Origin of the sequence: Amycolatopsis sp. NPDC051061, assembly GCF_040682935.1 — a bacterium.
Lineage (GTDB): Bacteria > Actinomycetota > Actinomycetes > Mycobacteriales > Pseudonocardiaceae > Amycolatopsis.
Genome location: NZ_JBFBBZ010000048.1, coordinates 12199 through 69869, shown reverse-complemented (window position 1 = coordinate 69869; position 57671 = coordinate 12199). Strand labels below are relative to the sequence as shown.

Sequence of the window (57671 nt, the reverse complement as noted above, 5' to 3'; positions counted from 1 at the left end):
TTCCGGCGCCTGGTCGGCGAAGGGCTGGACGACGGCCACTCGGCGCCCGGCCCCGTTCCCGAGGTGAAGGTCCGCTACCAGGGCGCGGCCCGGCACGGGGAGATCCCGGTTCGCCTCTCCCTCGGTGACCCCGCGGGAGCGGACACCGGCGAGGTGTGGTCGACCAGCCTGCAGAGTGCGCAGGAGGGGATCTACGCGCACGAGCAGGCCCCGCTCGACGCCTGGCTGGACCGGGCGGCGCAGGAGTCCCTCGAACGCCGCGACGCCGACCGGCCGCCGGTCGACTTCCGGATCACCGCGCACCACCACCCGGTGAAGACGGCGGCCGAAAAGGCCACTCTCGACGCCGCCTCGAACCACGTCGTCCAGCACGTCAGCCGCGGCTTCGCCGCGGCGCTGGCCCCGTGGCCGGGCTCGCCGCACGCCGGGCCGGCCGTGTTGGAGCTGACCTTCCCGGTGGGCGACCGGCCGCTGACCAAGGCCGAAACGGAGGCGGGGAACTACCGCACCGGGATCCTGCTGACGGTCCACCCCGACGCGCACCCCGGCTGGACGGCGGCCGACTACCGGAACGCGCGTGAGCTGACCGGGCTGGCCTTCGTCGAGGGCTCCACCAAGCTGACCGACGCCAGCGCGTGGCAGGTGGAGCAGGTGGTGTCCGGAGCGGTTGCACGCGCGACCGCGAACGCCCTCGCGGCCGGTGACCGGACCGCTGCGGTGGAGCCGATCACGCTGGTACCCGTGCGGATCGCGCGCGATCCCGCCGCCCTGGGCGAGGCCCGGCGGGAGCACCTGGCCGCCTGGGTACGGGAACTCGTGCGGGAGGCCGCGGCCGAGGCGGCGAAGACCGTGGCCGGGCAGGGTGGCATCACCCTCCGGCCGCCCGCGGTGACCGTCACGGCGAGTGAGGTCCAGCCGAAGGGGCATCCGGTGGCCCGCATCGTCATCGGCATGTCGGGGCCCGCGGTCGAGCCCGCCCGGCAGGAGGGAAACGCCCTGCAGAGGCGCAGGCAGGCGGAGTACCGAGCCCGCCGGAGGCGGCTGGCCGCGGGCAAGGCGCTGGAGAACTGGTGGCAGGAGCCCGGGCAGATCGGGCTGCAGTGGCGGGGCGCGCTGACCCTGCCCGAGGCGGACCTGCGCGCTCTGATTCACTGGGTGGACGCCGTCTTCCCGCTGCTGCGCACCCGCGAGACCGCCGGTATCGAACCGCTTCACATCGAGGTCGTCCACTACCGGCAGCGCTCCGAGACACCCACGGACCGGCGCCGGATAGCGGACGACGACCGGCAGCGCGTCGGGAACCTGCTGGCCGAGGCCGCGCAGCGGGCCGGGCACCCCGGCCTGTCCGGCGGCCACCCGGCCCGGTTCGTCTCCGCCGTGGTGCGCGCGCACCACGGCCACTCCTCCGGCCTGGAGGTGTGGCTGCGGCGCGATCCCGGCGGATCGATCGCGGGCTACCGGGCGGCCCGGGTGCTGGACCTGGTGTTCGAACCGGACGAAGTGGCGCTGGCGCCGGTGGTGGAGTGGCGGCTGCGGTGGATGCTCGGGGACGTCGCCCAGCGAGTCCGGGCCGGCGGCGAGCGGCCGGAGCCGGTGACCGTGTCGATCCGGCTGGTGTCGGGGCCCGGCGCGAAAGCGGACCGGGGTTCGCACACGGCGGAGCTGAACCGGTTGCTGGTCGACGTCTTCGGCGACGCGCTGGGCGACCGCGTGGTCGTGGACTTGCAGGTGCACGTAGTTCCGGAGTGGCCGCGGAAGCTGACGGCCGGCTCGGTGGTGGTGGGCGACGGGCGCGCGTCCGCGGTGTCGCGCGGCGTGGCGGTGCCCGGGCCCTCGCGCCTGGTCGTGCCGCCCTGGCACGGTGAGCTGACCGTCGTCCCGCGGCGGAAGCGGCCGCGGGAACAGCTGAGGACGGCCCGTCGGCTCGAAGAGCGTTCGCCGGCGGAGGTTTCGCTGGCCCGGCAAGAACTGACGGAGCTGAAGGCGTTCACGCAGGCGATCGCGACGCAGTGGAAAGCCGTGCGCGGAAAGGTGGGGATGCCGGACGTCCGGATCCGGTTGAGCCAGCCGCGCTCCCTGGTCAGGTACGAAGACGACACGCTGGACTTCGTGGTCGGGCAGCTGCGCGAATGGCTGGGCGAGTACGGCGTGGACGCCTCCGGGTGGAGGTTCCACGAGTTCATCTACCTGTCGCCGTCGATCATCATCCCCCGCGCGTCGGTGACGGTGCAGCCCACCCCGCTGCTGACCGGGGAGCAGATCGCGGCCGTGCCCCGGTGGGAAGGGAATTTCCTCGGCAAGTCCGCCGCGAACGAAACCAATTCGGTGATGCGGCCGGAGATGAACGAGCTGTCGCCGGCGATGGAGTGGCAACTGAGCACGTGGCTGAAGGCCGCTGTCGGCACCGTGGTGGGCGCAACGGACAAGCCCCTGCTGCTGGTCGAACTGGTCGCCAGGACAACGAAGCAGTTCCAGCAGCGGGTGGGCTCGGTGCGGTCCGCGGCCGCGGCGGTCCTGCGGTCTATGCCCCGCGGGCCCCAGGACGCGGATGCGTTCATCGACGCCCACTTCCGGTTCTACGTAGATACCGACTGGGATGCCCCGGGCGTGGACTTGCGGCTGTCGGTGATTCCGGCCCACCACGTCCCGGCGGTGGAGGCGATGGTCGCCGGCAATCCGCTGTGGGTCGTTGAGGAGCCGGCCGACGCACCGGCGTTGGTGCTGGACGACGTCCCCGGCGAGCCGGCCGCGCCGGACACGCGACCGGACAGCCCCGCCGTCCCCGCTGCCGAAGACGCTGGTCCGGCGCGACCGGAGGAAACCGGGCCGGAACAGCCGGTGGCCGAGGGCAGCTTCGACGTCGACGAGTTCATGGCGGACTTCGACCCCTCGTGGGCGTCCGGCGGTTTCGACCCCTCCTTCGGCGACGCGCCGGCGTTCGAGCCGGACCCGGGCGCGTTCGACGCCCTGAACGCGTTCTTCGGCGACCAGGGGGTGTTCGAGTTCGAGCCGGGGGCCGGCCTCGCCGGCTTCGAGTTCGACCTCCCGGTGTGGACCGGCCCGGCGGACGCGGGCTTCGCGGAGCCGGCCGCCGGCGGGAGCGGGGTGTCGCCGAGGCGGCGGGGCACGGCACAGGACGTGATGCGGCGCCACCGCGGGCTGTCGCGGCCCGGTTACGACCCGGACGGGGTGCGGTTCGAGCCGTTGGGCTCGGCCGGTGGGTTCGAGGTCACCGGAGTGCGCTCGGGTGTGGTCGTCGGTGACCGGGCTTCGGCCGTGGCCGGGGCGGCGCAGTGGTTCCCGCGCCGGGACGGGGAGTTCGACCTGGTTTTGATCGAGCACGGCGTGCGTGACGTCCAGGCGGTGATGGAGACGTTGCGCACGGCGGGCTGGGACCGGGTGGATGCGTTGCGGGTGTGGGCGTCCAACGTGGACTTCTTGGCGGAGTTCGTCCGGGACTTGCGGGCGGCGGCGGGTGTGCCGGTGTTCCGGCCGGTGGGGTTGCTGTACGTCGGGTTCGAGGAGCCGCAAGGGTGGAGCAGCCGGGTGGGCCGGGTCGGCTCGGTGCGGTACCACGTCGATGGGACGCCGTTCTTCGCCGAAGCCGAAGCCGGCGGGTGGGTCGAGGTGCTGCCCGGCGGCGAGGAGCATCCCGCGGCGTTCGACGAGCCGTTCCCCGCCGACGCGCCGGCCCGCTACGACCTCGACGAGGTCGTGCAGCTGGCACCCGCGAACGGGCGGAGCCAGCAGGCCGAAAGCGCCCGCGCCCGCGGGCGGCGCCACTCGCGGGCGGACCGGACCGTCTCCCCGGACGAGGACTTCGTGCCGATGCCGCCGCCCGACCCGGCACCGGCCTCCGCCGCCGGAAGCGCTGTGGAAGCGCCGCGGGACGGGGATCCGCTGGCGGACGAGACTTGGCGGCACAGCCTGGCCGCGTCGGCCGGCTGGTTCGCTCCGCTCGCCGACCCGCTGCGGCCGGCCGGGTGGGAGCACCTGCGCGCCGGCGCGGACGTGCGCACGGTGGACACGGAACTGGCCGATCCGAAGGTGCGGGCGGAGCTGGGGCCGGACGGGCGCCGGCTGCGGCTGGACCGCTACGTGCACCTGGTGCGCTACGACGTGCGCCGGATAGAGGTGCGCCCGAGCCGGTTCGTGCAGGAGTACACCGTGCGGCTGCGGCTGGACGCGTCCGCGGTGACCGGCGACGAGCAGCGCACCATCGAGGCGCAGGTGCGGGCCGGGCTGGACGCTCTGGGCGTCACCAGCGGGCTCCGGGTGCCCGGCGGGGACCAGCTGCACGTGCGCGTCGAGTTCGTCGGCGCGGACGAACCCGCGCACGCCGGCGTCGTCCTGCTGGGGGCTGCCGACCCGCGCCAGAGCCACCAGACCCGGTGGAACGCCCGCGACGGACAGGCCCTGGCGCACGAGGTGCTGCACTTCCTGGGACTGGTGGACGAGGTGCTGGACGAGAACCGCGTCTTCCTGCGGTGGACCGGGCTCAGCCGGGTAACCACCGACGACGGGCCGATGGGGTCGGCCGTCCACAAGGGCGCGGTGGTCAAGCCGCGGCACGCGTGGCTGCTGGAGCGAACGATGGTGGGCCAGCTGGGCCCGGTCGCCGGGTGGAACCCGCTGCCCGCGACACCAGCGCTGCGGGACCTCACCGGGGCGGACGGGCCGTGGCTCGGCGGGGAAGACCTGGTTCCGGTGGCGGACGGGCCGTACGCGCAGCGGCTGCGCGACCAGCTCGCCGGCCCGGGTCCGGTGGACTTCCGGGAAGTGCTGAACATCTTGCGCCAAGCCAACGTGCGCCGCGACGGCGCGGTGTTCGCGGCGGCGTTCGCCCAGGTCGCCGGAACGGGTTTGGCGACCGCGCTCGAACACGCGCAGGAGACGGGCCGGCTCACCGAGGAGCAGGCCCACCGGGTGCTGGACCGGTTCCGTCCCACCGCGGGCGCCCACCTCGACCCCGCCGAAGCGCCACCGGTGCCGCGGATCTGGACCGACACCGGCGAAGACCTGCCGGACCTGCCCGGCGTGCAGCGCTTCGCCGCGGTCGTCGCCGACTGGATCGCTACGGAAGCCGCAGGCGACGCGCTGGCGTTGCTGGACCGGCTGGACCGCAACCAGCGGGCGCTGTGGGCGGTGGCCGGCGCCTACCGGCAGGTCACCGTCCGCGACGGCGGCGAGCCGCGCGACCTGGAAGCGGACCTGCGCGCCGCACTGCCGGAGGAATCCGACTACCTCGACCACGTGTTCGCGCACCCGGCGCCGGACGTGGCGGCGTGGCGGAACTGGGCGGCTCCGACCGCCGTGGAGTGGGACGCCGCGCTGGAGTGGATGCGGGAACTGCGCGCCCTGACGCTGGACCTGCGCGACCGGTCCCTGCCGGTGCCCCACGAGTACACCGACGGGGGCTGCTACCTCCGCGCGCACCTCGGCACGCTGAAGCTGAAGCAGCTCGGTGCCGACACCCGCGCCATCTTCGTGGCCGACGAGAACGGGATCGCGCCCCCGAGCACCGAGTTCGGCGATTTCGACGGCGAAATCGACTGGCTCTACCACATCGCTCCCCTGGTCTACGTCCGCAGGTCGGGCGCCCCGGAGTGGATGGTCTTTGACCCGTCGGTGGCGGAGCTCCCGCTGACGCAGGCGGAGTGGTTCTCCCGCCTCGGCGTGCCGCTTTCGCAGCCCTTGTTCGAAGGCTCGCTCGAGACGGTCTCCGCCCTCATGACGGTCCTGCGCGCGCAAGCCGACCTCTGGGGCCCAGACGGGTACGTGAAGGAGCCCTACGCCGTCGTCACCGACTCGCACGCGCCGCCGGACTTGGTGAGCATCGACGAGATCCCGGCGTACCGGTCGCTGCGCGATTGGGACTCATCCCTCCGCGCCGAGGAAAGCCAGCTGGTCCGGCACACGGAAATCGCCGCCCGGCGCAAGCTGGCCGGGCGGGTCCGGGACCACGTCACCGGGCTGTACGTGCACGCGGACGCGAGCGGCACCGTCGTGACCGAGGACCAGCTGTTCGCCGCGGTGCGGTCGATCCTCGCCGGCAGCCCGGACCGGGCCGGGCTGCTGGACGACGTGCCGCGGTTCGGCGAGTACCTGCGGCAGATCCTGCCGAACCGCCACGCCGAGCTAGACGCGCTCCTCGCCGCACCGGACGACGGCGGCTTCGTGCCGATGCCCCCGCGTCCCGGTGCCCCCGGCGAAGCGTTCGACGGAGCCGGGGACGCGGCGGGTGCGCTGGCCTTCGCGGCCGGACCCGGGGAACTGGCGCACTGGAAAGAGGCCACGCACGAGTGGACCGGCCGGTTCGACCGGAACCGGCAGCTGCGCGGCGCCGACGACGCCGCACTGGCGGACCTGGCCCGCGCGTTCGCCGGCCGGCTGCTCGAGCTCGCCCGCGACGGCCGCGAGGGGCTCGACATCCGGCTGACCGGGTACGGCGGCGCCGCGTGGGAGCGGGCGGCCGTGCAGGAGCTGGCGGACCGCTTCCGCCTGCTGATCGACGCGGAGCTGCGGGCACTCCAGGACGGCGAGCCGCGGTACACCGCCGACAGCACAGCGTTGGCCGTCACCGTGGCGGTCTTCGCCGCGGGTACCGATCGCCGGGTCGAGCTGTGGACCCACCCCGGCCCCGGGCGGCGGATCGCCGACCACCGGACCGCGGAGACCTTGGACGTCGACTACGCCCACCGCTCGGCCCTGCTGCCCGTCGCGCACGCGAACCGGGTGCGCTGGGCCGTGCAGGGCGCGGCCGTCCGGGCGATCCGGGCCGGGCTCCGGCCGCTGCCGCCGGTGCTGGTCGCCGTCCGGGGCCAGATCAACGAGGTGGCGGCCGCGCACGCCGAGCGCGCAGCCGGGTTCACCGCGCTGGTGCGGCAGGCGCTCACCGAAACCGTGGCCGAAGGCGCGGCCCGGGGGGTGGCGGACCTGCCGTCGGTCGAAGAGCTGATGCCGCAGCTGCACCTCACTTCGGACGGGGACTACTCGTTCCGGGCGGGCCAGGCCTCGGCGACGGTGACCCTGCCGTCGATCCCCGAGCCCGAGCCCGGCCCCGGCCCGCGGGCGGGTTCCGCCGACGCCGAGATGGCGGACGCCCGTTCCACGCCCGAAGCGGAGCTCGTCCCGCTGCCCGCGGCCACCGGGGCACCCCGGCACGGGTCCGGGGGCACCGCGGCGCGGACGGACCCGGTCGTGCGCCGCTGGGCGGTCGAGCTCCCGGGAGACGGTCCGCTGCGGCTGGCGCCGGAGGACCAGGCGTCGCTCGGCGCGCTGGTCGACCTGGTCGGCCGCAACACCGCCCTCCTGCTGGAGCACGACGGGGACCTGCCGGACGTCCGGTTCGCCCTCCACGACACCGCGGCGCGGCGGCAGGCACACGGGCCCACGCTATTCGCGCTGCTGGAGGACGAATTCCGGTCCGGCCTCGAAGACCGGGACGTGACCGCCCCGGAGCTCGCGTTCGACCACGTCGAAGACGGCAGGCAGCGCGGCCGGGCAGCCGGCCTCGAGGTGACCGTCCACCGGGCGCCGCACTCGTCGCGGCACGCCTACCGGGCCGCCCGTACCTTCAACGCGGCCTACAGCCCCCGCGCGGCCGCCCTGCCGCACGCCGCGCGCCGCCGCCTCGACCTGCTGCTGGCGGGCCTGGTCGAGCGGATCCGCGACACCGACGACACCGACGGCGCCGGCGACCCGCCGCGGCTGCTGCTCGACCTGCGGTCCTCGGCCGGCCTGATCGCGGCGCGGACCGACGAGCTCACCGCCTGGGTGAACGCGGCCCTGCGGGCGCTGCTCGGCCAGGACACCGCGCTGACGGCGGAGCGGGTGATCCGTGACCACATCGCGTTCCGCCACGAGACGTCGGTCAAGCACGCCGAGCTGTTCGCCGACATCACCGGGCCCGAACACGAGCTGGACCGCACCTCGCCGGAACCGGGCGTGCGCGTGGACTGGACCGACGGCGCGGATCCGCCCGCCCCGGCTCCCGCCCGCCGCGTCCCCGAGGCCGGCCCGGCGCCCGAGCTCCCGCCGGTCGGCACGCTGACGCGGACGGACGCCGGCCGGGTCATGCGGCGCAACGACCCCGTGCTCGGCCAGTGGACGAGCACGCTGGAACCCGGCGGGGGCCTGCCCGGTGCCGCCCGGGCGGAGCTGGACCGCTTCGCGGACGGCTTCGCCCGCGAGGTCGCCGAGCGCGCGAAGCGCGGGGAGCAGCTGCCCGACGTCCGGCTGTCCGTGCGCGCGGGCCACCGGTCCGGGCACGGGCACCTGACCGACGAGCACCGCCGGCTGCGCGACGTGCTGCTGGCCGCGGTCGCGGCGCGGGGTGCCGTGCCGCCGGGCCTGGAGTTCACCCTGCTCACCGAGCAGGTCCCGGCCACTGGCGCCCCGGTGACCCTCCGGGTGACCGTGCACGAGACGCCCCGGCTCACTGCGGCCGAGCACCGCGCGGCGCAGCAGTCGACGGCGTTCTTCCTGCCGCAGCTGCCGGTCCTGCCGCAGGCGGCCCGCCGCCGGGCCGCCTGGATCGTGCAGGGTTTCGTCGAACGGCTGCTGGCCGAGCCGGACAGCGGGCAGCAGCTGCGGATCGCCGTGGTCCACCCGTCGCCGGTCAACCACGAGACCCGCACGCGGGAGGTCCGGGAGCTTGTCGAAGCGGCCTCCACCGAGGTGCTCGCCGGGCACCCGGACGTGGAGACCGCGCGGCGCGTCGCGGCACTGCTGCCCGACGCCGTGCGGTTCGAGCGGTACGTCCACCGGGGCACTCCCGCCGCCGTCCTGCTGGACGTGTCCGACCCGGAGACCTCGGGGCGGGTGGTGGGCCACTTCCGCACGGCAGGCCGGCGCGGCCTGCTGGTGTTCGAACCGGACCGGGTGGCCTTCACGGAGTTCGGGCGGCAGCAGGGCCGGGAGGTCGTCGCGCGGCCGGAGCTGGAGCTGCCGGACCTGCGGATCGCGGTGCGCTCGCGGATCACCGCCCACGACGCCGGAGCGCGGGCGGCGCTGACTGCGGACCTCCTCGGCTTCCTGCACGACGGGATGCGGGCGGCCGGCGTCGACGACGCCACCCTCGACCGCCTGCCGGTTACCTGGAGCTGGTACGAGGGCAGCGGCGGCGGTTATGACGGCGAAGTCGTGTTCGCGGCGATCGCCGCTCTTCGGCGGGCTCCCGGCTGGTACGGCGACGCGCGGCGGCTGACGGCCGGGTTCCTCACCCACAGCGTCCGGCTGCCGGTGGTGGCCGAGCGGCGGCTGGGCTGGGCCTTGGCGGGCTTCTTCGCCCGCCTGGCCGACAGCGAGCTCGCGCCCACGCTCGCCATCACCGTCGAGGGCCCCGCAGGTGTGCTCCCCGGCCGCCTCGCCCGGGTCGAGGCTCTGGTCCGCGCGGCTTTGACCGGCCACCCCGGCCTGCCCCCGGTGGCAACGATCCTGCGCGACCACGTCCGGATTTCCCCGGCGCCGCAAGGGAAAAACGGCCCCGGGTTGCGGCTCGTGGAGAGCGGTCCCGAAGCGCCGTCACCGGTTGCCCTTGGTCACCAGGAACAGGGACAGCGTGCCGGCGAGAAAGCCGGTCACGAGGCGTCCGACACGGTGATGCCGGACGCGTTTCCCGAGCCGGCGCGCCCGCGCGGAGCGTCGGTGTTCGACGATCTGGAGCGGCTGCTGGAGGAGGACTTCGATCCACAGTGGACGGCCCCGGTGCCGTTCGCTGACCTGGAGCCCGACGGCTTCCTCCCGGCGGACGACCCGGCCCTCGACGCGCTGATGGACGACCTGATCGACTTCGACGCCGGTCAAGGACCCGACTTCCCGGCCCAGGTGCCGGACCCGGTGGTCCGCGGCCGGTTCACCGAGCAGGGCGGCCCGGTGCTGTCCACGGCCGAGGCGGCGGCCGTGGCCGCCCGGTTCGCCGGCTTGGTGACCGAGGGGCACCGGACGTTCGAGGTACAGCTGGACCTCAACGCCCCGGAGGCGCGGCACGACCAGATGGCGGCGGTGGTCGAAGGAGCCTTCCGCCGGTCGGTGGATAACGTCCTGGCCGGTGGCGGGTTCCCGGTGGGTTCGACGGCCGAGGTGGAGATCAGCTGGAACGGCGACCGGGAGTCCGACCCGGAGCGCACCGACTTCGGCGGCTGGGAGCTGCGCTTCCGAGCGGTACCGCAGCAAGCGGCACCGGAGGAGGGCCCTGCCGACTGGAACACCCTTCATGACTTGACGCCGGAGCCGGGGGACCGGGCGACCCCACGGCGGGCCGAGCCGGATCCGGCCGCGTCGAGCAGCGGGCAGATCGGTCCGGTCGCGCAGCCGCCGACGGCGGTTCCGGCGACCGGTGTCGAGCCCGGTTCGGTCGGGCAGCCGGTGGCGGTTCCGGCGGCCGAGTCCGACCTGGCGCGCTATCTGCGGCTGTCGGGCAGCCCGGTGCGGCTGGCCGGGCAGCTGACGGGCCCGCCCGCCCTCACCCCGCAGGAGACCGCGCGGCTGGCCGGGCTCGGCCGGGAGGTGACCGAGCTGGTGGGCAACGGGCACCGCGCGTTCGACGTGCTGTTCACCCTGCACGGTCCCGCCCGCCTGCGCGCGCACCAGGAGCAGCTGTCCACTTTGGTCGGAACGGCTCTCCGCGGGGAGGTCGACCGCCTCTTGCGCGGCGGCGGCTTCCCCGTGGATTCTGTCGAGAGCCTGACCTTCACGGTGCGCCTCCAGTTCATCGCCAGGGCCCCGCGCGGGGACCACGGCAAGTGGGAACTGCGGATGCAGCCCACCGACCCGCGCCCGGAAGCGGCGGGGGAGCGGGTGCGCCGCATCGAGGAGCAGGCCGCGGTGCTGGCCCGCGCCGAGGCGGAGCGCCACAACCGCCGTATGGCCGAGCGCGATGCGGAACGCTGGCGCGCGGAACAGGATCGGCGGGAGACGGACTGGTGGGACCGCGAAACCGAGCGCCACCAGAACCAGCAGAACGACCAAACCCGCCGCGATGCCGAGCGGGCCAGGATCGAGCAGGAGGCTCGCCGGCAAGCCGGGCAAACCGCCGAGCGGGAGGCCCGCGCTGCCCAGGCGCGGACCCACGGGGAGCGGCAGGCAACCGGCCGGGCCGAGCAGCAAACCCGGCCGACCCCCACCGAGGCTCCCGGGATCCCCGCCCGCCCCCCGTCCGTCGTGTTGGCTCACGGCCCGGCCGACACCTCCCGCGGGCCGAACCCCGACCTCCTCCTCCCGCCCCGGGCGTCCGGGATCTCGGCCGACGACGTCCTCGACCGTGTCGACGCCGGCGTGGACCAGGCCACCGGAATGCAGCACGGCATCGAGGTGCACATCGGCGGGTCACAACCCGCCGACACCGTGCCGCTGGAGGACCTGCTCGGGCCGGAGCAGGCGGCGAGGCCGTCGAGGCGGGGCATCCGGACGTCGAGGACCGCGACGTCCGGGCGCAGGCGTGCGGTCTCGGCGACGGCTTCGCGGCCGTCGGACGCCTCGCCGACGCAGGTCGAGCCGGGCGATGTCGAGCACGTGGTGCTGCGCGATCGAGGCGGCGCCGTAGTGGGTGTCGGGTTCACGCTCTCGGACCGCGAGCGCGGTGTGCTGCGGGACGCGTTCGGGAACGGCGCCGGCGCGGCGGGGGAGTTCGGTGTCGCCCTGCACCACGACGAGCACGGCTTCCTGGTGCGCACGCGCGGCGGGCGGGTCGTGCGGCTCGACGAACGCGGTGTGGTGCGGCTGCTGACCGGGCTGCGGCTGCCCGGCGCCCTGACCTGGCCAGCACTCGTCTTCCTGAGCTGCCGGGTGGGCGACCGGCTGGGGACGCTTCGGGAACTCCTGCGGCACTCCCGGTTCCGGGGTAAGGTCCGCGGCCACCGCACCCGGGTCGAGGTGCGCCGGGACGGCACCGTGCGACCCGCGCCGGACGACGCCGCGCCGGACGACGACTCCGTCATCCTCGGCCCGCCGCCCGCGATGAGCGGACCGTGGCGCGACATGACGAGCGCCGCTCTTGGCTCGCGGCGGCACTACGTCGTCGACGCTGCCCGGCCGCGCCTCGCCGACCCGGCCGCGGCGGTGGACCTGCGGACGCTGGCGGCCGCGCTGTCGTCGGCGGTGCGCTCACAGCAGGCCGCCGGGCTGCCGGTGCCGCGCGTCCGCGTCGTCGGCGACCGGCGCGACGCCCGGATCGTCGCCGACCTGCTACGCGCCGCGCTGGACCCGGGCCGGCCGACGCCGGAGATCGGGATCGCCCCGGGCGCTCCGGGGCCGGTCACTGTCGACGTGACGGTGCCGGTCGTGCCGCGGAGGGCGGAGCACGCTCCCACCGCGAATGCGGCCGGCGGGATCAGCTTCTACGCCGGCGCCACGTCGGAGCGGGCCGCTTGGGGGCGCCTGCACCACGCGTTGCCGTCGAAGACCGGCAAAGCCGAGCCTTTCTTCGTCTACGTCACCGGCCGCGGCGGCAAGTTCCTGGTCGGCGGCGCGCTGATCGACGGCGCCACCCTGGCCCGGCACGTGCGGAACTCCCCGGTGTTCCGGCGTCACGCCGCCGACCCGTCGGTGCCGGTCCACCTGGCCGGCGCCGACCCCGCCGACCCGGACGGGACGATCGCGGCGGCGCAGGAGTTCGCGGAGGCGCTGCGGGGCGACGGGCCGTACCGCACGGTGACCGCCCTGACCGAGCGGCTCACGCTGGACGCCGCTGGCCGCGCGGTCCCGGAGCACGACGGCGTCGTCGAGCCGGTGGCATCGATCCGGCCGGACGACGTGCGGTGGCTGCCGCTGGCGGACACGCACGGACGGCGCTTCGGCATGGGCTTCGCCTCGCCCGCGCGCCGGGACGACGGCCTGGCTGGCAAGCTGAGCCACACCACCGAGCACAGCCTGCGTGCGGTGCTGGAGGCCGACGCCGACGCCGAGGAGCACCCGGAACCGGCCACGCAGGCGTGGGCCGCGGCGACCGAGGGCACCCGGACCCGCCCGGTCGAGCTCTTCCTCGACGTCCACGGCGACGACTTCCTCGTCCCGCTGTCCGACGGCAGCACCTGGCGGCTCGACGCCGAGCGCAGCGCACAGCTGCTGGCGCAGTCCTCGGCGTTCCGGCGGCTGACCGCGGGCCCGGCCCGCCCGCCGCTGATCGTCTTCGGCACGCTCCCGCCGGAAGCGGCGGCCACCGCGGGCGAAGCCGTCCAGCGGCTGCTGGCCGAGCTGCGCGCGCTGACCGGGCACTGGGAGACCTACCACCACACCGGTCCGTACTCGGTCGGCGACACCGCCATGGTGACCGTCCCGCGGGGCACCCGGTTCACCGAGGGCCCGCCGCCGTCGACGGCGGACGTGGTGCACGTCGCCGGCGGCGGGGTGTTCGGGTTCCCCGTGCCGGGCGGGACGCGCGAACCGGCGGCGGAAACCGCGGTGCTGACCGCGTTCCTCGACGCGGTCGCGGACGGCACCGCCGACCTGGACGGGCTCTGGGCACCGAAGAAGCCGATCGTCGTCGCGGTCGACTCCCCGGACGGCCGGTTCGCCCGCCTCGCCACCCGCTCCGGCGCCGTGCTCGAAGTGGACGGTCGCCGGCTCGGGGAGATGTTGCTGGCAGACCCGCGGTTCCGGCGGCGCCTGGCGGCCGACCCGCTGCGTCCGGTGGTGCTGGTGGCCCGCGACGACAGCACCCTGGCCGGTTTCGGCGGCCTGGGCTTCGACTTCGCCGGCGCGCTGCGGTCGGCGGGATTCTTCCCCGACGTCCATGCCCCGGACGGGCCGGCGGTGCTCGAACCGGATCGGATCGGCACCGGCGGGACCACCGGGTTCCTGCTTGTGTCCGACCTGCGGGCCGGCGACGTGCGGACCGAGGTCCTGCCGGGCGCGGACGGTGCGCCGGTCGCGCTGTTCGTGCGCTACCCCGGTGACCGCCGGGCCGTCCGGCTGGCCCGGCACTGGGCGCGCCACGCCACAGCTGAGCGCCTGCGCACCCACGCGACCGGCACCGGATCGGCGGACTCGCCGTGGCCGGCAGGCTCGGTGCCGCTGTTCCTGTTCGGCGGCGCGGGTCCGCGGGGGTACACCGCCATCCGGAAGGACGGCGTGCACCTGCAGCTCACCCCGGCGACGCTGGCCCGGATCGTGCGGACCGACGTCCGCGTGCGCCGGGCGCTCGGCCGCGGCTCCGGTGAGCGCGACGACCGCTCGCTCGTGCTCGCCGCGCTGACCGGGGCCACCACGGGGGTCCCCGAATTCACGCAGTCGTTGCTGCCCGGCGGTTTTTCGCGCGCCGTGCACCACGTGCCGGACGGCTTCTCGCTGTTCGAGAACGGAACCTTCGCCACCAACGGGACGGAGTTCGCCACCGAACCGGCTCCGCTCCCAGGGCCGGACGACGCCGTCACCTACGCGATGGCCAACGAAACCCTCGGCACCCACGGCCAGTTCTTTCCGCTGAACGAGATCGACGCCCAGGACATGTACCTGCCTGCGCGGTACGACTCCGCCGTGCGGCAGCAGTACTACCTGCGGCGGTTCGCGAACCGCGAGAACGGCGGTTCGCGCTTCGAGCCGCTCGTCGCGCCGTGGGCCGGCAGCACCGTCCCCGCGTGGTTCCTCGACGGCCACGTCAGCCCCCGTGGGTGGATGCCGTTCGCGCTGAAGACCGACCGGTCGCTGCACATCGGCGACACCGTCCTGCTGACCGCGGAGGCCGGCGCGCGGCTCGTCGCGGGCACCGAGCTGTTCCGGCGGGCCGGGCTCGACCCGTGGGCGTCGATCCAGCTGGGACAGTGCTGGACGATGGCGCCCCAGAGCGGCACCGGCCGGACCCACGCGGAGCGGTTCAAGCTCGAGTGGCGGCGCATCGTGGGGCCGGGCGCGGTGTTCGGCGCGACCCGGGGGGTCATCGTCGACACCTCGACCGCTGTCCGGGTCGTCGAGGACGGCGGGACGATCGTCGAGGCGCTGCCGGAGCACGAGCGCACCCCCGAAGTCCCGCTGGCCGACCTCGCGGCCAGTCGGATCCGGCCGGAGGTGCTCACGTTCGCGTCGAAGAGCAAGACCCTGCCGGGGCCGGCGGTCGCCGTCGTCCGCCGGGTCGCGCAGCAGGTCGTGCGCGCCGCGGCCTGGCGGCGCCGCAACCACGCCGGCCTGCCGGAAGTGACGATCCGCGGGTTCGGCCAGGTCGGTCTGCTCAGCGGCGGGAAACAGGCGAAGGAAACCGGCCGGGCGCGGGCCGACGCGGTGGCCGCGGTGTTCCGCCACGAGCTGGAGGAAGAAGCGCTGCGGCTGGCCCGGCTCGGCCTCGAAGTCCGGCCGGGCGACCTCGCCGTCCGCGTGCTCGGCGCCGAAGCACCTCCGCAGACGGGTCCGGTGGCGCGCCTGGAGGTCCGGCTGCCGCAGCACGAACTCGGCGAGCGAGCGGTTCGACGCGTAGCCGGCGGCGACCGTTCGGAGAAGGCCGTTCAGGAGCTGAACGGGGCCTTCCGCGCGCTGGCTCCCGGGAAGGTCCCGAACCCGGCTCCGGCCCCGGCCGGGACGGGCGCGGTGGCGATCCGCCACGCGGGGGCGCCGGACGCGGGACACGGGCCAATCTCGGAGCCCGGGGAGACCGGTGCGGCGGCGACCCCGCCCGCCAGACCCGTCACCGTCGCCGAGGTGCGGTCCCGGCTCGAGCGGATGGCGGAAGCGGGCGCCGGTGGGCGTGGCCGGCACGAGCTGCTCGGCCCGGAACTGTTCGGCTTCGGCCGGACCCCCGGCGCGCCCGCGGCCCTGCGTGGTCTGGACCACAACCGGCTCAGTGCGGCGCAGGGCATGACGACCGGGGCGGCGTCCGCCCGGCCGGCGCACCCGGAGGAAGCGGCCGCGTTGCCGGAAGCGCCCGGGCACGACCCGGACGAAGACGTTCCGATGACCGACGTCGACGAAGGTTCGGACCGGGACGCCGACGGCGAAACGGATCCGGATTACGACAGCGACCGGGACGCCGAAGGCGAGAGCGACCCCGAGTACGCGCGCCCCGACGTGCCCGCCCTGTTCGGGCAGCTCTCCGACGAGATCGCCCAGCTGCGGCGGCACCTGGCGGCCTTCCCGGCGGCGTACCAGCCGGAACTGCGCGACCGGGTCCGGGACTGGAGCCGGCGCGTGAGCCTGCTGCGGGCCGTTGCACTGTCCGATGTGGACGCACTCGACCTCGCCGATCGGCTCGCCGGTGCCCGGCGGCTGGCCGCCCGCCTGCGGGAACTGCGGCTGCAGCAGCTGGGCCGCACCTACGCCGCCGCGGTGACCGAGGCCGAGGACGACGAGAACCCGCTCACCTCCCACCCCGGCGGCGTCCCCGGCGGTGTCAGCAGCCGGCCGGACGCGCGGTTCGGCTTCGAGATCGAATTCCAGTTGTTCGGCGAAGAATTCGCCGACGCGGAGGCGGCCCTGCGCCCGAAGCTGGACGCGGCCGGCTTCCGCGACTGGACGATCGTGCGGGAAGGGGCTCACAAGGGCGGCGTGGAAGTGGTGTCGCCGATTCTCCGTGGGCCCGCCAGGAGCTGGGCCGACCTCGCGAAGGTGCTCGCCATCATCCACGCGCACCGCGGCCCCGACGGCGGCCGTCCCGACGCCTCGTACGTGGGCGGGCACGTGAACTTCAGCTTCGTCGAGCAACCAGAACTGCCGGTGTACGGGCGGGTGGCGCAGCTGAACAAGGCGTTCGAAGGCCTGCTGTACCGGCTGGGCAACCACTACGGCACCACCGCGCTGCAGCGGAAGCTGTGGATGGTCGGACCGAACCCGCTCCCGCCGGACCCCGCGACGATCACCTCGGCCGACGAAGTCCAGGCTCTCAGCACCGGCAAGCCCGACGCGATCAACTTCCAGCACATCGACGGCGATGCCGGTGACTGGCTGGAGTTCCGGTTCTGGGCGGGCACCCTCGACGTTTCGGTGTGGCAGGTGCACGCTGAGATCTCCGCGGCCATGGTGCTGGCGGCGAAGGATCCGTCGCTGCACCGCCGTCTCGACGAGCTGATGGCCGATCCCCGGCTGCTCGGGCACGAGCCGGCGGCCGCGACGTGGGAGGCAGAACTCGGCCTGCTGCTGGACTTCCTGGAGCTGCTGCCGCTGAGCCCGGCGGCACAGGAACTGGCGGTGCAGCTCTACGCCTGGACCGCCCCGTGGTCGGAGCAGGGCGGCAACGACCACCACCTGCGGGCCCAGGTCGTCATCGGTCCCGGGGCACGCGGGTGGGTGTACCCGGTGCGCGGCGACAGCGTGCGCGATGCCCTGCGCACGGTCAGGAGCCTGCCGGCCTACGACGGCGTCGAGATCGTCGCCGCGACGGTGACGCCGGGGCGGGACACCGTCGAGCTGTGGTCGACCGATCCGGTTCCGTTCGCGGCGTTCGGCAAGGTCCTGGCGGCCTGTGAGGTGCTGATCAACGCCGTCGATGCGGCGCCGGACGACGCCGAACTGCGCTTGGTGCTGGCGGTCCCGGGTGGGGCGGCCCGGCTGGGACCGGCCGTCCTGGCCGAGGTCGCCGCGCCGGTCGTGGTGACCCACGGCGGGGTGCGGATCACGGGGGACGGCCGCGTCGAAGCCGGCTCGGAGTGGATCGAGCTGTCCAGGACCGGGGCGGCCGTCCACACCGGACGGACCGACCTCGGGGAGGCCCTCGAGTGGCTTAGCCGGCCCGAAACCCGGACACCGCCAGTCCGTCCCCGCTTCGGCGGCGGTCCGTCCGGCGCGCCGCTGCTGACCCTCACCGGCGACCAGGCGCCCGCGGCACCCGGCACGCCACCGCCGCCGGCTACCCCGGCGCCGGCTCCGGTGCCCGCGCACGAAGTCACGGCGGACGACGTGCGCTGGTTCGCGGCTCGCAACGCGGAAGGCCGGGAGACCGTGCTGAGCGTGTCCGACGGCGACGAGCAGGCCGGCTACCTCGCCGGCACTTTCAAGTGGACGACCGAGCAGAGCGACCGCCTGTACGGCCTCAACCGCACCGACACGAGCGGGGAGGTCACCGCCGTGGAGGTGACCGCGGACTGGGCCGACGGCCCGAACCCGGTGCGCCTGCTGCTGAGCGCCGCGGGCGGCCGGTTCTTCGCGCCGCTGCGGGACGGCCGCCACGCCATGCTGACACCCGGCGAGATGGCGGAGCGGGTGGCGGCGAGCGCGCAGTTCCGGCAGCTGACCGCCGGCCCGGTGCGCCCGCCGCTGGCCGTGATCACCTACGCCGACGGCGTCCCGCCGGGCGACCACTCGCTCAACGAGGCCTTCCTGGCGCGGCTGGCCGAGCTGACCGGTCCGTGGCTGTCCTACCACTACGCCGGGCCCCTGAGCCTTCGCGAGGACGGCGTCCTCGTCGTCGACCACCCGTTCGCGGCGGGGCCGCCCCTGGTCCCGGCCGACGTCCGCTACCACCGGGACGGCGCCCGCACCGTTTTTGCCGGCACCGCGGAGGTGTTCGCCGGCGAAGGGGAGGCCCTCGTCGTGGCCGTGCCGGGGACCGAGACCTCGGCCCGGGTCGAGCTGGTGAACGGCGAGCGCACCGACCTCGGCGGCACCGCGCTGGGCGAACTGCTGCTGCGCGATCCCGGATTCCGGCCGCAGCTCGCCCACGGCCGGCCCGTCGTGCTCGACACCGGTGCCGCCGACGTGCGGGTGGGCCCCGGCGGCCTCGGCTTCGACTTCGCCGGTGCGCTGCGCGCGGCGGGCTTCTTCGACGACGTCCACGTGCGAGCCGCGGACGGCACGCTCACGCTGGTGTCGGTGCCGCGGGCGGGCGACCTGCGGACCACCGAGATCACCGGCCCGGCGGAGCAGCCGATCGGCGAGTTCGTCCGGTTCCCCGGGGACGGCGACGTGCTCGCGCGGGTCCGCCGGTGGGCGGCGAAGGACGCCGGCGCCCTCACCGCGTTCCTCGCCGGGGACGGAACCTGGGCGCTCACGCCCTGGCAACGGCGTCCGGTGCTGTTGTTCGCACGCCGGAGCGAGACCGGCTACCGCGCCCTCCGCCGGGACGGCCGGGAGCTGGACCTGACCGCGGGCGAGCTGGGCCGGTCCTTGCGCGACGGCCGGGAGCTGCGCGGGATGCTCGGTACCAAAGGCGCGGTGGCGGGGGAAGAGGGCCAGGAGACCGGCATCGTGCTGGCGAGCCTCGGCGGCCCGGTGACGGGCCTGGCCGAGCTCGCCGACGAGTTCGTGCCCGCCGGCTACTCGCGGACCTGGTACGGATCGGCGGGTGAGCTGGAGTTCCGCCCGGACGGCGTGCTCGGCGTGGGCGGTGGGTTCGAGCGGGCCGCGCCGATCGTGCCGCAACCGCGGCACCTGGCCGGCTACGAACGGGCGAACGCGAAGCTGGGCACACGGGGCCAGTACTTCCCGGCCCGGGACTTCGACCGCGCCCTGATGGCGGCCGGTGCGGTGAACGACACCACCGCGCAGAGCCGGATCTACTACTCCGGCACGACCGAGCCGGACGGCGAGGGCGGTCAGCACGAGGTGTGGCGGCCCTACCTCACGCCCGTGCGGCCCGACGCGACCCGTTCGTGGGCCGCAGTGCTGCACGGCACGCCGGGCCGGGGCTTCCACTTCCGGCTGCTCGCCGGCTCCCCGCACCGGCTGGGCGACCGCGTGACGCTGGCCGGGGCGCCGAGTGCGGCCGCCCTGTTCGGCAGTGCGGCCTTCCGGCGCGCGGGCCCGGCCGGGCCCGTCGAGCTGACCCTGCTCAGCTGCCTGGCCGACGTCCACCCCGGACCGGGCCGCCCCAGCTCCGCCTTCCTGCTGAAGCAGGCGTGGGACCACGGCCGGCCGCTGCGGGTGCTGGCGCCGGACGGCTTCGCCGCGCTGGTCGCCGACGGGGCCCGGTACGTCAGCGACGGCGGCCACCTGCGCGAGGTGTTCGGGCCGGACGCCACCCCGCCCGAGCCGATCCCGCTGAGCGATCTGGCCGCCGGCCGGATCGAGCAGGCGGACGTTCTCGGCCCCGGCGCCGACAGCACCGAAGTGGGGCGGGCGGCCCGTCAGGTGGCCCGGGCGGCCGCGTGGCGCTCGCGCCTCGGCGCTCCCCGGCCGGCGGTGGAGATCGTCGGCTACGGCGACACCGTCGGACGCGGACGGGAGCGGGCGGAGGAGGTTGCCGGTGTCTTCCGCGCGGAGTTCGCGGCGGAGAGCGCGCGGCTGGCCGCGCTCGACCTCCCGGTCGCGGCGCCGGCCCCGGTGGCGATCACCGCCGGTGTATTCGCCGACGTGCCGGGCGGCTGGCTGCCCGCCGACGTCGTGGTGTACACCGACCTACCCGTGCACGAACTGGGCGAGGGGGCGCTGGCCACGGGCGACCCCGAGGAGATCCGGCGCGCGTTCGCCGCCCTCGATCCGGAAACCGACTGAGAAAGGGGCCGGATGGCCACCGCGACTGAAACGAACGACGGAACCCCGGCGGAGGGCCCGCTGGAGAACTGGTTCCTGCTGATGGACCCGGCCTGGAGCCCGGCCGCCGAGAACGACGCACCGCCGGTCGAGGCCGTCGTCGGCCTCTGGCCGGTGGCCGAGGACGGCGGGCTCGGCAAGTTCCGAGCCAACCCGGCGTACGTGCCGGCCGACGAGCATTCGCCGTCGGATCCGCTGGACGCGGTGCTGCGCCTGGTCCTGCAGGGGCGCGCCGAGACCGAGCACATCCAGCTCATGGTCCGCGACACGCTGGTCGACGTGGCGATGAACGGCGACGGCTGCCCGCTGGTTACCCGGTCGCCGGACGACGTCCCGTGCGTCGTCGTGGCCACCGGTGAGCCGCACCGCCGGCGGGTCGCCGCGCCGGGCTGGCGGCGCGTCGACCTGGCCGGGCTGACCGGGCTGCTCGCCGAGGAGGTCGACGTGCTGTTCAACCCGGGCGGCCCGGCCGCGGTGCGGCTGACCGGCGACTTCTTGCGCGAGACGCTGGCGATGGACGAGGCGCGCGTCGCCGAGCTCTACCGGGAGGCTGGCAAGGACGCCACGGGCCTGCGGATCGTCTCGTGGGAGCCCGCCGCGGGCGGACGCGCGCCGGAGTCCGATTAGGCCGGACCCGCCCGGGCACGGGGGCGTTCGGACAGCATCGGGTGCCCCTTCGTCCCGTGGGCTGGTTGACGGTTCCCCGCCGCCGTTAGCATCGGCTGTCGACTGCTCGCCGCGGCTCCGGCCGCGACGTTCGAATGAGCGAGGTGAGCAATGTCTTCCGTGGTCACGGGCAAGGTGATCCGGTTCGACGAAGTCCGGGGTTACGGCTTCGTGGCCCCCGACGACGGCACTGAGGACGTCTTCCTCCACGTGAACGACCTGCAGTGCGACAAGCGGCTCATCGCGCCCGGCGTGCGCGTCCGGTTCGCCGCCGAAGAAGGCGACCGCGGGCTAAAGGCGTCGCGGGTGAGCCTGGCCGGGCAGCGGCCGGAGGGCGACTGCGACGAGGAGGCCGGGGACGTTCTCTCCGCCGAGGAGCTGAGCGGCGAGCTCACCGAAGCCGTGCTGGCGGACGTGCCGTCGCTGACCGGGCAGCAGCTCGTCGCCGTGCGGCGGAGCTTCCTGGAACTGGCGCGCAAGCACGATTGGATAGCGGAGTAGCGGGAACCGGGGGAGACGAGGTGGGCGAGGTGCGGCCGGCGGCCGGCGGGCCCGGGGAGCTGCGGAGCCTGGAGGCCGAGCTCCTCGACGTCCGACGCTACATCCGGCGGCACCGCTCGCCGGCGGAGCCCGGGCGGCTGTGGCTGCAGCAGCTCTGGAGCGATCTGCTGCTGGACCGCTGGTCGGTGCTCGACCGGCGGATCCGGCGCGCCGCCGCGGCCGGCCGGGACGAGCCGGGCGGGTCGGCAGTGCCCGCACGGCCGGTGCGGGCACTGCCGAACGCGGTCGAGCCGCTCACCCTGACCGGGCTGAGCGCCTGCCTTCGCGGAGCCCCCGGCCTCGTCGTGGTGACGGACCAGGGCCGCTCCCGCCCGGCGGTCGACGTCTGCGTGCACGCGACCGAGCGGGTGGATGACGCGTTCGTGGAGGTGCTGCGCACGTCGGCGCGGCGCTTCGACGTGCCCGCGGTGCTGGTGGCCAACCGGATCGAGAAGGCCGACCTCGACGTCTTGGCCTGCTGCCGGGTGCGCGCGGTGCTGCCGCGAGTCGCGGCCTCGAGCGGCCGGCTGGTGGACACGGTGCGGGCGGTCGGGGCGGTCGGGCGCGTTCCCGGCCCGGACCTGCTGGCCGAGCTGCGCGAGCACGGCTGAGGGCCGCCCGCAGCGCGTCGCCCCGGTTCCGTACCCCGGTATTTCGGGCAGTAAGTCACCAAGCTCGGGCAAGAAACGGCGTACGGGCGCGGCCGCGGCGTTATCAAGGGTGCGTAGCCGCGCTGCCGGGCGGCTCACCGCCGGCTGGAAGAGTGGTCGCGTCGGCGGGCGGGACCAACCCGGGTGCGGTGGCGCCGCACCCGGCGGACGTGGAGCGGTCGTCCGTACGTCGCCGAAGCGATCGTCGGGTGGCAGCTGTTCTAGGGTGCCCTCGCGGGGATCGGGTGGAGGTTGGGTAGGCGTGGGCGGTGCTGATAGCGCGTTGCGGGTCGATTTGCTGGGTGAGGTGCGGGCCCGGGTGGCGGGGTTCGAGGTGGCGGTGGGGCCGCCGCGGCAGCGGGCGGTGCTGGCGATTTTGGCGTTGCGGGCTGGTGAGACGGTTTCGCGTGCGGAGCTGATCGATGGGGTGTGGGGGGAGAGCCGTTGGCGTCGGTGGAGGGCAGTGTGCACACCTACATCCACGGGCTGCGCCGGGTGCTGGCGGCGGCCGGTGGTGACGTGCTGGTGCGTACCGGGGCTGGTTACCGGCTGGTGCTCGACCCGGCCGCGGTGGATGTGACGGCAGCCGAAGCGGGGATGCGGCGGGCGCGGGAGCTGGCTGCGGCCGGGAGTGCCGCGGCGGCGGGTGAGTGCCTGGCGCTGTGGCAGGGGTGCCGCTGTCGGGGGTGCCCGGCCCGCTGGAGCGCCCAGCTCCAACTTCGGCTGCCCTGTTGCTAGAGTCACCCGCAAGAGTGGCGGCGCCGCACTGCCGTACAAGCGCAAGCTGTTCGGCGACATCATCTCCGCGTGCGTGAGGGCCGCCGAGCCCGCCGGGGTCCCGTTCACCGCAAAGTTCGCATCGGCATCGACGACCACCGCACGTTCCTCGACGCCGGCCGCATCGCCGAAGCCGAAGGCGCGGCGGCGGTCAGCCTGCACGCGCGCACCGCCGCGCAGCGCTACTCTGGCCAGGCCGACTGGACGAAGATCGCGGAACTGAAGGAAGCCGTCACGAGCATCCCGGTGCTGGGCAACGGCGACATCTTCACGGCGGACGACGCGCTGTGCATGGTCGCCGAGACCGGTTGCGACGGCGTGGTCGTCGGCCGCGGCTGCCTGGGCCGGCCGTGGCTGTTCGGCGAACTCGAAGCCGCCTTCCAGGGCAAGGAATCCCCACCCCGCCGAAGCTCGGCGAGGTCGCGAAGTGCTGCGGCGGCACACCGAACTGCCTATCGAGCACGACGGCCACGACAAAGCCATGCGCGACATCCGCAAGCACATGGCTTGGTACCTGATGGGCTTCCCAGTCGGCTCCGAACTCCGTCGCGGCTTCGCCATGGTCAGCTCGATGAACCAGCTCGACGACCTCATCGCCCAGATCGACCACGAAGCCCCGTTCCCCGAGGCCGCCACCGGCCCCCGCGGTCGGCAGGGGATCGCCAGGCGAAGTCACGCTGCCACACGGCTGGCTCGACGACCCGGACGACGACAGCCGCCCGGAAACCCAAGACATGCATTCCGGCCGCTAGCCAAGCGAGCCGGACGGGGCTATCCACAAGGTTGTCCACACTTCAGCCGCGGTTGTGGACGACCGACGTGGATGTGTTGCGTGTCCTACGGTCGATTCGCCCAGCGACAACCCGCGTTATCGTCGACAAGACGTTGCGGTTCGCCGACGTGCATGTCTTGCGGTGCGGGAGGAGGCCACTTGGTCACGAACGAACGACCGGCAGACGCAGCCGATGCGCTGAGCGATCAACTGCCCGGCATCTACGACCGCTACGCGGCCGATGTCGGCGGTCGTCGCCTCACATCGATCACCGAACGGCGCGGACCCGAGCACGCCTTCGCCTTCGGTTACCTCCGGACGACACCGGAAACCCCGCCAAGCCGGCACCACGCGTACGCCGAGGAACTGGAATACGCAGAGTGCGACGTTGTCCGCACCGAACGCGCCTTCGGTGACGATCTCACGCCCGGATTCCACGACCTCCTCCGCCATATCCGCCCCGGCGACACGCTGCTGGTTCCGCGCCGCGCCCATCTCAGCTCCAGCCCTGCCGCCTCGGCCGAAGCGGTCGCTCTCGTCGAAGCACGCGGCGGCCGCGTCAAGTTCCTTCACCACAACGAGCCAGGTTCGTCGGTCTAAACTCAGACGGGGTGGTCTGTACCCAGGATCAACCCCGGGAACGGCGATTTACGAGGAACGTGTGACCAACTTGTCATCCAAGGCGTCAGTTCCAGGCGCGCTGAACGCTGCCGTTCAGCGATGGCGGGAACGTGGTGAACCGTCACAGCCTCCTTCCCGCTGGTCGCGCGAATCGTGGCTCAAGCACTTCCCGCAGCATTACTCCTTCATCAGCGCCCTGCCCGAACGCATCGATCGAGCCGAAGCGACACGCCACGCAGCGCGCGCTACATCCGCGGACGGAGCCGAACGGGTCTGCCCAGGGTTTGGTTGACACCTCACCTGTGAGGCTGCGGTCTCACCTGGAAGACATCCCAGGAGCTTGAATGTCAAGCTGCAGCCTTCTCTGCACGATGTGACCAAGCGGTCGCCTCGTCGTAGAGGGTGCGGGTTTTGAGGCAGCCGTGCAGGATGCCGACGAGCCGGTTCGCGAGCTGCCGCAGTGCGGCATTGTGGTGGGCGCCGCGTGCTCGCAGCTGGTCGTAGTAGGCGCGAGCGCCGGGCGAGGCGTTCAGCGCGCTGAACGCTTGAGTCATGAGCGCGTCGATGAGCCGGTCGTTGTGCACCAACCGGGCCAGTACGGCCTTCTTCTTGCCGGAGGCTCGGGTGATCGGGCTGGTGTCGGCGTAGTTCTTGCGGCGCTTGGCATCGGCGTAGCGGTCAGGGTCGTCTCCGAACTCGGCGAGCACCCGAGCGCCGAGGACCGGTCCCAGTCCCGGCTGGGACAGGATGATCTCAGCGTCCGGGTGCCGGCCAAAATGCGCATCGACCTGCCCCTGCAAGGCTTTGATCTGTTCGTGCAGGACGGTCAGCACTGCCGCGGTGGCGCGTGTGGTGGTGGCGTAGGCCGCGGTGACCACGGTCGGCTGGCCCAGGTGCTCGGCGTGCAGCACGGCCTGGATCGAGGCAGCCTTGGCGGGGATGTCGTGGCGGCGAGCACGTTTGAGAGCGGCCGTGATCTGGGTGATGGTCAGCTTCGCGGCCGAGGCAGGGTCGGGTGCCTTGGCCAGTAGCGCCAGGGTGTCGGCGGCGTCGAGGTCGGTGAACGCCTCCAGTGCGGCCGGGAAGTAGTCGCGCAGCGCGTGCCGCAGCCGCTGGGTGTGCCGGGTGCGTTCCCAGATCAGCGTTTTGTGCGCCCTGCTTACGACCTTGATCGCTTCGGCCTCGGCGGTGTCATCGGCGACCGGGCGCAGCTGGTGGGAGTCGGTACGGACCATGTCGGCCAGCGTGTGTGCGTCGGCCGCGTCGCTCTTGGCGCCCGAAACGCCGTGGCGTTTCCGGTAGCGGGCTGCCGACAACGGGTTGACCCCGAACACCGTGTATCCGGCGGCGATCAGCGCCTGCACCCACGGACCTCGGTCGGTCTCGATCCCGATCCTGACCTCGACGTCCTCGGCGTCTTCGCCGAGCTGCTCGCCGATCATCGCGTGCAGCCGGGCCATCCCCGCCACGCCTTCGGGCAGCCGAGCCTTGGCCAGCCGCCGGCCCGCAGCGTCCATCAACTCGACGTCGTGATGCGCTTCAGCCCAGTCGTCCCCTACGAACAGCACCCGATCTCCTGTCCCGTGGCTACGTTCGGCAGCAGCCTGCGGGAGAACTATCAGCGACCTAATGAATCAGTGCTCACGCCACGCGTGCGGGCACGACATCCCATCAGCGATCAACTCTCCCGGCCCACCGACAGGGGCACGATCTTCCATCAGGACTCAACGTCCAGGATGTCCGAGTGCTCACCTGCCAGCGGCTACCAGACCCAAGTCTGCCCGACGGGCGACTCACGACTCATTAGGATGTCATCGTGCCCAAGCCCTACCCCCAGGAGTTCCGTGACGACGTCGAGGACGGCACCCGGCCCGGGGTATCCCGGGACGAGTCCGCTGAGCTGCGGGACCTGCGTAAACGCAACCGTCTGCTGGAGCAGGAGAACGAGGTCCTGCGCAAGGCCGCGGCCTACCTGGCGCAGGGCAATCTGCCGGGAAAATAGCCTTCCCGCTCGTCCGTGAACTGGCTGCAGCCGCGCCCCGATCAGGGTGCCGATCGCGGTGACGTGCAGGATGCTGGGGGACCTCCCGGCAGGCCTACTACCAGTGGTGCGCGACCCGGTTCTCGCAACGCGACTGGGATAACGCGCATCTGATCAACGCCGCACTCGGCATCCACGCTGACGACCCGGCCGACGGGTACCGGTTCATCGCCGACGAACTCGCCCGGCGCGGGTTTGCCGCGTCGGAGAACCGTGTGTGGCGGATCTGCTCGATGCAACAGATCTTCTCGTTGCACGCGAAGAAGAAGGGCCGTTTCCGCAAGGCGGGGCCGCCGGTGCATGACGACCTCGTGCGCCGCGATTTCACCGCCGGCGCGCCGAATGCCACTTGGCTTTGGCTGCCGTAAGGCGGTCGGGTCCCTGCTCGAGTGCGGACTTCAGCTGCTCGACCGACGTGCCAATGGTCGTGCCCCGGGTCGGCGAGTACGGCGTATTGGGCGTGGCGGCGCGATTTCGAGAGGTGGTGTCGGGCGGGGCGAGATCTCTAATGTCAGTGGGTGAGTGCTGGCGGGTGCCGCATGAGTGCTCCGGATGGCCATAAAGGTGGCCCATGTCGGGAGAAAGCGGCCTTTCGAGGCGATCCGAGTAGCGTTCGAGCAAGACGAGGTTGCCGGCGTGGATGGTGCGTTTGGGGCCGACGAGCAATAGGCCGCCGGGGCGGAGTTGTTCGGCCCAGCTCCACGGGATTTCGGGGACGGAGCAGGTAGCGATGATCCGGTCGTAGGAGCAGTGGTCGGGCAGGCCGCCGGTGCCGTCGGTGGTGGCGAGCATCGGGGTGTAGGCGAGGGCGGCGAGGCGTTCTCGGGCGGCGGTGACGAGGTCGGTGCCGATGTCGACGGAGAAGACCTGCGTGGCGCTGAGGCGGTGGCACAGCAGCCCCGCGTTGTAGCCGGTTCCAGTGCCGATTTCGAGGACTCGGTGATTGTCGTGGATGTCGAGCGTTTCGAGCATCCGGATCATCAGGCCGGGCTTGGTGGTGGAGGAGACGGTGACCTGGCGGCCGTCGGCAGTGGTGGCGAGGGTGGTGGCCAAGGGATCGTTCTGGTAGACCGCTTCCAGCCATCCGTCGTCCTTCGGTGGTGGTGGTCCAGGCGCCGTCGGGCTGTTGGGTGTGGAACGCGGGGACGAACAGATGCCGCGGGGTTTGTTCCAGTGCCGCTCGCCAGGCCGGTGAGCGCAGGACGCCGTAGATGGCTGTCGACCGGATCTCGGCGAGGCCACCGACGGTCGCGGAAGTCGAGACGCTCGAGCTGCCCGAGGGAACTCCGGTCATCCGGCAGCTGCGCACGATCTACAGCGACGATCAGCGGCCCGTCGAAGCGTCGGTGCTCATCATAGGGTGCGCACCAGTACGAGTTGCTGTACCGGCAGGAGATCGGGTCGCTCGGATCCGGGCTTGCTCCGTCGAGGTGGTGCTTGGGCGTTGGGGTGACGTCGGCGGCGTATTGGCTCGGCGCTCGTCGGCACTGAAATCGCCCTGGTCAGCCGATGGTTCGGCGCCCGATGCGAATGCCGACATGTTCCTCGGCTTACGCGGCCGCCAGGCCGCCATGGAACGCAGTGCACCAAAGGTGCTCCGGCTGGGCGATCCCGATCGCGGTCTTGTCCTCCACCGACACCTCCGTTCCCCGCCACGCCCGCTCCTGTCGTCTGTGCCGGACATCCGCGAACCCGAGCCTGAAACAGGGGTGAAATGACCTCCACGGTCAACCCTCCGTCCGTTGTTCGGCTGATATTGCGGAGAAGGCCGGCCGGCGAGAAATCCGTAGGGCCACAACCAGGACTAAGGGCCGTAGATCGTTCACGAGAAGACGCCGGTACCGCGAGCGCGATGGCACCGGCCATCGCTCCGACCACCGCCGAGCTGCGGCCGAACCGGGCCGTCAACGCGATGAGCACCAAGACCAACGGGATGACGAGCAGCTGCTCGCACCAGTGAGTTGTTCGTGCGGGTTTCCCCCCCCTCTTGGAGGGTTGTCGATTACTTTTGCGCCTGTCGACCTCTGCGCGCATACCCTCGTCGATACGTGGCGCCCGGTCGGACGCCCCCGGCATCCGTGGTTCCAGCCGCTCCCACCTTCCTCGGCTGGAGTCGATGTTCGTGAGGGATGACCCCCAGCGGCCGGGCGCCACGCCGATCTTCCGCCGGACTCTGCTCGCCTCGCGTAGTTTGAACGTCGCGTGACACCCCGGATGCTGGTAGCTGAGCAGTCGGGGTGATACCAGCCGCGCATTGCCGGTGGGGACCGTGGAGGCGCGCTTGCGGATGGGTTCGGGGTGTCACGCGCCTGGCCGGTGACGGCTTGCCGTACGGCGGCGCAGGGTGGTCGCCGCTCGGCAGCCTCACTCAGCGGTACCTGATGACTCACCTCCGGCTCGACCGGGATGAGTGGTACTGGTACCGCAACATCTACATCACCGATCCCGCGAACTACGCCGATCCGCGGGTTTCGGAGCTTCGCGACGACAGCGTGGCCGGATTCCCCGCGACTTACGTCGCGACTTGCGGGCTCGACCTCCTCCGCGATGAAGGGGAGGCGTACGCGAAGAAGCTCGAGAACGCCGGAGTGCCGGTGATTTTTCGTTGCCACCACGGGCAGTTACACGGCTACGCAACCCGTGTCGGCTTCGATGCCGATGCCCGGTCGGCTCTCGTCCACGATGCCGGAGTGCTCCGCAGCGGCCTGCGCCTGTCCAAACCGCTCATGACCGAGGCCGGGGAGGGCGCCGACCCGGCGAGCCGGTGAGGCGGCCGGTCGAAAGGAGCTGAAGGGGACTTTCCTCGCGTCACATGCGAGGAAAGTCCCCTTCAGTGCCCCAGATGAGAGGAAGGGGCCCTTCAGCTCCCGGGACTCAGCCCCGGTGCCACTTCTGGTTCGCGGTTCCGGCGCAGTCCCACAGGATGAGGGGTGCCCGGTCGTCGCCGTTCCACGCCTTGATGTCGACGCACTTGCCGGCCTGCGGGTTCACGAGGTCGCCGGCCGCGGTGAGGACGAACTTCTGGGCCGGGCTGCCGGAGCACGTCGCGATCTGGATGGGTATGCGGTTTTCGCGGGAACCACCGGCCACGTCCATGCACATGTTGTTCGGGACCCGCAGCGTGTCACCGGTGAACGTCCAGTCCTGGGCGACGGTGCCGTTGCAGGTGAACGTTTGCAGCCGGACACCGTCGGAGAAGTTCCGCTTCGGGACGTCGATGCACTTGTCGTTCCAGTCGCTGACGAGCTTGGTGCCGGACGCGGACGGACGCGACCCGCCACCGGTGAAGCTGTTCAAGGTGATGCCCGCGGCCCGGGGGCTGCCGTCGTTCACCAGGGACTCGAAGTTGCCGACGTCGTCGAAGGCGAACGCGTAGGCCTTGCCGTCGGCCATGTTGGCGTGCACCAGCTTCGCGTACTGGTTGGTTGGGTTGCTCCGGTAGAAGTCGCCGCCGGTTCCGCCGGGCTGCGTGTCGATCCGGCCCAGCGTGCCGCGGTTCAGTGCCGCGCACAGCGTGCGGGCGATCGGGCCGACGACCCGGTCGTTGGGGGCGCCGAGGGCGCCGTCGCAGCCCCAGACGTTCGCCGACGTGGGCTTGCGGAACGACGCCACCTGACGACCCGTACGGTCGGTGAAGTTCATGACGGTGCCCGAGGTGCGGCCGAAGTACCTGGTGTTCGACTGATCGGCGAACGGGACGACCGTCAGCACCCTGCCGGTGTAGGCGTTCCACGCCGACGAGATGTACGGGTCGAGGTAGCCGCTGCCCAGCTGCCCGGCGTCGGCCGCCTTCCCCGGGGCCAGCACCCGCAGGACCGTGCCGTCCGAGCGGGTCTGGATCGAGCCGCCCCAGCCGGGCTGGGCCTTGATGCCGTTGATGACTTTGTCGCGGCCGCCAGGGACCAGCGAGCCGGTCGACTTCACGGCGCCGGACCCTGCCGTGACGCTCACTGTGTGGGGTACGGCGAACATGTCCACTTGGGAGCTGTTCAGCCAGAGGCCGGCGTCGTTGTAGGTGAACTCGCTCCAGTCGAACAGGGCATTGCGGTTGGCGTCGCCGCCCGCCCAGGGCGCGGGCTGGACCAGACCACCCGGGGCGAGGAGGAACTTCAGGCGCTCGCCGAGGGAGAAGTAGACGCGACCGGACATGCCGCGGGGGACCTGGATGGTCGTGGTGCCGCCGTTGCCCGGGCCGGCGATGGAGACGTCCGGTGCCGGTACCGGCGGAGTGCCGCCGGGGCCCCAGGCGGTGAACCCGCCCGCCGCGTTGACGTAGCCGAGCTTGCCGGTGCTGAGGTTGACGCCAAGGACGTACAGGTGGACCGCGTCGGCGCGGCCGGTGTTGTTGGTGATGGACAACGGGAGGAGGGCCGGGCCGGCCGCCGCGGCCGGGGCGGCGCCACCCCACGCCGCCATCGAGGCGAACGCCGTCAGGGCAGCGGCGATCGCGGTGAGTTTTCTACGAGTGCGCAACAGTGATTTCCTTTCTGGTAAAGGCACCGTAGAGATGTCCTGTTCGCGAGTCCATGGCGCGCCCGGAGGTGGGGTCATTGGGACACCGCCGGTGCCCGAACGGCTTGAGAGATGTGATCACCGTGGGTAGCAGCCGGAAAATATTGCACTGAACGGCGTAATGCGCACCGGTGGTCGGGGCTACGGTCGTGCTGCGCTGCGCAAGCGAGTCCGGGCGATGCGTTCCGTGAAGCGGAATGACGGCTTTGGTCAGTCCCGAGCGTTGTTTACCGTGCGTCGAGAGGGGCCGTCGGGTGAGACGAGAAAGAAGTCCACCGGATCACTCCGTGGTGATCCCGATCCCCGAGAGTCGAATTCGGAGGAATGCGGTCGTGACTACTTTTCGGGTGTCCACCGCCGACGTGGCGGAGTTCGCCGCCGCCAGTGGTGATGTGAATCCGCTGCACGTCGATGTGGCGTATGCCACGAAGACCAATTTCGGTGGGCCGGTGGTGCACGGGGCGCTGGTGGTGCTCCACACGCTCGGTGCGCTGCCGGAAGGCCGGCTGGAACCGGCGATCCGCCGGATCACCGCGCGCTTCCACGGAGCCGTCGTGCCGGGGCGGGACTACGACGTCGTCGACGGACCCGGGGCGGAAACACCACTGCGGCTGCGCGTCGAAGACCATGGGCACCGCCTGGCGGACGTGACCGTCGAAACCGACCCGGGTCGCTGGGCCCGCCGCCACCGTTCCCGGGGGAGCGACGCACCGCGCCCGCGGTCCGGCGGCTGGCGGAGCTGAACCCCGGTGACCGGTGCACCACCGGGTACCGCACCAGCCCCGGGGAATACGACGCTTTGCTCGACCGCTGCGGGGCGCACCGCGGCGGGCTCCGGCGCGCCCACGCCGTTCTGCTCGGCTGGGCCAGCTACGTGGCCGGGATGGAGGTTCCGGACGGCAGGCGCTCGTGTCCAGCCTCGAGGTTTCTTTCGAGGACGGCTGCGCGGGGGACCGCCCGGTCGTGGCGATCGACGCCGTCGACCCCCGGCGCGGCTTGGTCACCGTGGAAGCCGGACTACCCGGACACGGACGCGCACGGCTGTCGGTTGCGGCCCGCGACGAGGTCCCGGAGCCGGACATCACCGCGGTTCGCGGCCTGGCGGGGAACCGCTCACTGGCGGGGGCGTTGCCGTCGTCACCGGGGCCAGCCGCGGCCTGGGCGCGGCTGTCGTCCAAGCACTGGCCGTCCGCGGCGCGGAAGTCTACGTCACCCACCGCCATGGCCGAGAAGAGCTCGAAAGGCTGGTGTTCGGCCTGGGGGAAGACGGCGCGCGGCTGCACCCCGTGCGCTGCGACGCCGCGGACCCCGAAGGGAACCGCCGCCTGGCCGAACTCGTGCAGACCGGGGAAGGTCAAATCGACTTGCTGGTGCTGAACGCCTATCCACCGTTCCAGCCGCTGCAGAGCGAACGCGCGGCTGCGGTCCGAGGGCGGGAGTACCTCGACCACGCGGTTCGAACCGTCCAAAGAGCCGTTGACCGCACTCGGCCCGCTGGTCACGGCCGGTACCGGACGGTTGGCCCTGGTGTCGAGCTCGGCGGTGACCGAATCGCCGCAGGGTTGGGAACACTACGCGGAAGCCAAGCGGCAGTCCGAGGCCGCGGTCGAACAGTTCGTGCGAGATCGCGCGAACCTGGGCGGCGCCATCGCCCGCCCGCCGCGGCTGCACACCGCTTTCCTGGCCACTTTCGGAGAAGGCAATGGGGGACAGCCGGTCGACCCGGTGGCGGTGCGGCTCTTGGACCACGCGGTCGCTGTGCCGACGGGGACGATCGATGTGCTGACGCTTCGGGACCCCTTCGACCTCGGGGGGAACGACCGCGAAGGTCGCGGTGGCCGCCACGTTCACCACGGATCCGCTCGCCGCACCGGTGCGTAGCTGGGCGCAGAGACTGGGGCCGGCGGTCGAAGCGGAGTTCGCGCCCGACGCACAGGTGTTCCAGGAACTGCTCGATCCGGGCAGTCTGCTGAACAGCGTGCACTCGGTGTGCGCGGTCGTGCTGGTCCGGCTGGACGACTGGCTGGGTGAGGACGAACCGCGCGCCCTGGACGAGTTTTCGGCGGCGGTGCGGGGTTTCGCCGCCTGGCGGCGCATCCCGCTGGTCGTCCAGCTCTGCCCGTCCCCTTCGGTTTCCGGTGACGATCCCTGGGCGGAACGGCTGACGGCCGAGCTGGCCGGTTTGTCGGGGGTGCACGTGCTCGGCGTGGACTCCTGGGACGGCGGGCTGCCCGTGGCGGACCCACACGACCCGGCCCGGCTGCGGATCGCCCACATCCCCTACACGAAAGACGGGTACACCGCGCTGGGCGCGTGTGCGATGCGGTCGGTGCACGCGCTGCACGCGCTGCTGGCCAAGCCCCCTTCAAGGTACTCGCCCTCGACTGTGACAACACCCTGTGGCACGGGGTGGACGACGGGGGTGCGGAGTGAGGACGAACTGGCCGGCGTCGTCGAGATCGTCGAGCCGGTGGGGGTCGTGTGCGCCATCACGCCCATCACGAGGCCGACCGCGGTGGTCGTCTTCAAGGCGCTGACCGCGCTCAAGACCTGCAACCCGATCATCTTTCCTTCCACCACTCGGCCGTGGAAAGCGGCGCGAAAGCCGCGGCGATCGTGCGCGACGCCGCGATCCGGGCCGGCGCCTCACCGCACTGCGTGCAGTGGATGACCGAACAGTCCCGCGAAGCGACCCGCCTGCTGATGCACCACGACGGAGTGGCGCTGGTGCTCGCCACCGGCGGCAACGAGCTGGTCAAGGCGGCGCACTCCACCGGCAAGCCCGCGATCGGCGTCGGCGCCGGGAACGTCCCGGTCTACGTGGCCGTCGACGTCGCACGCGCGGTCATCGACATCGTCCTGTCCCGCACGTTCGACCACGGCACCAGTTGCGCGGCGGAGCAGACACTGATCGTCGACGAACAGGTGTGGCCAGTGGTCGGCGAGGCGTTCGGCGAACTGCTCGGGGGATCCGAGCTGCTGCGCAGCCGTGGCCTCGGAGCCGCCATGGGTGACCCGCGCTTGTGACCCTTGGACGTACCGCCGGTCAGTGCTATCGGCCGGAGGCGGTGCCGCCGGCCACGATCGGCGGTGTGTTCAGGAGCGGGCCGATGATGTCGGCGTTCTTGGCCCGGACCAACTCGTCGACGCGGATCACCCGGTCGACGAGGTGCTTGCCGAGCCGGAAGCGGCGCAGCCACGGTGCCAATCGCCAGAAAAGGGTCTCCAGGCGGCTCTCGGCGACGAAGATCTTGCGGTCTTCGAACACTTCGTCCAGGTAATGGTCGACCTGGGGACGCAAGGCCTGCTCCCACGCGGCGAGTGCGCTCCCGATGTCGCCAGGATGCCGATCGAGCATTACACCGAGCAGATCGGCGCCGGCCAAACCGAGCGAAACGCCCATGCCGACGTAGAAAGTGACGCACCAAGCGGCGTCGCCGACGAGGACTACGCGGCCCTTCCGCCAAGTGTCCATTCTCACCTGTTCGACGGAGTCGAACAGGATTTCGTCGGCGGCTTCGGCCGCGTCGACCACATCGCCGAGGGTGGCCCCCAGCGGCTGGGGTCCGAAGATCGATCGGAGTCGTTCCCCGGGGGATCCGAGGAACTCGGCATCGACGTCTTCGGTGCGGTAGATCAACGTTGCGGTCGGGTCGTGGTCCCGATAGGCGAAGACCCACATAGACCGGTCTCGTTCGATCATCGTCGCGGACTGGCCGGGCTCCAGACCCGCGGGTGTGCCGGAGAACCGGAACGCGGCGAACACGTAGTTCAACCGCCGCAGGTACTTCCCAGGTGGACCGAACACCAGGCCGCGGACCGTCGAGCGCAGCCCGTCGGCGCCGACGACCAAGTCGAACCGCTCGGTCACCGACGTACCGGTCGCGGTGTCGAGCAAGGTGACGTCCACCCCGTCCGGATCGTGGACGATCGCGGTGGGCGTGGTGGCGTACCGGATCTCCACGTCGGCCGGCAGAGCTCTGAACGCCGCGTTCTCGACGTCGCCGCGCAGCAGCGTCCACGGTGCACCCGGCAGATCCGAAAAGCCGATGCCGGGCCGGTTGGAGCCGTTGCGGTCGATATCGATCTTTTGCGGTGCGGCGGTGCGGTCGTGGAGCGCGCCGAGCAGCCCGAGCCGGGCGGCGGCGGCCTTGCCGGAACCGAAGAGAACGACGAAGTGACCGTCGGAACGTCGGCCCGGCGCTCTTTCGACGAGCACGGTCCGCCAGCCGGATCGGCTCAGCCGCGCCGCTGTCGCGAGGCCGCTCACCCCCATCCCGACGACGAGCACCCGGCCGGCCTCGTGATTGACAGCGCTGTTCATGGCCCCGCCTTTTCCGGAAGTTCGAGGAGGCGGCGTGCCGCCGTGGTCGGGCTGGCGTCCCGCTACCAGGCGACCACATCGGATTGGCTTGATCAAGGTAACTTCGGGCAAAATAGCGTGCTCGAATACTCTTGAACCCTGGGACGGCTCACCAGCCCGGAGAGGTACCTCTTCGGGCAGACTGAGTACCAAAAAGGTATACGTCTTCAATCGAATCTCCGGGCTGATCGATTCAGTGTGCGATAACTGCAGCCAGATCGAGAGGTGGTTCGATGGTGTCCTTGCTGCACGCTGCCGGACTTGCGGAGAGTCGACGAACTGCCCGCAAATGGTCCGAGCCCATTGCGATAGTCGGTGTGGGAGCTCGCTTCCCCGGCGGTGTCAAGGATGCGCTCAGCTTCTGGGACTTGGTGGCCGGTGGGCACGACGCGATCGGCGACGTGCCGGCCGATCGGTGGAAAACCGGCGCGTTCTACGACCCCGATCCCGCTACTCCCGGTCGGATGTTCATCCGTCAAGGAGGGTTCCTCGAATCGCCGTTGGACGGTTTCGATGCCGGTTTCTTCGGCCTGGCGCCGCGTGAGGCGGCGGCGTTGGACCCCCAGCAGCGGGTGTTGCTCGAAGTCACCTGGGAGGCGTTCGAAGACGCAGGAATTCCCATGGGTTCCACTGCGTCCACTGACGTGGGCACGTTCGTCGGCGGCTTCACCTTCGACGCGGCCAGCCTCGCTTTGACCGGGTCGAACCAGCATCTGCTCGGGGCGTCCACCCCGACCGGCGTCATCATGACCATGTTGTCGGCGCGGTTGTCCTACACCTTCGACTGGCATGGACCGTGTTTCACCATCGACACCGCGTGCTCCTCTTCGCTGGTGGCTTTCCACCAGGCCTGTGCCGCGATCGACCGCGGTGAGTGCGAACTGGCCGTGGCCGGTGGCGTGAACATGATGTTCGTCCCCGCCTCCACGATGGCGATGGCGAAGGGCCAGTTCCTGTCGCCCGACGCCCGGTGCCGGTCGTTCGACCACCGCGCGAACGGGTACGTGCGCAGTGAAGGCGCCGGCTTGGTCGTCCTCAAACCGCTGTCCGCGGCTCTCCGCGACGGCGACCGCATCCGCGCGGTGGTACGGGGATCGGCGGTGAACCACGACGGTCGGACGCCGGGCGCCGCCGTCCCCAGTGCCGAAGCCCAGGGCATGTTGATCCGGCAAGCGTGCGAGATGAGCGGTGTCCGGCCCGGTTCGATCGGGTACTACGAGGCGCACGGTACGGGTACCCCGGTGGGTGATCCGATCGAGGTGGCCGCAATCGGCGGTGCGTTGGACGGCTCGCCGCACACGCACTGGATCGGATCGGTCAAATCCAACTTCGGCCACACCGAGGCGGCGGCAGGGATCGCCGGCGTGATCAAGGCGAGCCTGTGCCTGGAGCGTGGGCTGGTCCCGCCGAACCTGCATTTCGAGAAGCCCAATCCCCAGATCCCGTTCGACCGGCTGCCGGTGAAGGTGCCGACGGCGCTGGTGCCCTTCCCGCAGTACGACGGACCGAGGCGGGCCGGGATCAATTCCTTCGGCGCCGGCGGTACGAACGCGCACGCCATCCTCGAGCAGGCGCCCGTGATCCCGGTGTCCGAAGTGGACGAGAGCGAACTCGGCGAGCCGCGGTTGCTGGCACTGTCGGCCCGGAGCCCCGAGGCGCTGCGAGCGCTCGCCGAGGACTACGCGACCCTGCTCGAGCAGCCGGATGCGCCGATTCTCACGCAGGTCGCGCGCGCCGCAGCGAGACAGCGCGACCACCATCCGGTGCGGACGTTCGTGGTGGCCGCAAACGGGAAGGAGGCCGCCGAGCGACTGCGGGAGCTGGATCCCGCGGGCCGTCGGACGGCTCGACCGCAGGTCGCGTTCGTCTACACCGGAATGGGCCCGCAGTGGTGGGGAATGGGGCGCGAGCTGCTCCTGGAAGAGCCGCGGTTCGCCGAGGTCGTCGCCGAGTGCGATGCGGTTCTCTCGCGGTTCGATGTGGCGATCGGCGAAGAACTGCTTCGCGACGAAGGTGAGTCGCGGCTCACCACGACGTTGTACGCGCAGGTCGCCAACTTCGTGGTGCAGGCCGGGCTCACCGCGCTCTGGCGGGACTGGGGCATCGAGCCCGCGACGATCGTGGGCCACAGTGTCGGCGAGGTCGCCGCGGCGCATGCGGCCGGGGTGTACTCGCTGGAGGACGCACTGACGGTGAGCTACCACCGCGCCTGCCTGCAGTCCCGGCTTGCCGGCCGCGGCGTCATGGCGGCGGTCGGCCTGCCGGTCGACGAGGTGACTCCGTATCTCGTCGACGGTGTCACGGTGGCCGCGATCAACAGTGCGTCGGCGACCACCTTGGCCGGCGACCGGCACGCCATGGACGTGGTGGCCGAGCGGCTCGAGAGCGCGGGGGAATCGTTCACCGCGCTGCGAGTCGATGTGGCTTACCACAGTCACCACATGGATGAGATCCGGGAACCGCTGCTCGCCGCGTTGCGGGACATCCGCCCGCGTCGAGCCGCGGTCACCCTGCTCTCGACCGTGACCGGCGGCCAGGTGGACGGCTCCGAGTTCGACGCCGGGTACTGGTGGCGGAACGTGCGCCAGGTCGTGCGGTTCGCCGACGCGTTCCGGCACCTGCTCGGGCACTCGCCCGGAGCGGTGCTGGAGATCGGGCCGCACCCGGTGCTGGCCACGGCGATTGACGAAGCGTCGAGCGAACGCGGGGCCGAGGTGGTGCGGCTGGCATCGCTGCGTCGTGACCGGCCGCAGCGCAGGCAGCTCCTGGAAACGCTCGGCTCCCTGTACGCGACGGGTGTCGACCCCGACTGGGAGCGAGTGCATCCCGGGCCCCGCGAACACCTCGATCTGCCGTTGTACCCGTGGCAGCGAGAGTCGCACTGGCTCGAGTCGACGGCGTCACGGCGAAACCGCCTGGGGGTAGGCGGCCTATCGCTGAGCGGGCAGATCGTCGCCGCGGCGACCCCGACCCGGGACGTCGAGTTGTCGCCGGTCGAGTTCCCCTATCTCGTCGACCACAAGATCGGCGACGAGCTGATCTTCCCCGGAGCCGGCTACCTCGAGACCGCGCTGGCGATGTTCCCGGACGACGAACCCTGCTTCTTCGAGGACATCGTCTTCCACCGCCCCCTGGTGATCGCGCCCTCGTCGGTCACCACACTGCGAACCGGGTACGACCCCGTGCGCAGGCATCTGACGCTGCACGGCTTCACGAAGCCGGACGAGCCGGACTGGACGTTGCACGCCGAGCTGCGCCGGACCTACCTCGCCGCACCTCAGCGGCCCGCTCCCCGGACGGAATCGCTTCCCGACCTGACGCGGTCGTTGCCGATGGTCGGCCGTGAAGAGCTGTACGAACGTCTGGGCGTGGGCGAGCTCGACTACGGGCCCTGCTTCCGTGCCGTCGACCGGCTGTGGGTCCGGAACGAAACCGGTGAGGTCTTCGCCGAGATCGATCTCGGCACCGTCGACCGGGAGGGGCATCGACTTCACCCCGTGCACCTGGACGCCGCTCTGCAATCGGTGTTCGCCGGCGGCCTCCTGCTCGGCGGGGAGGCCGCGGACGGCACTTACGTGCCGGCCGGCATCGCGGAATTCCGGTTCTTCCGCTCGCCTGGAGAGCGGCTGTGGGTGCACGGGCGCGACCGCCACAGCGACGTACCGGGGCGGTACGAGTGCGACATCACCCTCGTCACCGATGGCGGCGAAATCGTCGCGGAGCTGATCGGTTTGCGTGCCCAGCGGCTCGCCGAGGACAGCACCGTGGTCACCGCGCTCTCCCAGAGCCTCTACTACGAACACGCCTGGCACCCCGAACCGCTCGAGCCCACCGGCGATGCCGGAGGTTCGTGGATCCTCGTGGGTTCCTCACCCCGGACGATCGGCCTGGAGAAGCGGATCGTGGCGGCGAACGGGACAGTCGTGCGCGTGGATCCGGCTGACGAGGACTGGCTGGTGAGGCTCAGGGCCGCGCTCGCCCGCGACTCGTCGCCCGTCCGCGTGGTCCACCTCGCCGGCGCTCCGGCTGGCGCCATCGACGTGCCCGCGTGTTCGCCTGCCGCGGATCCCTTGACGTTGACGCAAGCGCTGCCGGAGGAAGGGGTGCGCCTCTTCCTGGTGACGAGCGGCACGCAGAGCGTCTCCTCCGCCGATGCCGTGACCGACCCGTTCGCGGCCGCCACCTGGGGGCTGGGCCGGGTCGTCAACGCCGAACGGCCGGAACTGGGGTGCCGGCTCATCGACCTCGATCCCGGTACCGGGTGGTCCGATGGTCTGCTGCTCGACGGCTTGCTGGCCGAACTGACCCATGACGGGCAGGACGAAGTCGCCCTACGCGACGGCACCCGTTACGTGCGCCGGATCGAGCCCGCCGGCGACCTGTCCCCGTTGCACCAGGTACGGACCCGCACCGACGTAACTCCGGTGAGCCTCGGAGTCGTCCGGACCAGCGCCGACAACCTCCGGTTCGCCGCCACCACCCGGCGGGCGCCGGGCCCGGACCAGGTCGAAGTCGAGGTCGTCTGCACCGGGGTCAACTTCAAGGACGTGCTGAAGGTGACCGGGCTGCTCACGGGCCAGGTCATGGAGGGCACGCACTCGCGGGGCGCGCTGGGCCTGGAGTGCTCGGGAACCGTCGTCCGGACCGGCCGTAACGTACCGGACCTGCGGCCCGGCGACGAAGTGATCGTGCACAGCCGAGCCCTGTTCGCCTCACACGTCACGGTCGACGCCGTCCGGGTGGTGAAGAAGCCGGCCGCGCTGTCCTTCGCCCAAGCTGCCTCCCTGCTGCCGGTCGTCACCGCCCACCAGTCGCTGGTCCGGCTCGCCGGGGTGCGCGCCGGGGAACGGGTCCTCGTCCACTCAGCCGCCGGCGGCGTGGGATTGGCCGCGGTCCGGATCGCGGCCGCGCTCGGGGCCGAGGTGTACGCCACCGCGGGCAGCAAGGCACGGCGGGAGTACCTGCGCGAGGCGGGCGTGGCCCACGTGGCGGATTCCCGGTCCACGACATTCGCAGGAGAAGTCCTCGAATGGACCGGCGGCGAGGGCGTCGACGTCATCCTCGACTCGTTGCCCGCGGACATGATCCACCACAGTCTCGGAGTGCTGCGCACCTTCGGCCGGTTTGTCGAGCTGGGCAAGCTCGATGGGGGTGCCGACCCCGCGGTGCGGTCGGCCGTCACCAGGAAGGCGATGACTTTCCATGCCTTCGACTACGACCAGATGATGGCGCTGGACCCGGTTCGGGTGCGCGAATGCCTGCGGGAGACGGTGGCCCTGTTCGAGGAGGGTGTCATCTCCCCGCTGCCGGTCACCGAGATACCGGCGGATGAAGTCGACAAGGCGTTCATGGCGATGGGCAGCCCGGACCACCTCGGCAAGATCGTGGTCCGCATCGCCGGCGAACCGGTCACCGTTCCCGCGACCTCACTCCCGGAGACCCCCATCCGCGACGATGCCGGCTACGTCGTGACCGGCGGCTTGGGCGGGCTGGGCCGGACGGTGGCCCGGTTGCTGGCCGATCGAGGCGCCCGTCATCTCGTGCTCGTCGGCCGGCGCGGCGTGACCACGCCGGAAGCCGAGCACTTGGTGGCCGAGCTGACCGCGCGAGGCGTGGAGGTCCAGGTCGAGAAAGCCGACGTGGCCGACCTGGACCAGGTCGAGGCACTGCTGTCCCGTGTTCGCGAGCGACTGCCGGTGATCGCCGGCATCGTCCACGCCGCGGCCGACTTCGACGATGTCGTGCTCTCGGACACGAATGCGACACGCCTGCTCGAAGCAACCCGGCCGAAGGCGGACGGCGCCTGGAACCTGCACGTGGCGACGGAGCCGGACTCCCTCGACTTCTTCGTGCTCTTCTCGTCGGTGGGTGCGCAGCTCGGATCGGCGGCGCTCGGCGCTTACGCGACGGCGAATGAGTTCCTCGACGCTCTCGCTCGCCATCGGACCGCCCGGGGGCTGCCCGCCACCAGCATCGGCTGGGGCCTGATCGAGGAAGTGGGCGTGGCGGTCAGCGGCAAGGGCGAGGTCGGCACTTTCCTCCGCCGGAACGGGCATTTGGGCATCTCGCCCGCACGGTTCGCCGCCGAGCTGGACACGTTGCTGCGGACGCGGCCGGTGGAGGCCACCGTGGCCGACATGGACTGGCCACGCTGGGCCAGGTCCAACCCTCAGCTCGCCTCGTTGCCCCGGGTGAGCTCGATCGTGGCTACGGGCGGGGACGACGGCGGCCCATCGGGCGGGCCGCGGCTGCAGAACCTCGGTCCCGAAGAACGGGCCACGGTGTTGCCTGCTCTGCTGGCGCCGCTCTTACAGCAGTCGACCGGGCTGACCGAAGGCCAGCTCGACGACGACCAGCCGGTCGACGTCGACTCGCTGACCGCGGTCGGGTTGCGGGTCCTGGTGCAGAAGGAGCTCGGTGTCTCGATCCCGGCGGTCAAGCTGCAGCGAGACCTCACCATGAGCGGGTTGGTCGGTTTGCTCGTCGCCGAGCTCGACCGAGCGCCCGCCGAGACCTTCGAGCCGGCCAGGGACCTCACGGTCCACGAATTCGCGTCGGGTGATGGGCTGACCGTGTACGGCCATCTCAGCTCGCCTCCCGGACCAGGACCGCATCCGGCTGTCGTGGTGTGCACGTCCGGGCGTGGCGGGGCCCTGAACGCCGATGGCGTGCACGTTCAGGTGGGCGAACACGAACCACTGCGAGCGGCTGGGCTGGCGGTCTTCACCGTCGACCATCGAGGTGCCCCGGGGCACGGTGCCGACTTCGACGCGCTCGCGGAAATGGGTGGCCGGGAGGTCGACGACGTGCTCGCGGCGGCGAGCTACCTGGCCGGCCTTCCCGGAATCGACGGCGCCCGGGTGAGCGTCTTGGGTACCAGCCGGGGCGGGTACACCGCGTTGTCCGCGCTCGGGCGGGAACCGTCCCGCTGGCACCGCGCGGTCCTGCTGATGGGCCTGTACGACCCGGCGCACCTGGTCGCGGCCGAGCGAGCGGAACCGGGCTCCTTCCTCCCGGCCCGGCCCGGGTTCGGGCCGGACGAACTCGTGGCCTACTTCACCGCACCACACCGGCGGCCCTTGGCATCGATCGGAGACGTCTCCGCTCCCGTCCTCGTCGTGCACGGCGAGGACGACGAGATCATTCCCGTCGAGCAGGCCCAGGCGCTGGTCTCCCACGCCCAGGCGTCCGACCTGCCGGCGCGCCTGGTCACGGTGGCGGGGCTCGGCCACGACAGCGGGTACGTCGAAGACGACTGGGACACTCTCTGGCCCGAAGTGGCCGACTTCCTCACGAGCTCGGAGCCGGCGACATGACCGACAGCTACGCGATGCCCCGTGACGCCGCCGAGACCGGACGGCTCCGGCTGCAGGCCGAGATCATGGGTCCGCACAGCGCCCACCTGTTCAAGCTGGCCGGGATCGGGCCGGGCATGCGCGTGCTCGACGTCGGCTGCGGCACCGGTGACGTGAGCATGGTGCTCGCGGACCTGGTCGGCCCCACCGGCTCGGTGCTCGGGGTCGATGTCGACCCCGGTGTGCTCGAAGTGGCCCGGGAACGTGCGCGGGAAGCCGGACTCACCAACGTGTCCTACCTCGAGGCCGATCTCGGCGAGCTGCGGCCGGCCGAGCCAGTCGACGCGCTGGCCGGCCGCCTGATCTTGATGCACCTGCCGGACGCGGCGAGGACCGTCCGCGAGCTGAGCCGCCAAGTCCGGCCCGGTGGCGTCGTATCCTTCCAGGACTACAACGTTTCCCGCTGCCGATCGGTGCCGTCGACCCCGTTGCTCGCCCGGAGCATGCGGTGGGTGATCGATGCCATGCGAGCGAGCGGGATCGAGCCGGACATGGGCGAACGGATCGTTCCCACGTTGGCCGAAGCCGGCTTGGACATGCAGGGCGTGGCCGCCGTCGAGCCGGCTGGGACGGCCGATTCGCTCGTGCCCGAGTTCCTGGCGGCCACTGCTCGCAGCCTCCTGCCGCTGGCGCTGGCGCACGGGGTGGTCACCGAAGACGAGGTGGTCGTCGACGGCATGGCCGGTCGAGTGGCCGACGAACTCAGGGCGGTGAGGGCGACGGTGTGGACCGCCGAACTCGTCGGGGCCTGGGCCCGGGTGCCTCGGCTCGCCGGCCCCGGCCTGGCGGGCGGTGGTCCCGGTCGATCGGTTTCCGACCCGTGGCCCATCGGGAGTGTTTCGTCCGGCGGAACGGTGCCCGGCCGGAGGAGGTCTTCCTGATGGCTGCGGACCCTTACCCGCTCGAATGGGACACCGGATCGGTCGTCGCCGAGCCCGGCTTCTACCAGGCGGCGATGAAGTGGCATTTCAGCCCGGAGACGGGTTCGCCCTTCTGGCTGGCCAAGGCACGGCCCTCGACTTCGACCCGCTTCGCGACGTGCGTACGCACGCCGATCTGCGCCGGTTCCCAAACTTGGTCAACGAACTCAGGGAGCTGCCACTCGAAGCACTGGTTCCGCGCGGCTACGGCGAACAGCTCGATGTCGTCGGTGCGTTCGACAGCGGCGGCACGACCGGAACTCCGAAGCGGGTGCTGCTCCTCTCGGATTGGATGCGCAGTTCACTGACGTGGAAAGCGGGCGGATGGACGAGCTGGGATTTCCCCGCCGCGTCAACTGGCCGGCCGTTGCCCCGAGCGGACCGCACATCTTCGGCAGGTTGATGGCCGAGGTGACGCGGATGCGCGGCGGTATCTGTTTCACGGTGGACCTCGACCCGCGGTGGGTGCGCACCAGTCTGGGGGAAGGACGCGCAGAAGAGGCGGACCGCTACGCCGGTTCTGGTGGCCACACCGCCGCTCCTCGTGCGGATGGCCGAACGCCCGGATCTGGTCGACCTCGTCAACCGGAAGGTCGACGAGATCATGTGGGGTGGGGCGCACCTGGACGTCGACACCCGCAGGATTCTCCAAGAGGAGGTGTTCCCGGACGTTCTCCCGCGCGGCTAATACGGCAGCACGATGAGGGCGAGGATTGCGGCGAAGGCGCCTTGGGTGATCAGCAAGAGGGTGAACCCGTCCGCGGCCCCGCCGAGGGCCGAGGCGGCGGCGAACCCGATCATGCCGATGATGAACAGGCGTTTGCGGCCGTAGAGGTCGCAGAGCCGGCCACCCAACAGCAAGAGGCTGCCGAACGCGAGGGCGTAGCCGGTGGCCACCCATTGGCGGCTGTCGTCGGAAAACGCCAGGTCGCGTTGTGCGGTGGGCAGGGCGATGTTGACGATCGTCGAGTCCAGGATGACCGTCAGCTGGGCCAAGCTCAAAACAACGAGCGCAAGCCACCGGTTCGGGACGGCTTCGGATTTCATGGTGTCCTTCGCTTTTCGGGAGATGCTCCGGCCGCGGCCACGTTTGCCGCGCCGACCTGCGGCGCGAACCACCGTGCGGCGGCTTGGCTGACTTCTTCGGGGTCGGCTGCCGTGTCGCCAGCCCAGGCGACGACCCCGTCGGGTCGGACGAGCACCGCACCCAGGCCCAGCCGGTCTTCGGGCCGCGCCGCGAGGTAGGTGACCTGATCACCCCACCGGTTCGCGAGCGCCCGCAGCGCGGACTCCCGGCTGAAGTCCAGTAGCAGGCCGGCTCCGCTCTGCAGCAGCGTGCCGACCCGTGTCCGGCGCCCGAACTCGAAGTCCGGACAGCTGCGGCCGACCAGCGGGTGCGACCCGCCGAGGTCGCAGGCGCGCGACACACCCCACAGCCGTTCGGCGAGGTGGGTGGCCACCGCGCGGGTGCGGACCAGATCGCGGAACACGGCCTTGAGCGCGTGCGCGCCGGGTCGCAGCAGCGCGACCTGTGCCCGCGTCCAGTCGAACACGCGTTCCGCGACAGGATGCCGCTCCGCGGAGTAGGTGTCGAGCAGCCCATCAGGAGCTCGGCCGCGCACGGTGGCGGCGAGCTTCCACCCCAGGTTCGCCGCGTCGGCGAGCCCGAGCCCCAATCCCTCGCCACCGACCGGCGAATGGGTGTGGGCCGCGTCACCGGCCAGCAGCACGCGGCCACGGCGGTAGGTCGTCGCTTGCCGGGCGCGGTCGGTCCAGGTCGAGGCGAAGCGCATCGCGTTGACGGTGACGTCCGTGCCGGTGATGCGCCGCAGGACCCGTTGCACGTGCCCCCGGGTGATCGGCCCGCTCCCGTGAAACGCTCCGCCGTCGAAGTCGATCATCGCCAGGGCGCCCGGTTGCCACTGCGTGTACAGCCCGCCAGGTCCCTCGGTCAGCGGGAAGAACCGGCGCTCGCGAGCCGGCGGCAGCACCGCGGGGTCGGCGATGTCGACGCTGAGCGAGTACCCCGTGAACTCCGGTTCCGCGTCCAGGGAAGAGAAGCCGGCCTTTTCGCGCACCGCGCTCCGGTCCCCGTCGCAGCCGACCAGCCAGCGCCCGCGGTACCGCTCGTCGCCGGCCCGGACCGTCACTTCGTCCGCTGCGGACTCGATATGGGAGACCGCCGCGCCGCGGCGGACATCAACGCCGAGGAGGATCGCGCGCTCGGCCAGCACGCGCTCGAGGTCCTCCAGGGTGACGTCGAGCTGAGTGGTACCCACGCCCGGGAGCTGGTAGGTCCAATGCGAGGGGTCGATGTCCTGGGCGTCGAGCGGGATGCCCGCGAAGTGCCCGCCGGACCAGCGAAGCTGGTCGTCCCGGCTCTGCGGAAGGAGCGGGGTCAGCAGGTCGTGGCGGTCGAGCACTTCGATGCCCGGGGTCCGGAGTCCGCGCACTCCGAACGGGACTCGCTTCAGCGGTGAGCCGGGTTCGGTGTCGCGTTCGAGCACCAGCACCGAGAGGCCTCTGGACCGCAGGTCGCACGCCAGGAAGAGGCCGACCGGACCTCCGCCGGCCACGACGACGTCGTAGCGCACAACTTCCTCCTCGCCCAGGTGATGCTCGTCCGGGCCGGTCTATCCGGAATGGAGCTCGCGTCCGCGACGCGTACCCTCGCGGCCTTCGTGATCGGTGCGGCGATGTCGGACGCGGCTGGGCGACGGCTGACCGACCCGGCTGCGGTGGCCAAGGTCCGCGCGTACCTCCTCGACTCGGCGCGGCGCCACCCACACTCACCTCCTCCGGGTTCCTCGACGCCGGCTGGTCGGATGACCAGCTGTTCGGCATCGGTCTCGACCGCATGCTCGACGAGTTTCTTTACGAGAGTTGATCGAGCGCGGCGGGCGCATTTTGCTTCGGTACCGGCGACCCCGGCCGCGTGCGGGCCATTCGCGCACATCATGTCGGTGCTCGCGCCGGGTGACAACCGGCCCGCAGCCGCCCTCGGCCTTGCGGCGGACCGTACTTGAAGTCGTTGGCCTGGCGGAGAGCGGCCGTTCGGCACCGCGACACCCCGCGGGGGGCAGTCCGACGCCACGGCAGAAACGGGCCTTCGGGCAAGACTGTTGGACGACTGCACCCGTCCCGGCTGACGGAACGCGCCTGCTCCGGAACTGTCGGTACGGTCCCGCCAAGGTTCGACGCAGTTCGAGGGAGTCTGATCGATGGTGTTGCCGGAATCCTCCACTCAGGCCGAGCCCGTCGCGATCGTCGGGATCGGGTGCCGTTTTCCCGGCGGGATCGACGATCCGCGAAGTTTCCGGGAACTGCTCGCGTCCGGTACCGACGCGATCTGCGACGTCCCCGCTGATCGTTGGCGCGTCACCGATTACTTCGACGAGGACCGCGCGACGCCCGGGCGGATGTTCGTCCGGCAGGGCGGATTCCTCCAGTTCTCGGTGGACACCTTCGACGCCGGTTTCTTCGGCATCGCACCGCGCGAAGCAGCGGCAATGGACCCCCAGCAAAGGCTGCTGCTCGAAGTGACGTGGGAATCCCTGGAAGACGCCGGAATCCCGCCGAGCTCCACCGCGGGGGCGAAAGTCGGGGTTTTCGTCGGCGGGTTCACCTTCGACGCGGCGGTGCTGCAGCTGGACGAATCGAACCGGCACCTGGTCAGCGCGGCCACTCCGACCGGGGTGAGCATGACCATGCTCGCCGCCCGGTTGTCCTACGTGTTCGACTGGCGCGGGCCGTCGTTCACCCTCGACACCGCCTGCTCCTCTTCGCTGGTGGCCATCCACCAGGCGTCCAACGCGCTGGCGCTCGGGGACTGCGAACTCGCGGTGGCCGGTGGGGTGAACGTCATGATGAACCCGACCACCAGCATCCTGATGTCCAAGGGACAGTTCCTGTCACCGGACGCCCGGTGCAAGTCCTTCGACCACCGGGCCAACGGTTACGCGCGTGGCGAAGGCGCGGGTGTTCTGGTCTTGAAGCCGCTTTCGGCGGCGGTTCGCGACGGTGACCGCGTTCACGCCGTCATCCGCGGCACCGCCGTGAACCAGGACGGCCACACGCCCGGGATCACGGTGCCGCGGGTCGAATCCCAGCGTGAGCTGATCCAGCGGGCCTGCCGGGTCGGCGGCGTCGCCCCGGCCTCGGTCGGCTACTTCGAAGCCCACGGAACCGGGACCGCGGTCGGGGATCCGGTCGAAGCGACCGCGATCGGCGAGGCCCTCGGTGATTCTCCCGGGCCGCACTGGATGGGGTCGGTCAAGTCGAACTTCGGCCACACCGAGGCGGCGGCGGGGGTCGCCGGGGTGATCAAGGCGGCCATCACCTTGGAGGACGGGATCATCCCGGCCAACCTGCACTTCGAGAAGCCCAATCCCCGCATCCCGTTCGACCGGCTGCCCGTGCGGGTGCCCACGGAGAGCGTCCCGTTCCCGGAGGGGCCGGGGCCCCGGCGGGCCGGGGTCAACTCGTTCGGCTTCGGCGGGACCAACGCGCACGCCATCCTCGAACAGGGGCCGGTGATCGAGCCCGCCGGCCAATCCGCCGCGGAGCAGAGCCGGCCGCAGCTCCTGCCGTTGTCGGCCCGTAGCCCGGAAGCGCTTCGCTCCCTGGTGGAGTCCTACGCGCAGTTGCTCGAAACGCCGGACGCGCCCGCCTTCCACCGGGTCTGCGACGTCGCCGCCCGGAACCGGGACCACCACCCGATGAGAACCTTCGTGGTCGCCGGGAACGGCGGCGAAGCCGCCGAAAAGCTGCGGGAGCTGACCGTCGAGCCGACCCGGACGACGCGTCCGGCCATTGCGTTCGTCTACACCGGAATGGGTCCGCAGTGGTGGGGCATGGGACGCGAACTCCTCGAGCAGGAGCCAAGGTTCGCCGAGTTCGTCGCCGCTTGTGACGAGGTGCTGGCCCGCTACGACGTGTCGATGGCCGCCGAATTACGCCGTGCCGAGGACGTGTCACGACTGACGGAAACTCTCTACGCTCAGCTGGGCAACTTCGTCGTGCAGGCAGGGGTCACGAAGCTGCTGCGTGACCGGGGTATCGAACCGGCGGCCATCGTCGGGCACAGCGTGGGCGAGGTGGCCGCCGCCTACGCGGCCGGGGTGTACTCACTCGAAGACGCGCTGACGATCAGCTTCCACCGCGCGAGCCTCCAGGCCCGGCTCGCCGGGCGCGGAGGGATGGCGGCGGTCGACCTGCCGGTCGCGGAGGTGGCTCCGCACCTGGTCGACGGCGTGACGGTGGCCGCGGTCAACAGCAAGCACGCGACGACCATCGCCGGCGATCGCGACGCCGTGGCGACGGTGACCGAAAGCCTGACCGCCGCCGGGGCATCGGTGAAGCCGCTGCGGGTGGAAGTGGCCTATCACAGCCCACAGATGGACGAGATCCGCGAACCACTGGTCGCCGCGCTGGCGGGGATCCAGCCACACAGCGCGGACATCCCGCTGTTCTCCACAGTGACCGGTGCGCAGGTCCGTGGCCCGGAGCTCGACGCACAGTACTGGTGGCGCAACGTCCGTCAGCCGGTGCGGTTCGCCGACGCGTTCCGGAAGGTGCTCACCCGCGGCATCGGCGCGGTGGTGGAAGTCGGGCCCCACCCGGTACTGGCCACGGCGATCGACGAGGCGGTGAGCGACCGGACGGACGCCGTCGTGCTGCTAGCGTCGCTGCGCCGCGACCGCCCGCACCGCGAGCAACTGCTCGAAACGCTCGGCCGGTTGTACGCGACGGGCGCGGAAGTCACCTGGGGCACACTCCACAACGGACCGCGCGAGCACCTCGACCTGCCCCGGTACCCGTGGCAACGCGACCGGCACTGGATCGAGTCGGCCACCTCCCGCGCCCGCCGGCTGGGCAGCGACGGGCTGCGGTCCGCCGGGCGGTCCGTCGGGTCCGTCGCCCCCGCCCGGGACGTGGAGCTGTCCGCGTCGGCGTTCCCCTACCTCGACGACCACAAGATCGGGGACTCCGTCATCCTGCCCGGGTGCGGCTACCTCGACGCCGCGCTGGCGTTCTTCCCCGACGACGAACCATGCGTGTTCGAGGACGTCGAGTTCCGGCGCCCGCTCGTGCTCACGCCCGGGACGGTCACCACGATGCGGGTGCAGTACGACCCCGAGCGGCGCCAGGTCGGCATGTACAGCCGCGCCAACGTGGACGACTCCGCCTGGACGCTGCACACCGAACTCCGCCGCGCATACGTGGCCAAAGCACGGGTCCCGCAGCCGCGCCCGGCGACCTTGGCCGAGCTCACGAAGGGCCTCCCTGGCCTCGGCCACGACGAGGTTTACGACTTCCTGGTTTCGGCCCGGCACGACTACGGTCCGGCGTTCCGGGTCGTGGAACAACTGTGGTGGCGGGAAGAAACCCGTGAGGTGTTCGCCGAGCTCCGGCTCGACACCGTCGAGCGGGCCGGTCACCGGCTGCACCCCGTCCGGCTCGACGGTGCCTTGCAGGCCGTCATCACCGGCACCCACGTCTTCGGCGGGGAAACGCGGTTCGGCACCTACGTGCCGACCCACATCGACTCGTTCCAGTTCTTCCGTTCGCCCGGTACCCGGTTGTGGGTGCACGGGCGGACCCGGCCGATGACCGACCCGGACCGGATCGACTGCGACCTGACTCTGGTGACCGACGCCGGCGAGGTCGTCGCGGAGGTGCGTGGCCTGCGGACCAACCGGGTCACCGCCACGGCTGACCAGCCGGCGCAGCTCCACTACGAACACGCGTGGCGCCCGGAAGGGCTGGAGGCGGCGGCGGATGCCACCGGCCGCTGGGTCGTCGTCGGCTCCTCGGCCACCGCTTCGAGTCTTGCCGAAGGGTTGTCCGCGCTGGGGGGTGACGTCATCCGGGCGGACACGGCCGAAGAGGCGCTTCCCGAAGCCGGAGCGGCCGCCTACCGCGGTGTCCTCTACGTCGACGAAGAACCTGAGCGAGCGGCAACACCTTCGTGCGCCGGAATCGCGGCACCGCTCCGGCTGGCCCAGGAGCTGCCGGCCGACGCCGGACCGCTGATCCTGGTCACCACCGGCGCCCAGAGCGTGTCCGCTGACGATCCGACCGCTTCGCCCCGCGGTGCGGCGTTGTGGGGGTTCGGCCGGGTCGTCTACGCCGAGCGCGCCGAACTGGGGTGCCGCCTGATCGATCTCCCGCCGGCCGGCCCCGGCGAGCTGCTCGAGGCGCTGCTGGCCGAGGTGACCGGCGCCAGTTCCGACGAAGTGGCCTTGCGGGAGCACGGGCGGTACGTCCGGGACCTGCTCCGCGCCGGTGAGGAAGCCGCCTCCACCCACGTGGACGTCCGGGTCGACCGCACCCCGGTGTACCTACCGCCGCCGGGCTCCGCGGCGGCCGCGCCCGAGTTCGTGGGAACGGTGCGCCGGCCTCCTGGCCCCGGCGAGGTCGAGCTGGCGGTCTCGCACGTCGGGCTCAACTTCAAGGACGTGCTCAAGCAGACCGGCTTGATGTCGGCGCAGGCGCTCACGGGCAGCTACTCCGGTACGTCGCTGGGCGTCGAGTGCTCGGGTTCCGTCGTGGCCGTCGGCGAAGGCGTGACCGGGCTGGCGGTCGGCGACGAGGTGTTCGCCCACAGCCGGCAGCTGTTCGCTTCTCACGTCACGCTCGAAGCGGTGCGCGTGGGGAAGAAACCGGCGAGACTGTCCCCGGCGGAGGCGGCCTCGCTGCTGCCCGTGGTGACCGCGCAGTATTCGCTGACCCGCCTGGCCGGTCTTCGCCGCGGCGAGCGCGTGCTCGTCCACTCGGCGGCCGGCGGCGTCGGGCTGGCCGCCGCCCGGATCGCGACGCAGCTCGGCGCGGAGGTGTTCGTCACCGCGGGAAGCGAGCAACGGCGGGCGTTCCTGCGCGACGAAGGCTTCACCCGCGTCGCCGATTCGAGGTCGATGTCCTTCGCCGACGACGTCCTCGACTGGACTGGTGGCCGGGGAGTTGACGTCATCGTCAACTCGCTCCCGGCTGACATGGTCCACCACAGCCTGCGGACCCTGAGCCCGTTCGGGCGGTTCGTCGAGTTGGGCAAGCCGGGGCCCGTGGCGGACCACGCGATGCGAACGGCCGCGACCCGGCAGGCCCTTTCGTACCACACCTTTGACTACGACCAGCTGATGGTGCTGCGGCCGGATGAGGTTCAGGCGTGCATGCGAGCAGCCGCGGACCTCTTCGCCCGGGACGAGATCGCCGCCCTGCCGATCACGGAATTCCCCGCGAGCGAGGTGGCGCAGGCTTTCCGGACCATGGCGAGCGCCGAGCACCACGGCAAGATCGTCGTGCGGATGGCCCGCGAAACGGTACCGGTGCCGGCGGCATCGCTGCCGCAGACGGTGATCCGGCCGGATGTCACCTACGTGATCACCGGTGGCCTGGGTGGCCTGGGCCGTGCGGTGGCCCGCTGGCTGGCCGACAACGGCGCGCGGTACCTGGCGCTGGTCGGCCGTCGCGGGCCCGCGAGCTCGGCCGCGGTGCAGGACATGGCCGAGCTGACCGCCCGGGGGATCAAGGTGCGGATCCAGAAGGCCGATGTCAGCGACCACGGCCAGGTGCACACGGCGCTCGCCAAGATCCGCAGCTACTTGCCGCCCATCGGGGGGATTGTGCACGGGGCGGCCGACTTCGACGACGTGCTGCTCGCGGACACGGAAGCGGCGCGGCTGATCGGAGCCACCCGGCCGAAGGCGGACGGCGCCTGGTACCTGCACGAGGAAACCCTCGAGGACCAGCTCGACTTCTTCGTGGTGTTCTCCTCGGTCGCGGCCCAGCTGGGGCCGGCGGGCGCGGGCGCCTACGCGACGGCGAACGAGTTCCTCAACGCCCTCGCCCGGTACCGCCGCGCCCACGGGCTCCCGGCGACCAGCGTCGGCTGGGGGATGGTCGAAGACGTCGGCGTCGCGGTCAGCCGCGACGGTCAGGTCGGCAACATCCTGCGGCGCAACGGACACGTCGGAATGTCGCCGGCGCGGCTCGTTTCCGAACTGGGCACTCTGCTCCACACCCAGCCGGCCGAAGTGTCGGTCGCCGACATCGACTGGCCGCTCTGGGCGCGCGTCAACCCCCAGCTGGCGTCGCTGCCCAAGTTCCGCACGCTCGTGCCGGAAGACGCCGGGGAGTACGCCGACGACGGCAGTGCCCGAGAAACCACCGCGAAGCGGCTGATGGAAGCGTCTCCGGCCGAACGCGCCGAACTGCTGCCCCCGCTCGTCACGCCGATCCTCCAGCAGTCGACCGGCTTGACCGAGCAGCAGCTCGGCGACCAGCAAGCTGTGGACGTCGACTCGCTGACCGCGGTCGAGCTGCGGGTCCAGCTGCAGAAGCAGCTCGGGGTCACGGTGCCGGCGGGCCGGCTGCAGCGGAACCTCAGCGTCCCGGTGCTCGTCAGCCTGCTCGGCGAAGAGCTGGATCGGGCCGAAAGCGGCGCGGACACGCTCACCGAAGGCCTCGCGGTGCACGAGATCACCGCGGACGACGGCCTGGTCTTCTACGGCCACCTCAGCACGCCGTCCGGTCCCGGCCCCCACCCGGCGGTGGTCGTCTGCACGGCGGGCAACGGCGGCGCGCTGGACGACGACGGGGACTACGCCCACACCAGCGAGCACGCCCCGCTGCTGGCCGCGGGGTTCGCCGTCTTCACCGTCGACCAGCGCGGCGCCCCCGGACACGGTTCCGAGTTCGGCGCCCAGGCCGAAATCGGCGGCAAGGACGTCGACGACCTCGTCACGGCCGGGCGGTACCTCGCGGGCCTGCCCGAGATCGACGAGACCCGGCTCCACATCCTCGGCACCAGCCGCGGTGCCTACGCGTCCATGCTGGCCCTGCAACGCGGTCCCGAGCTGTGGCAGCGCGCTGTGCTGCTGATGGGTTTCTACGACCCGGTCGAGCACGTGGCCCGCAACCAGGACCGCCCCGGCTCGCTGCTGCCGTCGAGCGCGGAGACCGGTCCGGCCGGCGTCGAGGCCTACTTCGCCGCGCCCGAACGGCATCCGTTGCGGGCGCTTTCCACGGTGGCCGCGCCGGTGCTGATCGTGCACGGCGACGCGGACGAGGTCGTCCCCTTCGCGCAGTCCGAGGAGCTGGAAGCCCGGATGCGGCAGGAAAGCCGGCCGGCCCGCCTGATCGCGGTGCCGGGCCTGAAGCACGACTCGGCGCACGAAGGCGATATCTGGGCGGACCTCTGGCCCGAGATCAGCCAGTTCCTCCAGGACGGAGTCCAGTGATGAAGTACAGCGTCTTCCTGCCTTCGGGCTTCACCCGCGAGTTCGCCGCGATCGGCGACCCCGTAGCGGCCTACGCCCGGCTGGTCGATCTCGCAACCCTCGCGGACGATGCGGGGTACGACGTGGTGTACCTCCCCGACCATCTCACCACGGTCCAGCCTTCGCACGATCCGGTCTTCGAGTGTTGGACGCTGACCACCGCGCTCGCCGCGGAGACCACCAACGTGCGGATCGGGCACCTGGTCACCGCGAACGGCTATCGCCACCCGGCGCTGCAGGCGCGGATGGCCTCGACGCTGGACGTCATCTCCGGCGGCCGGCTGTCCTTCGGCATCGGCGCGGGCTGGCTGGAAAAAGACCACCGGCAGTACGGCTACGAGTTCGGCACCGCCGCTCAGCGGGCGCGCAAGCTCGAAGAAGCCGTGCAGGTGATCCTGGCCCTGTGGACCGAGGCGGAGGCGACTTTCGAAGGTGAGCACTACCGGATCCAGGACGCGGTGAACGAGCCGAAGGGCCTGCAACGGCCGCACATCCCGCTAATGATCGCCGGCAACGGCGAGAAGGTGACCCTCCGGCTGGTCGCGCAGTACGGCGACGCGTGCAACATCGTGACGTCGCCCGAGGAAGCCCGGCACAAGTTCTCGGTGCTGGAGCAGCACTGCCGCAACGCCGGCCGCGACGGGAGCCGGATCAACCGCACCGTCACTACCCTGTGCATCATCCGGGACACCGACGCCGAGGCGCGGGCTCTGGTCCCGCCTTCGTCGACGTTCGTCTTCCCCGGCGATGTCGGCTCTTACGGGCTGGTCGGCACGGTGGGCACGGTGAAGCAGCGGATCGCGGCGTTCGAGGAAGCCGGAGTGGACGAGCTGATCCTGTACTTCGAGGACCCGACCAGCCTCCGGCAGGTCGAAGAGTTCGCGCGAGGGTTCGTCGGCTAGCCGCGATCGCGAGGAGAACAACGATGTCGACGCGAGAAACCAACCCGTGGGCCGCGCTCGGCGCCTTGTGCACCGGGTTCTTCATGGTCCTGCTGGACACCACGATCGTCTCGATCGCGATCCCGTCGATGCTGCGGGGCCTGTGCGCGGACCTCAACGCGGTGATCTGGGCGGTCAGCGTCTACCTGCTCGCCTACGCCGTGCCGATGCTGTTCACCAGCAGGCTCGGCGACCGCGTCGGGCCCAAGCGGGTGTTCCTCGCGGGTCTCGTCGTGTTCACCGGCGCGTCGCTGTGGTGCGGCCTGTCGGGCAGCGTCGGGATGCTCATCGCCGCCCGCGCGGTCCAGGGTTTCGGTGCCGCGCTACTGACCCCGCAGACGTTGGCCTTCATCGGCCACCTCTTCCCGCCGGCCAAACGCGGTTCCGCGATGGGTGTCTGGGCGGGCGTCGCCGGACTGGGCACGATCGCGGGACCGCTGCTCGGCGGGCTCCTGGTCGACCGCCTGGGTTGGGCGTGGGTGTTCTTCGTCAACGTCCCGATCGGGGTGGTGGCGCTGGTGCTGACCTGGCGGCTCGTGCCCGATTGGCGGCCGAAGCACGCGCACTCGTTCGACGTCCCCGGCGTCCTGCTGGCGGCCGCCGGATTGGCCGCGGTCATCTTCGGGGTCCAGAACGGGCAGAAGTACGCGTGGGGCAAAGTAGTCGGTAACGTGTCGGTGTTCGAGATCATCGGCCTGGGCGTGGCTCTGCTGGTCGGGTTCGTGCTCTGGCAGCGTGCCAACCGCAAGGAACCGTTGCTGCCGCTCGAGGTCTTCGGCAACCGGACCTTCTCCGCGGGAACGTTCGCGTTCGCCACGATCGGCTTCGCGTTGATCGGGATGTTCCTGCCACTGGTGGTGTACGTCCAGTCGGTGCTGGAGCTGACGCCGACGGAAGCGGGGCTCCTGCTCGCGCCGGTCGCGCTGGTGTCGACGGCCGTCGGGCCGTTCGTCGGACGCGTTTCGGACAAGGTCGAGGGCAAGTACCTGGTGATGGCCGGCCTTGCCGCGCTGGCGGCCGGGCTGGGGCTGTTCGCCGCGCAGGCGAGCCCGGCGAGCGCGCCGTGGGCGCTGGTGCCGGCGCTGGTTGTGTGCGGGCTCGGGTTCGGGCTCGCGCTGGCGCCGGTCAGCAACGCGACGATGAGCTCGGTCGAACCCCGGCTGGTGGGGACGGCATCCGGGGTTTTCAACACCGCGCGTCAGGTCGGCGGTGTGCTGGGCAGCGCGGCGGTCGGTGTGCTGCTGCAGGCCAGGATCGCTGCGTCGGTCACGGTTGAGGCGGCTACCGCGGCGGCTTCGGTGCCACCGGAGTACCGCGCGCGGTTCGTCGCCGAGGTGACCGGGGCCGCGTCGTCGGCCGGTGAGTTCGGCTCCGGCGGCGCTGCGCCGCCAGTGTCCGGGCTGCCGGCGGACCTCGCCGCACGGTGGACCGGCCTGGTCACTCAGGCTGTCCGGAACGGGCTGGCCGACGCGGCCCGGCAGTCGGTGCTGCTGCCGGTGGCGGTGCTGGTGCTGGGCATCCTCGCGGCGGCCGCGATGCGCCGTAACGCGCCGGCGCACGAAGAAACCGTACCGGCTTCGTGACCGCACAAGACGAAGGCGAGGATCCATGACCTACGAGCACCGGTTCGACGACATCCAGGACCGCCCGGTGGCTGTGATCGGGGCCGGCACGATGGGCCGGCGCATCGCATTGATGTTCGCCTCGCGCGGCGGAACCGTGCGGTTGTACGACCCGGTTCCCCGGCAAACCGCCGCGGCGGTCGCCTACGTGGCCGAGGCGTTGCCCGAGCTGATCGCCCGACGCGGCAGCGGGGAACCCGGCCAGGTCCACGCCGCCGATTCGGTCCCGGAGGCGCTCAAGCACGCGTGGCTCGCCGTCGAGGCGGTTCCGGAGCAGCTCGACGCGAAGATCCAGGTGTGGCACCGGATCGACGAGGCCGCGCCGGACGACACCATCTTCGCCACCAACTCGTCGTCCTACCCGTCCCGCTTGCTGGCCGGTGCGGTCGGGGACCGGACCCGGCTGTGCAACGCGCACTTCTACACGCCGCCGATCTCGAACGCCGTCGACCTGATGTCCGACGGAGCAACCGACCGGGCCGTGCTCGACTCCCTGCTGGCGATCCTCCCCGAGTTCGGCGTCCACCCGTTCGAGGCGCGCAAGGAAAGCGTCGGGTTCATCTTCAACCGCGTCTGGGCCGCCATCAAACGGGAGTCCCTGGCGGTGGTCGCCGACGGCGTGGCCCGGCCCGAAGACGTGGACGGGATGTTCCGGGTCAACTGGCACCTGCCGATCGGGCCGTTCCGGATGATGGACCAGGTGGGTCTGGATGTCGTCCTCGCCATCGAGAACCACTACGCCGAAGAGAACCCGCACCTGCCCGCGGAGCCACGCGAACTACTGCGGTCCTATGTGGACGCAGGAAAGCTCGGGGTCAAGACCGGCGAAGGTTTCTACGTCCACCCCGACGCGCGCTGATTTACGATCCCGGTCACCGCAGGTGCACCAGCACCACTCCGTCGTTCCCGGGGGCCACCTCCGCCCGGCGGTAGAGCTTCTTCAGGTGTGGCTGCCGCAGCATCGCGAGCACCCGGGTACGCAGCTGCCCGGCGCCCTTGCCGGTGATGATCTCGACGCGGGCGGCCTTCGTGCCGGCGGCTTGGAACAAGGCGGCGCGTACCGCCCGGTCGATGTCGCGGTCACTGCGGAAGATGGGGTGCAGATCGACGGTCACGTTTTCCGGCATGGCGTTCTCCTCGTGCTCCGGCCGGCGGCGGCCCCGGTGGCCGGGGCCGCCGCCGGGGGTGGGCAGCCGGCGGCCGGCTGGGGGCCGGCGTCGACC

At 71.8% G+C, this 57671-nt stretch carries 26 protein-coding genes and 4 pseudogenes (1 of these 30 running past the window's edge); 23 read left to right on the top strand and 7 right to left on the bottom strand.

Annotated elements, in window-relative coordinates:
- The 7 genes and pseudogenes from AB0N03_RS41835 to AB0N03_RS41805 all read left to right on the top strand — a co-directional run.
- Positions 1–20349: the 3' portion of a protein-glutamine glutaminase family protein gene (locus AB0N03_RS41835; RefSeq protein WP_364384691.1), read on the top strand. 819 nt of this gene lie to the left of the window's left edge; the window shows 20349 of its 21168 coding nt (coding positions 820–21168); its start codon lies off the left edge, out of view; its stop codon occupies positions 20347–20349.
- A gap of 12 nt (positions 20350–20361) precedes the next feature.
- A complete protein-coding gene (locus AB0N03_RS41830; RefSeq protein ID WP_364384688.1) occupies positions 20362–21015 on the top strand; it encodes a type VII secretion system-associated protein in 654 nt (217 codons plus the stop codon).
- 150 nt (positions 21016–21165) lie between these two features.
- Entirely contained in the window at positions 21166–21555 is a 390-nt protein-coding gene (locus tag AB0N03_RS41825; protein ID WP_364384686.1) for a cold shock domain-containing protein, read from the top strand.
- 20 nt (positions 21556–21575) lie between these two features.
- On the top strand, positions 21576–22205 hold the full coding sequence (locus AB0N03_RS41820; RefSeq protein ID WP_364384683.1) for a hypothetical protein: 630 nt from the start codon (positions 21576–21578) through the stop codon (positions 22203–22205).
- A 483-nt stretch (positions 22206–22688) separates the two neighbouring features.
- Complete coding sequence (locus AB0N03_RS41815; RefSeq protein ID WP_364384680.1) at positions 22689–22982, top strand: helix-turn-helix domain-containing protein; 294 nt, start codon at positions 22689–22691, stop codon at positions 22980–22982.
- A pseudogene (locus AB0N03_RS41810) lies at positions 22876–23556 on the top strand (tRNA-dihydrouridine synthase); the annotation flags it as partial. The gene AB0N03_RS41815 and the pseudogene AB0N03_RS41810, both read left to right, overlap by 107 nt.
- 396 nt (positions 23557–23952) lie before the next feature.
- On the top strand, positions 23953–24393 hold the full coding sequence (locus tag AB0N03_RS41805; RefSeq protein WP_364384697.1) for a hypothetical protein: 441 nt from the start codon (positions 23953–23955) through the stop codon (positions 24391–24393).
- Between the two features lie 368 nt (positions 24394–24761).
- Here AB0N03_RS41805 and AB0N03_RS41800 read toward each other — a convergent pair whose 3' ends face one another.
- On the bottom strand, positions 24762–25982 hold the full coding sequence (locus tag AB0N03_RS41800) for an IS110 family transposase (RefSeq protein ID WP_364384678.1): 1221 nt from the start codon (positions 25980–25982) through the stop codon (positions 24762–24764).
- Between the two features lie 320 nt (positions 25983–26302).
- Between AB0N03_RS41800 and AB0N03_RS41795 the strand changes: the two are divergent.
- Positions 26303–26811 (top strand): annotated as a pseudogene (locus AB0N03_RS41795) (IS3 family transposase); the annotation flags it as partial.
- Here AB0N03_RS41795 and AB0N03_RS41790 read toward each other — a convergent pair.
- The gene (locus AB0N03_RS41790; RefSeq protein WP_364384694.1) at positions 26780–27427 is read right to left on the bottom strand and encodes a methyltransferase domain-containing protein; all 648 of its coding nucleotides are present in this window, start codon (positions 27425–27427) and stop codon (positions 26780–26782) included. The pseudogene AB0N03_RS41795 and the gene AB0N03_RS41790 overlap by 32 nt on opposite strands.
- Positions 27428–27666: 239 nt before the next feature.
- Between AB0N03_RS41790 and AB0N03_RS41785 the strand changes: the two genes are divergently transcribed.
- Together AB0N03_RS41785 and AB0N03_RS41780 are read left to right on the top strand one after the other, a co-directional pair.
- Complete coding sequence (locus AB0N03_RS41785) at positions 27667–28173, top strand: UTRA domain-containing protein (protein ID WP_364384675.1); 507 nt, start codon at positions 27667–27669, stop codon at positions 28171–28173.
- 663 nt (positions 28174–28836) lie between these two features.
- The gene (locus AB0N03_RS41780) at positions 28837–29223 is read left to right on the top strand and encodes an alpha/beta hydrolase fold domain-containing protein (RefSeq protein WP_364384672.1); all 387 of its coding nucleotides are present in this window, start codon (positions 28837–28839) and stop codon (positions 29221–29223) included.
- Between the two features lie 106 nt (positions 29224–29329).
- Here AB0N03_RS41780 and AB0N03_RS41775 read toward each other — a convergent pair whose 3' ends face one another.
- The gene (locus AB0N03_RS41775) at positions 29330–30928 is read right to left on the bottom strand and encodes a beta-1,3-glucanase family protein (RefSeq protein WP_364384669.1); all 1599 of its coding nucleotides are present in this window, start codon (positions 30926–30928) and stop codon (positions 29330–29332) included.
- A 371-nt stretch (positions 30929–31299) separates the two neighbouring features.
- Between AB0N03_RS41775 and AB0N03_RS41770 the strand changes: the two genes are divergently transcribed.
- The 5 genes and pseudogenes from AB0N03_RS41770 (at position 31300) to AB0N03_RS41750 (ending at position 33994) form a co-directional block, all read left to right on the top strand.
- Positions 31300–31710, top strand: coding sequence for a MaoC/PaaZ C-terminal domain-containing protein (locus AB0N03_RS41770; RefSeq protein ID WP_364384666.1), 411 nt, complete (start codon positions 31300–31302; stop codon positions 31708–31710).
- A 6-nt stretch (positions 31711–31716) separates the two neighbouring features.
- Positions 31717–32337 (top strand): annotated as a pseudogene (locus AB0N03_RS41765) (SDR family oxidoreductase); the annotation flags it as partial.
- A 106-nt stretch (positions 32338–32443) separates the two neighbouring features.
- Positions 32444–32848: a hypothetical protein gene (locus AB0N03_RS41760; protein ID WP_364384663.1), complete on the top strand. Its 405-nt coding sequence runs from the start codon at positions 32444–32446 to the stop codon at positions 32846–32848.
- The gene (locus AB0N03_RS41755; protein WP_364384660.1) at positions 32802–33638 is read left to right on the top strand and encodes a hypothetical protein; all 837 of its coding nucleotides are present in this window, start codon (positions 32802–32804) and stop codon (positions 33636–33638) included. Before AB0N03_RS41760 ends, AB0N03_RS41755 begins: the two co-directional genes overlap by 47 nt.
- Complete coding sequence (locus tag AB0N03_RS41750; RefSeq protein WP_364384657.1) at positions 33554–33994, top strand: aldehyde dehydrogenase family protein; 441 nt, start codon at positions 33554–33556, stop codon at positions 33992–33994. Before AB0N03_RS41755 ends, AB0N03_RS41750 begins: the two co-directional genes overlap by 85 nt.
- 25 nt (positions 33995–34019) lie before the next feature.
- Here AB0N03_RS41750 and AB0N03_RS41745 read toward each other — a convergent pair whose 3' ends face one another.
- Positions 34020–35501, bottom strand: a complete 1482-nt coding sequence (locus AB0N03_RS41745) for an FAD-dependent monooxygenase (RefSeq protein WP_364384654.1) — start codon at positions 35499–35501, stop codon at positions 34020–34022.
- A 62-nt stretch (positions 35502–35563) separates the two neighbouring features.
- Here AB0N03_RS41745 and AB0N03_RS41740 point away from each other — a divergent pair, with 62 nt between their 5' ends.
- The 4 genes from AB0N03_RS41740 (at position 35564) to AB0N03_RS41725 (ending at position 44293) form a co-directional block, all read left to right on the top strand.
- The gene (locus tag AB0N03_RS41740) at positions 35564–42646 is read left to right on the top strand and encodes an SDR family NAD(P)-dependent oxidoreductase (RefSeq protein ID WP_364384651.1); all 7083 of its coding nucleotides are present in this window, start codon (positions 35564–35566) and stop codon (positions 42644–42646) included.
- Entirely contained in the window at positions 42643–43566 is a 924-nt protein-coding gene (locus AB0N03_RS41735; protein WP_364384648.1) for a class I SAM-dependent methyltransferase, read from the top strand. Before AB0N03_RS41740 ends, AB0N03_RS41735 begins: the two co-directional genes overlap by 4 nt.
- Before the next feature lie 79 nt (positions 43567–43645).
- Complete coding sequence (locus AB0N03_RS41730; RefSeq protein ID WP_364384645.1) at positions 43646–44008, top strand: hypothetical protein; 363 nt, start codon at positions 43646–43648, stop codon at positions 44006–44008.
- 120 nt (positions 44009–44128) lie between these two features.
- The gene (locus tag AB0N03_RS41725; protein ID WP_364384643.1) at positions 44129–44293 is read left to right on the top strand and encodes a hypothetical protein; all 165 of its coding nucleotides are present in this window, start codon (positions 44129–44131) and stop codon (positions 44291–44293) included.
- A gap of 17 nt (positions 44294–44310) precedes the next feature.
- Here AB0N03_RS41725 and AB0N03_RS41720 read toward each other — a convergent pair.
- Both AB0N03_RS41720 and AB0N03_RS41715 read right to left on the bottom strand, forming a co-directional pair.
- A pseudogene (locus AB0N03_RS41720) lies at positions 44311–44652 on the bottom strand (MFS transporter); the annotation flags it as partial.
- Complete coding sequence (locus tag AB0N03_RS41715; RefSeq protein ID WP_364384640.1) at positions 44649–46199, bottom strand: FAD-dependent monooxygenase; 1551 nt, start codon at positions 46197–46199, stop codon at positions 44649–44651. The pseudogene AB0N03_RS41720 and the gene AB0N03_RS41715, both read right to left, overlap by 4 nt.
- A gap of 627 nt (positions 46200–46826) precedes the next feature.
- On the opposite strand from AB0N03_RS41715, the gene AB0N03_RS41710 reads away from it, so the two are divergent.
- Genes AB0N03_RS41710 through AB0N03_RS41695 form a run of 4 tightly spaced genes read left to right on the top strand, consistent with a single transcriptional unit; the run spans position 46827 to position 57307 of the window.
- On the top strand, positions 46827–53846 hold the full coding sequence (locus AB0N03_RS41710) for an SDR family NAD(P)-dependent oxidoreductase (RefSeq protein ID WP_364384637.1): 7020 nt from the start codon (positions 46827–46829) through the stop codon (positions 53844–53846).
- The gene (locus AB0N03_RS41705) at positions 53846–54787 is read left to right on the top strand and encodes an LLM class F420-dependent oxidoreductase (protein WP_364384634.1); all 942 of its coding nucleotides are present in this window, start codon (positions 53846–53848) and stop codon (positions 54785–54787) included. Before AB0N03_RS41710 ends, AB0N03_RS41705 begins: the two co-directional genes overlap by 1 nt.
- 23 nt (positions 54788–54810) lie before the next feature.
- Positions 54811–56409: a DHA2 family efflux MFS transporter permease subunit gene (locus AB0N03_RS41700; RefSeq protein WP_364384631.1), complete on the top strand. Its 1599-nt coding sequence runs from the start codon at positions 54811–54813 to the stop codon at positions 56407–56409.
- 25 nt (positions 56410–56434) lie between these two features.
- Positions 56435–57307 carry a 3-hydroxyacyl-CoA dehydrogenase family protein gene (locus tag AB0N03_RS41695; protein WP_364384628.1) on the top strand — a complete coding sequence of 291 codons (873 nt, stop codon included), beginning with the start codon at positions 56435–56437 and terminating at the stop codon, positions 57305–57307.
- Positions 57308–57320: 13 nt separating this feature from the next.
- On the opposite strand, the gene AB0N03_RS41690 is transcribed toward AB0N03_RS41695, so the two are convergent.
- Positions 57321–57671 (bottom strand): Smr/MutS family protein (locus tag AB0N03_RS41690; RefSeq protein WP_364384627.1); only part of this gene is annotated, 351 nt, incomplete at its 5' end.

Coding starts and splice junctions, on each gene's coding strand:
- AB0N03_RS41740 (WP_364384651.1), top strand. CDS start 35,564: ATGGTGTCCTTGCTGCACGCTGCCGGACTTGCGGAGAGTCGACGAACT.
- AB0N03_RS41695 (WP_364384628.1), top strand. CDS start 56,435: ATGACCTACGAGCACCGGTTCGACGACATCCAGGACCGCCCGGTGGCT.
- AB0N03_RS41790 (WP_364384694.1), bottom strand. CDS start 27,427: ATGCTCGAAACGCTCGACATCCACGACAATCACCGAGTCCTCGAAATC.
- AB0N03_RS41830 (WP_364384688.1), top strand. CDS start 20,362: ATGGCCACCGCGACTGAAACGAACGACGGAACCCCGGCGGAGGGCCCG.
- AB0N03_RS41780 (WP_364384672.1), top strand. CDS start 28,837: ATGACTCACCTCCGGCTCGACCGGGATGAGTGGTACTGGTACCGCAAC.
- AB0N03_RS41710 (WP_364384637.1), top strand. CDS start 46,827: ATGGTGTTGCCGGAATCCTCCACTCAGGCCGAGCCCGTCGCGATCGTC.
- AB0N03_RS41785 (WP_364384675.1), top strand. CDS start 27,667: ATGGCTGTCGACCGGATCTCGGCGAGGCCACCGACGGTCGCGGAAGTC.
- AB0N03_RS41700 (WP_364384631.1), top strand. CDS start 54,811: ATGTCGACGCGAGAAACCAACCCGTGGGCCGCGCTCGGCGCCTTGTGC.
- AB0N03_RS41735 (WP_364384648.1), top strand. CDS start 42,643: ATGACCGACAGCTACGCGATGCCCCGTGACGCCGCCGAGACCGGACGG.
- AB0N03_RS41825 (WP_364384686.1), top strand. CDS start 21,166: ATGTCTTCCGTGGTCACGGGCAAGGTGATCCGGTTCGACGAAGTCCGG.
- AB0N03_RS41705 (WP_364384634.1), top strand. CDS start 53,846: ATGAAGTACAGCGTCTTCCTGCCTTCGGGCTTCACCCGCGAGTTCGCC.